Source organism: Streptomyces sp. NPDC087901, from assembly GCF_044742205.1.
Taxonomy (GTDB): domain Bacteria; phylum Actinomycetota; class Actinomycetes; order Streptomycetales; family Streptomycetaceae; genus Streptomyces.
The window spans coordinates 452474-505910 of record NZ_JBIUUC010000003.1 but is presented as its reverse complement, the minus strand read 5'-3'; the positions used below and the strand labels follow the sequence as shown (position 1 = coordinate 505910).

The following is a 53437-nucleotide window of genomic DNA, read 5'->3' as shown; positions in this document are numbered from 1 at the left end:
GTCACCGGGGTCAACACGATCAACCGTCAGGGTAAGCGCAAGCGCACCAAGACCGGTTTCGGTAAGCGCGCGGACACCAAGCGCGCCATCGTGACCCTCGCTGAGGGCGACCGAATCGACATCTTCGGCGGCCCGACCTCCTAGCGGAGGTCGAGTCGTCCGGAATCGGACGAGGACTGAGAAATGGGTATCCGCAAGTACAAGCCGACGACCCCGGGCCGTCGTGGCTCCAGCGTCGCCGACTTTGTCGAGATCACGCGGTCCACGCCGGAGAAGTCGCTGGTCCGTCCCCTGCACAGCAAGGGCGGCCGTAACAACACCGGTCGGATCACCGTTCGCCACCAGGGTGGCGGACACAAGCGCGCCTACCGAGTGATCGACTTCCGTCGTCACGACAAGGACGGCGTGCCGGCGAAGGTCGCGCACATCGAGTACGACCCGAACCGCACCGCGCGCATCGCGCTCCTGCACTACGCCGACGGCGAGAAGCGCTACATCATCGCGCCGCGCGGCCTGGGTCAGGGCGACCGTGTCGAGAACGGCCCTGCCGCCGACATCAAGCCCGGTAACAACCTGGCGCTGCGCAACATCCCGGTCGGTACGACCATCCACGCCATCGAGCTGCGGCCCGGCGGCGGCGCGAAGTTCGCCCGTTCCGCGGGTGCCTCCGTGCAGCTGCTGGCGAAGGAGGGCACCATGGCCCACCTTCGTATGCCGTCGGGTGAGATCCGCCTGGTCGACGCCCGCTGCCGCGCCACGATTGGCGAGGTCGGCAACGCCGAGCAGTCGAACATCAACTGGGGCAAGGCCGGTCGCATGCGCTGGAAGGGCGTTCGCCCGTCCGTCCGCGGTGTTGCGATGAACCCGGTCGACCACCCGCACGGTGGTGGTGAAGGCAAGACCTCCGGTGGACGTCACCCGGTCTCGCCGTGGGGTCAGAAGGAGGGTCGTACTCGCTCGCCGAAGAAGGCATCGAGCAAGTACATCGTCCGCCGCCGCAAGACGAACAAGAAGCGCTAGGAGCGGGTTTAGATGCCGCGCAGTCTCAAGAAGGGGCCCTTCGTCGACGGCCACCTCGTCAAGAAGGTGGACGTCCAGAACGAAGCTGGCACCAAGAACGTCATCAAGACCTGGTCCCGTCGCTCGATGATCATCCCGGCCATGCTGGGTCACACCATCGCGGTGCACAACGGCAAGATCCACGTCCCGGTGTTCGTCACCGAGTCGATGGTCGGCCACAAGCTCGGCGAGTTCTCGCCGACTCGCACCTTCCGCGGCCACGTCAAGGACGACCGGAAGTCGAAGCGCCGCTAGCGCGGGGTGGAAACGACTATGACTCACACCGAAGGGACAACCATGGAAGCCAGGGCCCAGGCGCGGTACATCCGCGTCACGCCCATGAAGGCCCGCCGAGTGGTGGACCTCATCCGTGGCATGGATGCCACGGAGGCTCAGGCGGTCCTGCGTTTCGCCCCGCAGGCCGCGAGCGTGCCGGTTGGCAAGGTGCTTGACAGCGCCATCGCCAACGCTGCACACAACTACGACCACCCTGACGCCTCTTCGCTGGTCATCAGCGAGGCGTACGTGGACGAGGGCCCGACCCTGAAGCGGTTCCGTCCGCGTGCTCAGGGCCGTGCCTACCGGATCCGTAAGCGGACCAGCCACATCACCGTGGTCGTCAGCAGCAAGGAAGGAACCCGGTAATGGGCCAGAAGGTAAACCCGCACGGGTTCCGGCTCGGCATTACCACGGACTTCAAGTCCCGTTGGTACGCCGACAAGCTGTACAAGGACTACGTCAAGGAAGACGTTGCCATTCGTCGCATGATGACGAAGGGCATGGAGCGAGCCGGCATCTCGAAGGTTGAGATCGAGCGCACCCGCGACCGCGTCCGCGTTGACATCCACACCGCCCGCCCGGGCATCGTCATCGGCCGCCGTGGCGCCGAGGCCGACCGCATCCGTGGCGAGCTGGAGAAGCTGACCGGCAAGCAGGTCCAGCTGAACATCCTCGAGGTCAAGAACCCCGAGGTGGACGCTCAGCTGGTGGCCCAGGCCGTCGCCGAGCAGCTCTCCTCCCGCGTCTCCTTCCGTCGTGCCATGCGTAAGAGCATGCAGAGCACGATGAAGGCCGGCGCCAAGGGCATCAAGATCCAGTGCGGCGGTCGCCTCGGCGGCGCCGAGATGTCCCGCTCGGAGTTCTACCGCGAGGGCCGCGTGCCCCTGCACACCCTCCGTGCGAACGTCGACTACGGCTTCTTCGAGGCCAAGACGACCTTCGGCCGCATCGGCGTGAAGGTCTGGATCTACAAGGGCGACGTCAAGAACATCGCCGAGGTCCGCGCCGAGAACGCTGCTGCCCGCGCGGGCAACCGCCCGGCCCGTGGCGGCGCTGACCGTCCGGCCGGCCGCGGTGGCCGCGGTGGCAGCGAGCGTGGCGGTCGCGGCCGCAAGCCGCAGCAGTCGGCTCCGGCCGCCGAGGCCCCCAAGGCCGAGGCGACCGCCGCTGCTCCGGCGGCTGAGAGCACCGGAACGGAGGCCTGACCGAAATGCTGATCCCCCGTAGGGTCAAGCACCGCAAGCAGCACCACCCGAAGCGCAGCGGTATGTCCAAGGGTGGCACGCAGGTTGCGTTCGGCGAGTACGGCATCCAGGCGCTGACCCCGGCGTACGTGACGAACCGTCAGATCGAGTCCGCTCGTATCGCGATGACCCGTCACATCAAGCGTGGCGGCAAGGTCTGGATCAACATCTACCCGGACCGTCCCCTGACGAAGAAGCCTGCCGAGACCCGCATGGGTTCCGGTAAGGGTTCTCCCGAGTGGTGGATCGCGAACGTCAAGCCCGGTCGGGTGATGTTCGAGCTGTCCTACCCGAACGAGAAGATTGCTCGTGAGGCGCTCACCCGCGCTGCTCACAAGCTTCCGATGAAGTGCCGGATTGTTCGGCGCGAGGCAGGTGAGTCGTGATGTCGGCCGGTACCAAGACGTCCGAGCTGCGCGAGCTGGGCAACGAGGAGCTCCTCAACAAGCTCCGCGAGGCCAAGGAAGAGCTGTTCAACCTCCGCTTCCAGGCGGCGACCGGACAGCTCGAGAACCACGGCCGGCTCAAGTCCGTCCGTAAGGACATCGCCCGGATCTACACCCTGATGCGTGAGCGCGAGCTCGGCATCGAGACGGTGGAGAGCGTCTGATGAGCGAGAAGACTGTGACTGAGACGAACACTGACCGCGGTTTCCGTAAGACCCGTGAGGGTCTGGTCGTCAGCGACAAGATGGACAAGACCGTCGTCGTCGCTGTCGAGGACCGCGTCAAGCACGCGCTGTACGGCAAGGTCATCCGCCGTACGAACAAGCTCAAGGCTCACGACGAGCAGAACGCCGCCGGCGTCGGCGACCGTGTCATCCTCATGGAGACCCGGCCGCTGTCCGCCACGAAGCGTTGGCGCGTCGTCGAGATCCTCGAGAAGGCCAAGTAATTCCTGAGGGGCATTCCCCTCAGGCAGGTTCCGCCAGGCTCGGTGGGGAGCCTTCGTAAGTCACTTACGGAGCTCCCCACCGGGAACCGGCAGACGATCAGGAGATAGACGTGATCCAGCAGGAGTCGCGACTGCGCGTCGCCGACAACACGGGTGCGAAGGAAATTCTCACCATCCGTGTTCTCGGTGGCTCGGGTCGCCGCTACGCGGGCATCGGTGACGTCATCGTCGCCACCGTCAAGGACGCGATCCCCGGTGGCAACGTGAAGAAGGGTGACGTCGTCAAGGCCGTCATCGTTCGCACCGTCAAGGAGCGTCGTCGTCAGGATGGCTCGTACATCCGCTTCGACGAGAACGCCGCTGTCATTCTCAAGAACGACGGCGACCCCCGCGGCACCCGTATCTTCGGCCCGGTGGGCCGTGAGCTGCGCGAGAAGAAGTTCATGAAGATCATCTCGCTCGCGCCGGAGGTGCTGTAAGCATGAAGATCAAGAAGGGCGACCTGGTTCAGGTCATCACCGGTAAGGACAAGGGCAAGCAGGGCAAGGTCATCGTTGCCTACCCTGCTCAGGACCGCGTCCTCGTCGAGGGTGTCAACCGGGTCAAGAAGCACACGAAGGCCGGTCAGACCGCTCGCGGTTCGCAGACCGGTGGCATTGTGACGACCGAGGCTCCCGTCCACGTCAGCAACGTGCAGCTGGTTGTTGAGAAGGACGGCAACAAGGTCGTTACTCGCGTCGGCTACCGCTTTGACGACGAGGGCAACAAGATCCGCGTTGCCAAGCGCACCGGTGAGGACATCTGATGACTACCACCACTGCGCCGCGTCTCAAGACGCGCTACCGCGAGGAAATCGCCGGCAAGCTGCGTGAGGAGTTCTCCTACGAGAACGTCATGCAGATTCCCGGTCTGGTCAAGATCGTGGTCAACATGGGTGTGGGCGACGCCGCCCGCGACTCCAAGCTGATCGATGGCGCCGTGCGCGACCTCACCACGATCACCGGTCAGAAGCCGGCCGTCACCAAGGCCCGCAAGTCGATCGCGCAGTTCAAGCTGCGCGAGGGGCAGCCGATCGGCTGCCACGTCACCCTCCGTGGTGACCGCATGTGGGAGTTCCTGGACCGTACGCTGTCGCTCGCGCTGCCGCGTATCCGTGACTTCCGTGGTCTGTCGCCGAAGCAGTTCGACGGCCGTGGCAACTACACCTTCGGTCTCACGGAGCAGGTCATGTTCCACGAGATCGACCAGGACAAGATCGACCGGGTCCGGGGCATGGACATCACCGTGGTCACCACGGCGACCAATGACGACGAGGGTCGTGCCCTCCTTCGTCACCTCGGCTTCCCGTTCAAGGAGAACTGACCGTGGCGAAGAAGTCCCTGATCGCTAAGGCCGCCCGCAAGCCGAAGTTCGGCGTCCGCGGGTACACCCGCTGCCAGCGCTGCGGCCGGCCCCACTCCGTCTACCGCAAGTTCGGCCTGTGCCGCGTGTGCCTTCGTGAGATGGCTCACCGTGGCGAGCTGCCGGGCGTGACCAAGAGCTCCTGGTAATTCTCCTTCGCCCTTTGGGCGTTGGGATTACCCGGAGACTCTCGGTAAGTATCTGGTCGGCAGGAGCCCGTCCTCACATGCCGTAGGCTTGTGTGGTTGGGCGCCTGCCGCCCTAGACCGACTTACTACGCCGTAGGTCCCCGCACCGCACCCGTCCCGCCACTGAGTGGGGAGAGGGATGGCGCATACAGGAAACCCCGGCGAGAGAGGCCGAAGGCCAACTCATGACCATGACTGATCCCATCGCAGACATGCTCACGCGTCTGCGTAACGCGAACTCGGCGTATCACGACGACGTCAAGATGCCGCACAGCAAGATCAAGTCGCACATCGCGGAGATCCTCCAGCAGGAGGGCTTCATCACCGGCTGGAAGGTCGAGGACGCCGAGGTCGGTAAGAGCCTCGTTCTCGACCTGAAGTTCGGGCCGAACCGCGAGCGTTCGATTGCCGGCATCAAGCGTATTTCGAAGCCGGGTCTGCGTGTATACGCAAAGTCCACCAATCTGCCGAAGGTTCTCGGCGGCCTGGGCGTGGCGATCATCTCCACGTCCCACGGTCTCCTGACCGGCCAGCAGGCCAGCAAGAAGGGCGTAGGTGGGGAAGTCCTCGCCTACGTCTGGTAGTCGGGAACGGAGGAAAAGCTCATGTCGCGAATCGGCAAGCTCCCCATCCAGGTTCCCGCCGGTGTGGACGTCACCATCGATGGCCGTACGGTCGCGGTGAAGGGCCCCAAGGGTTCCCTCTCGCACACCGTTGCCGCGCCGATCGAGGTCACCAAGGGTGAGGACGGCGTTCTGAACGTCGTCCGCCCGAACGACGAGCGTCAGAACAAGGCCCTTCACGGCCTGTCCCGCACGCTGGTGGCGAACATGATCACCGGTGTGACCCAGGGATACATCAAGGCGCTCGAGATCAGTGGTGTCGGTTACCGCGTCCAGGCGAAGGGCTCCAATCTGGAGTTCGCCCTGGGCTACAGCCACCCGATCCTGATCGAGGCCCCCGAAGGCATCACCTTCAAGGTCGAGACGCCCACGAAGTTCACGGTCGAGGGCATCGACAAGCAGAAGGTCGGCGAGGTCTCGGCGAAGATCCGCAAGCTGCGGAAGCCTGACCCGTACAAGGCCAAGGGCGTCAAGTACGCCGGCGAGGTTATCCGCCGCAAGGTCGGAAAGGCGGGTAAGTAAGCCATGGCATACGGTGTAAAGATTGCCAAGGGCGACGCCTACAAGCGTGCCGCCCTCAAGCGCCGCCACATCCGCGTCCGGAAGCACATTTCCGGTTCGCCCGAGCGTCCGCGCTTGGTTGTGACGCGTTCGAACCGTCACATGGTCGCTCAGGTCATCGACGACGTCGCGGGCCACACGCTCGCGTCGGCTTCGACCCTTGACGCTTCCATCCGCGGTGTCGAGGGTGACAAGAGTGCCCTCGCCAAGCAGGTCGGGGCCCTGGTCGCCGAGCGCGCCAAGGCCGCAGGCGTCGAGGCCGTCGTGTTTGACCGCGGTGGTAACCAGTACGCCGGGCGGATTGCCGCTCTGGCTGACGCCGCCCGTGAAGCCGGGCTGAAGTTCTAAGCCCCGGTTCCTACGCACAGCGGACGTAACAGAGAGAGGTAATTCCAATGGCTGGACCCCAGCGCCGCGGAAGCGGTGCCGGTGGCGGCGAGCGGCGGGACCGGAAGGGCCGTGACGGTGGCCCCAGCGCCGCCGAGAAGACCGCGTACGTCGAGCGTGTCGTCGCGATCAACCGCGTCGCCAAGGTCGTAAAGGGTGGTCGCCGCTTCAGCTTCACCGCGCTCGTCGTGGTGGGCGATGGTGACGGCAGCGTCGGTGTCGGATACGGCAAGGCCAAGGAAGTTCCCGCGGCCATCGCCAAGGGCGTTGAAGAGGCCAAGAAGAGCTTCTTCAAGGTTCCGCGTATCCAGGGCACGATTCCTCACCCGATCCAGGGCGAGAAGGCTGCGGGCGTTGTCCTGCTCAAGCCTGCTTCCCCCGGTACCGGTGTGATCGCGGGTGGCCCGGTGCGCGCCGTTCTGGAGTGCGCCGGCGTTCACGACATCCTGTCGAAGTCGCTCGGGTCTTCGAACCCGATCAACATCGTGCACGCGACCGTGGCGGCCCTCCAGGGCCTGCAGCGTCCCGAGGAGATCGCGGCCCGCCGCGGTCTGCCCCTCGAGGACGTCGCCCCCGCGGCTCTCCTTCGTGCTCGTGCGGCGGGTGTGTAATGGCTCGCCTCAAGATCACGCAGACGAAGTCGTACATCGGCAGCAAGCAGAACCACCGCGACACCCTTCGTTCGCTCGGGCTCAAGCGCCTGCACGACGTGGTTGTCAAGGAGGACCGCCCCGAGTTCCGCGGAATGGCTAACACCGTCCGCCACCTCGTGACGGTTGAGGAGGTCGACTGACATGGCGGAGAACAAGCCGCTGAAGGCGCATGACCTCCGGCCTGCCCCGGGTGCCAAGACCGCCAAGACCCGTGTGGGTCGTGGTGAGGCGTCCAAGGGTAAGACCGCTGGTCGTGGTACCAAGGGCACCAAGGCCCGTTACCAGGTTCCGGAGCGCTTCGAGGGTGGCCAGATGCCCCTCCACATGCGTCTCCCGAAGCTCAAGGGCTTCAAGAACCCGTTCCGCACCGAGTACCAGGTCGTGAACCTGGACAAGCTCGCGACGCTCTACCCCGAGGGTGGAGAGGTCACGGTGGCCGACCTGGTCGCCAAGGGCGCTGTGCGCAACAACCACCTCGTCAAGGTCCTCGGACAGGGCGAGATCTCCGTGGCACTGCAGGTTTCGGTTGACGCCGTCTCCGGCTCCGCCAAGGAGAAGATTGCCGCCGCAGGCGGGACCGTCACCGAGCTCGTCTGAGACTATTCGGACAGTTCGTTGCACTGAACATCCGACCGGGGATGCCTCTCATATGGGGCATCCCCGGTTGGTCGTTCCTAGGGGGGCATGTACGCCGGTAAGGTGGCGTCCGTTGCTGTGGTAACCCCTGGGCGCAATGCGTCCCGGGGACCCTTTGACTTCACGTATTCGTCGATCCTCAAGACCGTCACCTCTACGCATTGCGCGGGGGTCGCAGGAGGCACCGTGCTCACCGCGTTCGCCCGGGCGTTCAAGACGCCCGACCTGCGCAAGAAGCTGTTCTTCACGCTCGGCATCATCGTGCTCTACCGGCTCGGGGCGCACATCCCGGTACCGGGAGTGAGCTACGAGAACGTCCAGACCTGTGTTGATCAGGCAAGTAAGGGCAACAACAGCCTCTTCGGCCTGGTGAACATGTTCAGCGGTGGTGCACTGCTGCAGATCACGATCTTCGCGCTCGGCATCATGCCGTACATCACGGCCAGCATCATTCTTCAGCTGCTGACCGTGGTGATTCCCCGACTCGAGGCGCTCAAGAAGGAAGGGTCGTCCGGGCAGGCCAAGATCACGCAGTACACGCGTTATCTGACGGTCGCGCTCGCCATCCTGCAGGGCACAGGCCTGGTGGCCACCGCACGCAGCGGTGCGCTCTTCAGTGGCTGCCCTGTCGCCGACCAGATCGTCCCGAACCAGTCGATGTTCACCACGGTCGTCATGGTCATCACGATGACCGCCGGCACCGCCGCCGTCATGTGGCTCGGTGAGCTCATCACCGACCGCGGCATCGGCAACGGCATGTCGATCCTGATGTTCATCTCGATCGCCGCCAGCTTCCCCGGCGCCCTGTGGGCCATCAAGACGAGCGGCAAGCTCGCGGACGGCTGGATCGAGTTCGGCACCGTCATCCTGATCGGCTTCGTGATGGTGGCCCTCGTCGTCTTCGTCGAGCAGGCCCAGCGCCGTATCCCGGTGCAGTACGCGAAGCGCATGATCGGACGCCGGTCGTACGGTGGTACGTCCACCTACATCCCGCTGAAGGTGAACCAGGCGGGTGTGATCCCCGTCATCTTCGCTTCTTCGCTGCTCTACATCCCGGCCCTGATCGTCCAGTTCTCCAACTCCACCGCGGGCTGGGCGACCTGGATCCAGGACCACTTCGTCAAGGGCACGCACCCGTACTACTTGACGACGTACTTCCTGTTGATCGTCTTTTTCGCCTTCTTCTACGTGGCGATTTCGTTCAACCCCGAGGAAGTCGCCGACAACATGAAGAAGTATGGTGGCTTCGTCCCGGGTATCCGGGCCGGTCGACCTACTGCCGAGTACCTGAGCTACGTGCTCAACAGGATCACTTGGCCGGGATCGCTGTACCTGGGTCTGATCGCTCTTGTGCCGACGATGGCGTTGGCAGGCTTCGGTGGCGCGAACCAGAACTTCCCGTTCGGCGGGACGAGCATCCTGATCATCGTGGGTGTGGGTCTGGAGACCGTGAAGCAGATCGAGAGTCAGCTCCAGCAGCGCAATTACGAAGGGTTCCTCCGCTGATGCGAATCGTCCTCGTCGGCCCGCCGGGTGCCGGCAAGGGAACGCAGGCTGCGTACCTTGCCAAGAACCTGTCGATTCCGCACATCTCCACGGGCGACCTCTTCCGCGCCAACATCAGCCAGGGCACCGACCTTGGCAAGCAGGCCCGCGCCTACATGGACGAGGGTCAGTTGGTGCCGGACGAGGTCACGATCGGGATGGCCAAGGACCGCATGTCCCAGCCGGACGCGGTCAACGGCTTCCTGCTCGACGGCTTCCCGCGCAACGTGGGTCAGGCCGAGGCTCTCGATGTGATGCTCAAGGACGAGGGCGTAAAGCTGGACGCGGTACTCGACCTCGAGGTTCCCGAGGACGAGGTCGTGAAGCGGATCGCGGGCCGCCGGGTCTGCCGCAACGAGAGCGCGCACGTGTTCCACGTGACGTACAACCCGCCGAAGACCGAGGGTGTCTGCGACACCTGTGGCGGCGAGCTGTACCAGCGCGACGACGACAGCGAAGAGACGGTCCGCACCCGGCTCGAGGTCTACCACACGCAGACCGAGCCGATCATCGACTACTACAGGGCGCAGAACCTGGTGGTCACCATCTCCGCGCTCGGCAAGGTCACCGATGTGACCGAGCGGGCCATGGAGGCTCTGAAGTCCGACAAGGGCTGAGAGCAAACCCGTAGTACTTGCAGTGCAGTCGGCCGCGGCGTCCATGGGCGCCGCGGCCGACTGTTTGCGCCGTACAGTTGAATACGCCGCAGCCGTCACCGTCCATGCAGAAAGGCGCCGCGCAATGGTGCAGATCAAGACCCCCGAGCAGATCGCGAAGATGCGTGAGGCGGGGCTGGTGGTCGCTGCCATTCACGCGGCCACCCGTGAGGCGGCGGTGCCCGGCGCCACCACGCAGGACCTGGACCAGGTCGCCCGCAAGGTGATCGCCGACCACGGCGCGAAGTCGAACTTCCTCGGGTACGGCGGATTCCCCGCGACGATCTGCACCTCGGTCAACGAGGTCGTCGTCCACGGCATCCCGGACGACAAGACCGTCCTCAAGGACGGCGACATCATCTCCATCGACGCCGGCGCGATCATCGACGGCTGGCACGGCGACGCCGCGTACACGGCCTTCGTCGGCACCGGTCACGCTCCGGAGCTCGTCGAGCTCTCCCGGGTGACCGAGGAGTCGATGTGGGCGGGTATCGCGGCGATGAAGGTGAACGGCCGCCTGGCCGACATCTCGAAGGCGATCGAGTCCTACATCCGCCGCCAGCCCCGTCCGGCGACGGGCAAGTACGGCATCATCGAGGACTACGGCGGGCACGGCATCGGCACCGAGATGCACATGGACCCGCACGTGCTGAACTATGTCGCCCGCAAGCGCGGCAAGGGCATCAAGCTGGTCCCGGGCCTCTGCCTGGCCATCGAGCCGATGGTCTCCCTCGGCACGGCCCGTACCGAGGTGCTGGAGGACGAGTGGACCGTCATCACCACCGACGGCACCTGGTCCTCGCACTGGGAGCACAGCATCGCCCTCACGGAGCAGGGCCCGCTGGTCCTGACCGCTCCGGACTGCGGCCGCGAGAAGCTGGCGCAGTACGGCGTGGAGACGGCTCCCGACCCGCTGGCGTGATTGAAAGCCACCCGGAGGTCTAAGGATCAGCCGCGGTGGGCAAACTTGACGGATTCGTCTTTTGGAGTCCGCTGACGTAGACTGACTCGTCGGCTCTCGTGCATCCGTGTGTCCGCATACGAGTGACGAAAGTCGATCAAGGTAGCCGATTCGAAAGGCGAAGCGTGGCCAAGAAGCAAGGTGCCATCGAAATTGAGGGCACCGTGATCGAGTCTCTCCCGAACGCCATGTTCAGGGTGGAGCTCCAGAACGGTCACAAGGTCCTCGCGCACATCTCCGGCAAGATGCGGATGCACTACATCCGAATCCTTCCGGACGACCGGGTCGTGGTGGAGCTCTCCCCGTACGACCTGACGCGTGGCCGGATCGTCTACCGCTACAAGTAGATCTTGCCCACATCTCGCTTCGGCGGGGTGCTGGCACTGACCCGGAGAACCTGACATCCCATGAAGGTCAAGCCGAGCGTCAAGAAGATCTGCGACAAGTGCAAGGTGATCCGCCGTCACGGTCGGGTCATGGTCATCTGCGAAAACCTGCGCCACAAGCAGCGCCAGGGCTGACGCACGACCCCCTCGCATCTCGCAGTACTTCGCGCGACGCACGTAAACGTACATACGCAGTGCCCGTCCAAGCCACGGCTGACGACACCTCCGGCGGGGGCCGGAGACCCGGGCGTACCACCTCTCCCAGCGAGAGGTCGGCGGTCGGGAGTGGTACTGCGGAAGACCCCCGAAATGACAACTGGAGCCATTGAATGGCACGCGTTTCAGGTGTTGACATCCCGCGCGAAAAGCGCGTGGAGGTTGCCCTCACCTACGTCTTCGGTATCGGGCGCACCCGGTCCAAGGAGATCCTCGCCACCACCGGCGTGAACCCGAACACCCGCGTTCGTGACCTGGCCGAAGAGGACCTGGTCAAGATCCGCGAGTACGTGGACGCCAACCTCCGCACCGAGGGTGACCTTCGCCGCGAGATCCAGGGCGACATTCGCCGCAAGATCGAGATCGGCTGCTACCAGGGCATCCGCCACCGTCGCGGTCTCCCGGTCCACGGCCAGCGCACCAGCACGAACGCTCGTACCCGCAAGGGTCCGCGTCGCGCGATCGCCGGTAAGAAGAAGCCGGGCAAGAAGTAGTCCTCAGCGGACGCACTGCGAGCGTCCGGATCTCCGGACATCCGCAGCATCCAGCGGTCTTCGCTGTAGGACCGATCACCTCCCCTCTCCATCTGGAGTCAAGACATGCCCCCCAAGGGTCGTCAGGGCGCAGCCAAGAAGGTGCGTCGCAAGGAAAAGAAGAACGTCGCTCACGGCCACGCGCACATCAAGAGCACGTTCAACAACACCATCGTCTCGATCACGGACCCCTCGGGCAACGTGATCTCCTGGGCCTCCGCCGGCCACGTCGGCTTCAAGGGCTCGCGCAAGTCCACCCCCTTCGCCGCGCAGATGGCCGCCGAGTCGGCCGCCCGCCGCGCGCAGGAGCACGGCATGCGCAAGGTTGACGTCTTCGTCAAGGGTCCGGGCTCCGGCCGCGAGACCGCGATCCGCTCCCTCCAGGCCACGGGCCTGGAGGTCGGTTCGATCCAGGACGTCACCCCGACGCCGCACAACGGCTGCCGTCCGCCGAAGCGTCGCCGCGTCTGATCCGCTGCGGTCGGTGACGGCCGTGCGTCAGTAGCGTGGGTACGGGCGGTATGCCCCCTACGGGGGTGTGCCGCCCGTATCCTTGTTTCATCTGTCGGGTGTCAAATAGTGGGCGCCCACGACTGAAGGATTCACACATGCTTATCGCTCAGCGTCCGTCGCTGACCGAAGAGGTCGTTGACGAGTTCCGCTCGCGGTTCGTCATCGAGCCGCTGGAGCCGGGCTTCGGCTACACGCTCGGCAACTCCCTGCGTCGCACGCTCCTCTCCTCGATCCCGGGTGCCGCTGTCACCAGCATCCGTATCGACGGTGTCCTGCACGAGTTCACCACCGTGCCGGGCGTCAAGGAGGACGTGACCGACCTCATCCTCAACATCAAGCAGCTGGTCGTCTCCTCGGAGCACGACGAGCCGGTCGTGATGTACCTGCGCAAGCAGGGTCCCGGCCTGGTCACCGCTGCTGACATCGCCCCGCCGGCCGGTGTCGAGGTCCACAACCCGGACCTCGTCCTGGCCACGCTGAACGGCAAGGGCAAGCTGGAGATGGAGCTGACCGTCGAGCGCGGTCGCGGCTACGTCTCCGCCGTCCAGAACAAGCAGGTGGGCCAGGAGATCGGCCGGATTCCGGTCGACTCCATCTACTCGCCGGTGCTCAAGGTCACGTACAAGGTCGAGGCGACCCGTGTCGAGCAGCGCACCGACTTCGACAAGCTGATCGTCGACGTCGAGACCAAGCAGGCCATGCGTCCCCGTGACGCCATGGCGTCGGCCGGTAAGACCCTGGTCGAGCTGTTCGGTCTGGCGCGCGAGCTCAACATCGACGCCGAGGGCATCGACATGGGCCCGTCGCCGACGGACGCCGCGCTCGCTGCCGATCTGGCGCTGCCGATCGAGGAGCTCGAGCTCACGGTCCGCTCGTACAACTGCCTCAAGCGCGAGGGCATCCACTCGGTGGGCGAGCTCGTGGCCCGCTCCGAGGCGGACCTGCTCGACATCCGCAACTTCGGTGCGAAGTCGATCGACGAGGTCAAGGCGAAGCTGGCCGGTATGGGCCTGGCGCTGAAGGACTCGCCTCCCGGCTTCGACCCGACCGCCGCGGCCGACGCGTTCGGTGCGGACGACGACGCGGACGCCGGTTTCGTGGAGACCGAGCAGTACTGAGTCGCCTCCGGCCGGGGTGCCTGTCCTTGACGGGCGCCCCGGACCGGGCGAGGGCTTTGTCCTCATCGCCGGACGGGCTTGATCACGGCCGGCACCTGAATACTTCCGTGTGGCGACCGCCTCACGGGAACTGACACCGGTACCTGATACGGCCGGTGCAGCACACAAGGAGAAAACCATGCCTCAGCCCGCCAAGGGTGCCCGTCTGGGCGGCAGCGCTGCGCACGAGAAGCTTCTTCTCAACAACCTCGCGAAGTCGCTGTTCGAGCACGGCCGCATCACCACGACCGAGGCCAAGGCCCGCCGCCTGCGTCCGGTCGCCGAGCGTTTCATCACCAAGGCGAAGAAGGGCGACATCCACAATCGTCGCCTGGTGCTGCAGTCGATCACGGACAAGGGCATCGTGCACACGCTCTTCACCGAGATCGCCCCGCGGTACGAGAACCGCCCCGGTGGTTACACCCGTATCACCAAGATCGGCAACCGTCGTGGCGACAACGCCCCGATGGCCGTCATCGAGCTGGTCGAGGCCCTGACCGTGGCGCAGGCTGCCACCGGTGAGGCCGAGGCCGCCACGAAGCGTGCGGTCAAGGAAGACGCCCTCAAGAAGGACGAGACCCCGGTCGAGTCCGTCGAGGACGCCAAGCCGGCCGAGGCCGACGAGGAGTCCAAGGACGCCTGAGCGTTCTGAGACCTCTGGACGGGCCCGCATCACCCTTCGGGGCGGTGCGGGCCCGTTTCGCTGTGTACGGATCTTGAGAGGATCGCTGGTGTGAGTGACGTGGTGGAGCCCGGCTTCGTCCGGGTGCGGCTGGACCTGGCGTACGACGGCAAGGACTTCTCGGGCTGGGCGAAGCAGACCGGCCGGCGGACCGTCCAGGGCGAGATCGAGGATGCGCTGCGGACCGTGACCCGCTCCCCGCGCACCTACGACCTGACCGTGGCCGGGCGCACCGATGCCGGCGTGCACGCCCGGGGGCAGGTCGCGCACGTGGACCTGCCGGCCGAGGTGTGGGCCGAGCACGCTTCGATGCTGCTGCGGCGGATGGCCGGGCGGATGGCGCCCGACGTGCGGATCCGGCGGATCGAGGAGGCGCCGGCCGGGTTCAACGCCCGCTTCTCGGCCCTGTGGCGGCGGTACGCGTACCGGGTGTCGGACGTCCCCGGCGGGGTCGATCCGCTGGTGCGCGGTCATGTGCTGTGGCACGACCGGGAGTTGGACCTCGACGCGATGAACGCGGCGGCGGCGCGCATGACGGGGGAGCACGACTTCGCCGCGTACTGCAAGAAGCGCGAGGGTGCGACGACCATCCGGACGCTGCAGAAGCTGAGTTGGGTACGCGACGAGGCGTCCGGGATCATCACGGGGACCGTGCAGGCCGACGCCTTCTGCCACAACATGGTGCGTGCGCTGGTGGGGGCGATGCTGTTCGTGGGCGACGGTCGCCGCCCGTATCCCTGGCCGGCCGAGGTGCTGGCGGCCCGGGTGCGCGATCCCGGGGTGCACGTGGTGCGGCCGCACGGGCTGACGCTGGAGGAAGTCGCGTACCCGGTCGACGAGTTGCTCGCGGCCAGGGCGGTGGAGGCGCGCAACGTGCGGACGCTTCCGGGGGCCGGCTGCTGCTGACGTCCGGTCAGGCGGCCGTCAGGGGGCCGTGCGCCTCCGCCGGCGCAGCTCCGCCGTGAGGGTGCCCGCCAGGTACAGTGCCGCGCCGCTCAGCAGCGAGGAACGGAACCAGCCGATCCGCGGATTCCACCAGGCGAGGACCGCCGCCGCGCCGATGAACACCAGCGCGGCGGCACGGGTCAGCCACCAGCGGCCCGTCCGTGGGGTGTCGTGGCCGGGCGCGGGCGGATGGCTGCCGGCGCTCGTCGTCATCGTGTCGCGCATCCCCGCCAGGATGGAGCGGCGGGCCTGTACCCGGGCGCCGGGGATGTCACCGAGGACCTCGGTGTCGCCGCCGAAGCCCGGCGGTACGGGCGGCAGGCCGAGGGCGGACACCAGATCGGCCTGGTGGCGGACCGGGTCGCCGGTGGCACGCAGGATGTGCGCCAGGGGGCGCGGGTCCGCCACCCGGTACAGATGGGCCAGGTCGCCGGCGGCTCCCTGCACATCGGCGTGGTCGGGGGCGGGGGACTCGGTGTCCCAGGTGTGCGTGACGATCCGGCGGCCCTGGTGGAGGGCGGTGACCGCGCAGCGCTCGGGGGTGCGGTGCAGGATCAGTGCGGGCCAGCTCTCGCCGGTCGTGAAGGTCTCCGCCGCCGCGGTCAGCGGTTCCTCCGGGAGCAGTGCCGCGCGCCGGCCGCGGGAGGCTTCGGGGACCACCTCGACATAGCTGTATCCCTCGCCCGCCGGGGCCGTACGCAAGGAGAAGCCGCAGACCAGAGCCGCCTGGGCCACGGCGGCCGGGGGTGCGGGCACGATGGCGACCGCGCGTGGGGTGAGGGCCGCCCAGTCGGGGGCGACGGCGGGCGGCTCGGGCGGGCGTCCGAAGAGCGGGATCCGTGCGGCGAGGTCGAGCCGGACGTCGGACCGGGCTTCGAGGAACTCGGTACGGGGGTCGCCGAGCCGGTTCCACGGGTACTCGGTGGCGTGGACGCCGATGGCCCGGAAGACGTCGAGGGCCTCGGCCGGCCGGTCGGCCATGATCAGCATCAGGGCCAGGTCGTTGCGGAAGCCGGCCGCCTCGCGGTCGCCCGCTCCGTCGTAGGTGTCGGAGAGGGCCAGGGCGCGGGTTATGGCTGCCGCGACCTTGGGCCCGTACGGGTCGGGGCCCTCGGGTTCGTCCGCCTCGGACAGCCGGTACTCCAGCGCCGCCTGGAGCGGCAGCGCGTGCAGCTTCGAACCGGGCGGGGCGGACTCGGCCACCCGCTCCGCGTACCGGAACATCTCCTCGTGCGAGCCGTACCACTTGGCGCACAGGTACTGCAGCGCCTGCGCGTGGCAGCCGAAGTGGTGCGGGTCGCGGGCCTCGGCCTCGGCGAGATACGCGTCGAAGACCTCGCGCGGGGCCTGCGTGCCGCGGGCGTGGGTGAGTGCGATGCGCCAGGGGACCGGGTCGGCGGGGTTGAGCTCGGCCGCGGCGCCGATCACCGGCACGGCGTCCTCCAGGAGCGCGAAGAAGGCCTGGAACTGGTCCCGTTCGACATCCTTCGCGCGGGCGTCCGTCCGTATCTTCCACGCCTGGTGGAGGTGGAAGTCCGCGACGACCAGAAGGGCGTCGGGGTCGTCGGGGGACTCCGACAGCCAGGCGTCCAGCCAGCCGTCGTGGTGCAGCGCGGTCCTGGCCAGCCGGCCCACGTACGCGTCCCTGCGCTCCCACTGCGCGTGCAGCCGCGTCGAGGCGAGGAGCTCCCGCGCCGGGGCGTGGTCGCCGGCCGTCGCCGCGGTGAGTGCGGCCCGCAGCGGGGCGTCCGGCGGGTCCAGGACCACGGCCTCGTCGGGGGCAAGGTCGACGCCGACGGCATCACGGTGGCGCAGGATGCGCAGGAAGGAGACCAGGAAGACGAGACGCACAGCAGCGGTCCTCCGCATCCGGGAGAGTTGGCTGAACCGAAGGACGGGCAGGTCAGGTGGTGGGGGCGGTGGCTGCCGCCGAGGCCTGGACCTCGCCGCGGTGGCGGATCTGGCGGAACGTGAAGTTCGTCAGGTCGTCGCCGACGGCGAACACCTCCTTGTCGGCCTTGGTGACGTTCTTCCCGCTGGTGAAGCCGCTTATCGCGAAGTAGGCATACCGGCCGTAGGAGTTGGCCGTGCGGCGGCAGAAGGAACCGGCGCGGCAGAACGGCTGCACACCTGAGCCGCTGAGCGGTGCGATGCTGCCGCTGGCCTGCTGGGCCGCCTTCTTGGCCTGGGCTTCCGTCTCGAAGACCGCGAGGCCGAGGGTCACGGCGACACCGCTGCGGCTGTACGTGGCCCGGATGACCTGGTCGCAGCCGTTGTTCGTGAGGATCGAGCCCAGCGCGTCCTTGGTGGCCGTGGCGCACTTCGTGGTGCGGTGCGTCGCGCCCTTGGAGTAGACGCGGTCGCCCATCGTCAGCTTCTTGCCGGGGAAGAAGGCGTCGACCGTGACGGGCGCCCGGTCCTTCTTCACGTCGGATATGTAGTCCTTCGGATCCGGCGGGGGCGGCGGGGCCACCGACGAGAACGACGGCTCGGGCTCTGCCGTGTCGCTCGGCAGAGCCGTCGCCGACGGCAGCTCGCTCGCGTTCTTCCCGGACGTGCCGCCGGAGTCGTCCTTGTTGGCCGAGATGACCGCGGTCGCCACGATCGCGGCGACCGCCGCGGTGGCCAGCGCACCCCCGCCGATCATCAGCCACTTCTTGCGCCTGGCGCGTGCCGCGGATGTCTCGGCCAGCGCCGCCCAGTCCGGAGTCCCAGTGCCCCCGGGCCCCCAGGAGGGCCCCCCTTGCCCAAAGCTCATGCCGCGAATCCTAGACCGAAGGTAATCCGGTTGGGCCAGGGCTTCGCTGCCCGTGACAATGCTGTACATGGGACATCTTGAAGCAGGCCATCTCGAGTACTACCTACCGGACGGGCGGGTGCTGCTCGGCGATGCTTCGTTCCGCGTCGCGGACGGTGCCGTGGTCGCCCTCGTCGGGGCGAACGGCGCCGGGAAGACCACGCTGCTGCGGCTGCTCGCCGGTGAGCTCCAGCCGCACGGCGGCTCGGTGTCGGTGAGCGGCGGACTCGGCGTGATGCAGCAGTTCGTCGGCTCGGTGCGCGACGAGCGCACGGTGCGCGACCTGCTGGTCTCCGTCGCCCAGCCCCGGATCCGCGAGGCCGCGGGCGCCGTCGACCGGGCCGAGGAGCTGATCCTCACCACCGACGACGAGGCCGCGCAGATGACGTACGCGCAGGCGCTGAGCGACTGGGCGGAGGTGCGCGGATACGAGGCCGAGACGGTCTGGGACATGTGCACCATGGCGGCGCTCGGCGTTCCGTACGAGAAGGCGCAGTGGCGCGAGGTGCGCACGCTGTCCGGCGGTGAGCAGAAGCGGCTGGTGCTGGAGGCGCTGCTGCGCGGGCCCGACGAGGTGCTGCTGCTCGACGAGCCGGACAACTATCTGGACGTCCCCGGCAAGCGGTGGCTGGAGGAGAAGCTGAGGGAGACCCGTAAGACGGTCCTCTTCGTCTCCCACGACCGGGAGCTGCTGTCCCGGGCCGCCGAGAAGATCGTCAGCGTGGAGCCCAGCCCGGCCGGCAGTGACGTCTGGGTGCACGGCGGCGGATTCGGTACGTACCACCAGGCCCGCAAGGAGCGGTTCGCTCGCTTCGAGGAACTGCTGCGGCGCTGGGAGGAGGAGCACGCCCGGCTGAAGGCGCTCGTCCTGCGGATGCGGCAGCAGGCGGCGAACAGCCCGGACATGGCCAACCGCTACCACGCGATGCAGACCCGCTTCAAGAAGTTCGAGGACGCCGGCCCGCCCCCGGAGCCGCCGCGCGAGCAGGACATCAAGATGCGGCTGCGCGGCGGCCGGACCGGGGTGCGGGCGGTGACCTGCAAGAACCTGGAGCTGACCGGCCTGATGAAGCCGTTCGACCTGGAGATCTACTACGGGGAGCGGGTCGCCGTCCTCGGCTCCAACGGGTCGGGGAAGTCGCACTTCCTGCGGCTGCTCGCGGGCGAGACGGTGGCGCACACGGGGGAGTGGAAGCTCGGGGCGAGAGTGGTGCCCGGACACTTCGCGCAGACCCACGCCCATCCGGAGCTGCTGGGCAAGACCCTCGTCGAGATCCTGTGGACGGAGCAGGCCAAGGACCGGGGCGGCGCCATGTCCGTACTGCGGCGGTACGAGCTGGAGCGGCAGGGGGACCAGCCGTTCGAGAAGCTGTCCGGCGGCCAGCAGGCCCGCTTCCAGATCCTGCTCCTGGAGCTGGCCGGCACGACCGCGCTGCTGCTGGACGAGCCGACCGACAACCTGGACCTGGAGTCGGCCGAGGCGCTCCAGGACGGCCTCGAGGTGTACGACGGGACGGTGATGGCCGTCACGCACGACAGGTGGTTCGCGAAGTCCTTCGACCGGTACCTGGTGTTCGGTTCGGACGGCTTCGTACGCGAGACGACGGAGCCCGTGTGGGACGAGCGGCGGGTCGAAAGGGCCCGGTGACACCCTCCGCGTGGTGTGGGGTGCGCCGTGTCCGGTGGGTGGGGGTGGGTCCCCTCCGGGGCGTCTCCTCAGAAATAGCGTGTGCACCCGGCAACGCCGCGGACCCGGGTCGTACGCCATTTCCTGCGGGGACCCCCCTGCACGGCCCCACCCGGCATCACCCGCGTCTGCACACCGGCGATACAACGGCCGCAGACGCAGGGCGGCCGGGTCCGGGGCCGTGCAGGGGAGTCCCCGCAGGACGACGAACGGATACCCGGGCCGCTTTGCGTACCCGCGGAACGTTCGTCGTCCGAGGAGACACCCCGGAGGGGCCCCGGACCCCCACCCACCGGGGAACGGCGAACCCCCACGGGGACACCCGCACAACGAACAAGGGACCCCGCCCCGGACAGGGGCAACGCCCAGGCCCCCGAGCCCAGGGCCTCCACTGCCGCCCGCCCAAGGGCCCCGCGTTTTGACCCGTCCGGGGCGGGGCGGGTAGTGTCGGTGACTGTTATACGTATTGGCTTCGTCGTTCTCACGCGAAGGGCCCTTACGTAGGTTCCCTGGAGCAGTTACCAGTGGCTCGCATACGGGCAGCGTCCCCGGCATTGTGAGCCCCAGCTGCATCATCGCTTCAGGGGTGCCGTGTGTCTGGACCCCATCCACTGAAGAAGCGAAGGCTACGAAGTGCGTACGTACAGCCCCAAGCCCGGCGATGTCACTCGCCAGTGGCACATCATTGACGCCGAGGACATCGTTCTCGGGCGTCTGGCCACGACGGCTGCGAACCTCCTCCGAGGCAAGCACAAGGCGATTTACGCCCCCCACATGGACATGGGCGACTTCGTCATCATCATCAACGCCGACAAGGTTCACCTGTCCGGCAACAAGAAGACCCAGAAGATGGCGTACCGCCACTCCGGGTTCCCGGGTGGTCTCCGCTCCGTCCGTTACGACGAGCTCCTCGCGAAGAACCCCGAGAAGGCCGTCGAGAAGGCCATCAAGGGCATGATCCCCAAGAACACCCTGGGCCGTCAGATGATCTCGAAGCTGAAGGTCTACGCGGGCGACCAGCACCCGCACGCTGCGCAGCAGCCGGTCCCGTACGAGATCACCCAGGTCGCGCAGTAGTTCCGGCCTCCCCCCAAAGACGTAAAGAAAGATCTGAGGAGAATCGTGGCCGAGACCACTGCAGAGACGCCCGTCGAGGGCACCGAGGTCACCGAGGGCGAAGAGACCTTCGCCGAGGTGACCACCTTCGAGTCGGAGGTCCCCGTCGAGGGTGAGTACACCTCCGAGTCGCTCGCGGGCCGCTTCGGCGACCCGCAGCCGGCGGCCGGCCTGGGCCGTCGCAAGAACGCCATCGCCCGCGTCCGGATCGTTCCGGGCACCGGCAAGTGGAAGATCAACGGTCGCACCCTTGAGGACTACTTCCCCAACAAGGTGCACCAGCAGGAAGTCAACGAGCCCTTCAAGGTGCTCGAGCTCGACGGCCGCTACGACGTCATCGCCCGCATCTCGGGTGGCGGCGTCTCCGGTCAGGCCGGCGCCCTGCGCCTCGGCGTGGCCCGCTCGCTGAACGAGGCGGACGTGGACAACAACCGCGCCACGCTGAAGAAGGCCGGCTTCCTCTGCCGTGACGACCGTGCGGTCGAGCGCAAGAAGGCCGGTCTCAAGAAGGCCCGTAAGGCCCCGCAGTACAGCAAGCGCTAAACCGCCTGCTCAACCGCGTTATACGTTCGCCCCGGCGGCACACTCGTGCTGCCGGGGCGTTCGTTTATTGGCGGTCACGGGCATATAACGGCATAAGGCATTCATACGCTTGTTGCTTACTTAGTCTGAATTTTTGCGTTTCGGAGCACCTTCGGAGGACACCAGTGGGACGACTCTTCGGCACGGACGGCGTGCGCGGTGTCGCCAATGCGGACCTGACGGCCGAGCTAGCGCTCGGCCTCTCGGTCGCGGCGGCGCACGTACTGGCCGAGGCGGGCACCTTCGAGGGCCATCGGCCGACGGCCGTGGTGGGCCGCGACCCGCGAGCCTCCGGAGAGTTCCTGGAAGCCGCCGTGGTGGCCGGCCTCGCCAGCGCGGGCGTCGACGTCCTGCGCGTCGGCGTGCTGCCGACCCCCGCTGTGGCCTACCTCACGGGTGTCCTGGGTGCCGACATCGGAGTGATGCTCTCCGCCAGCCACAACGCCATGCCGGACAACGGTGTCAAGTTCTTCGCCCGCGGCGGCCACAAGCTCGCCGACGAGCTGGAGGACCGCATCGAGACGGTCTACGAGCAGCACCGCACCGGCGAGCCGTGGGCCCGTCCCACCGGCGCAGGCGTCGGCCGGATCAGCGACTACGCCGAGGGCTTCGACCGCTATGTGGCCCACCTCATCGGCGTCCTGCCCAACCGGCTCGACGGCCTGAAGGTCGTCCTCGACGAGGCGCACGGCGCTGCCGCCCACGTCTCGCCCGAGGCCTTCGCACGGGCCGGGGCCGAGGTCATCACGATCGGTGCCGATCCGGACGGTCTGAACATCAACGACGGCTGCGGCTCCACGCACCTGTCGCTGCTCCGGGCCGCCGTCGTCGAGCACGGCGCCGACCTCGGCATCGCCCACGACGGCGACGCCGACCGCTGCCTGGCAGTGGACGGGGCGGGCGAGGAGATCGACGGCGACCAGATCCTGGCCGTGCTGGCCCTCGCCATGCGCGAGGCCGGGCAGCTGCGCAAGGACACCGTGGTCGGCACCGTGATGTCGAACCTCGGCTTCAAGATCGCCATGGAGCGCGAGGGCATCCAGCTGGTCCAGACGGCCGTCGGCGACCGTTACGTCCTGGAGTCGATGAAGGCCGAGGGTTACGCCCTGGGCGGCGAGCAGTCCGGACACGTCATCGTCCTGGACCACGCCACGACCGGCGACGGCACGCTGACCGGCCTCATGCTGGCGGCCCGCGTCACTGCCACCGGCCGTTCGCTCGCCGATCTGGCCGGTGTGATGGAGCGCCTGCCGCAGGTCCTCGTCAACGTGCCGGACGTCGACAAGTCCCGGGTGGCCACCTCCCCGGAGCTGGCCGCGGCCGTCGCCGAGGCCGAGCGCGAACTGGGCGCCACCGGCCGTGTGCTGCTGCGCCAGTCGGGTACGGAGCCGCTGGTACGGGTCATGGTCGAGGCGGCCGACATCGAGCAGGCGCGCGCGGTGGCCGGACGCCTGGCCGACGTGGTGAAGTCCGCGCTGGGTTAACAGGGACCGGTGCGGGGGGCGGGTGCGTGGACAGCGCGCACCCGCCCCCTACGCGTCCGCGTGCGCAGGCGGCTTCGGGTGCGTCCGCTGGTGGCGGAGGGTCACCACCCACAGGCCCTTCTGGACCAGCAGCGTCAGCGTCCCCGCGAGCACGATCCCGCCGAGGTTCGCCAGCAACTGCTGGATGGACCCGGTCATCTGGCTGTAGTCGCTGTAGCTGAACGCCACCGCCGCATTCGCCGCGGCGGGCACGGTCGTCACCGAGATCGCGACACCGATCAGCGCCCCGGACTTCGCCGAGGTCAGGGAGAGCGTCCCGGCGATGCCCGCGAGGAACGCCACCACGAACGACATCCAGTCCGGCTGCCAGACGAACGCCGTGTTCGGCCGGTCCGCCTCGATCATCGCGGCGTCGAACAGCCCGAGGACGTCCATCAGCCAGGCGAAGCCGGCCGTCAGGACCATCGCCGCGGCGAAACCGCCGACCAGGGCCCACAACGACCGCCACACCAGACGCGGGGCGCGCTGCACCAGGGCCGTGGAGATCCCGGCCAGCGGCCCGAACTCCGGGCCCACCGCCATCGCGCCCACGATCAGGATCGCGTTGTCGAGCATCACACCGCAGGCGGCGAGCATCGTCGCGACCGCGAGGAACGACACGTAGGTGATGCTGAACGTCGAGTCCTCGTGGGTGACGTCCGTCAGCTCCTCCCACAGCACCGCGTCCGCGCCCTCGCCCGGCGCCTCCTCCTCGGCCCGGTCGGCGCTCGCGGAGAGTGTCAGGTCCAGGTTCTCCACGGTGATCGACCCGTGCTCGTCGATCCCGAGCCGCCGCAGCGCCCCGATCAGCTCGTCGCCCGCCTCCCGCGCCACGTCGCACATCACCACGTCGCCCGCCGGGTTGCGCGCCACCCCCGGCAGCACCACGAGATGGGTGGTGCCGACGGTCCGCTCCAGCAGGCCCGTCACCTCGTCCGTACGGTCGGCCGGGACGATCAGGCGTAGATGCAGCACGGTGCACCCTTTCCGGGGTCAGAGCTTGCGCAGGGACAGCCGCTGGACCTTGTGGTCGGGGCCCTTGCGCAGCACCAGCGTGGCACGGCCCCGCGTCGGCGCGACATTCTCCACGAGATTGGGCTTGTTGATGGTCCGCCACATCGTCGCCGCGTACTCCATCGCCTCCGACTCGGAGACCTGGGTGTACTTGCGGAAGTACGAGGACGGGTCCTGGAACGCCGTCGCGCGCAGCTTGCGGAAGCGGTTGAGGTACCAGGTCTCGATGTCCTCGGGCCGCGCGTCCACGTACACACTGAAGTCGAAGTAGTCCGCGAGCCCGACCCGGGTGCGGCCGTCCTTGCCGGGCAGGGCCGGCTGCAGCACGTTCAGTCCCTCGACGATGAGGATGTCCGGGCGCCGTACGGTGAGCCGCTCGTCCGGCACGATGTCGTAGATCAGGTGCGAGTAGACGGGGGCCGTCACCTCGTCCTTGCCCGCCTTGATGTCGGCGACGAAGCGGGTCAGGGCGCGCCGGTCGTACGACTCCGGGAAGCCTTTGCGTGACATCAGCCCGCGCGAGTGGAGCTCCTTCATCGGCAGCAGGAAGCCGTCCGTGGTCACCAGCTCCACCCGGGGGTGCTCCGGCCAGCGGGCCAGCAGCGCCTGGAGGATACGGGCACTGGTGGACTTGCCCACCGCGACACTGCCCGCGACCCCTATGACGAACGGGGTCCCGCGCTGCTCCCCGTGCCCGTTGCCCGCGTCCCCGAGGAAGGTGTTCAGGGCGCTGCGCAGCCCGGAGGTGGCCTGGACGTACAGATTGAGGAGGCGCGAGAGCGGCAGGTAGACGTCCCGCACCTCGTCGAGGTCGATGACGTCCCCGAGCCCGCGCAGCCGCTCCACCTCGTCGGCGGTCAGCGGCAGCGGCGTCTTGTCGCGCAGCGCGCTCCACTCCGCCCGGGAGAGGTCGACGTACGGCGTCGCGGCGTTCTCGGCGCGTCGGTTCGTGCTCCGTGTCGGCGAAGTGATCACGGGTTCATTGTTGCGGGAGTTTTAACGGAGTGGGGGGTGGGGTCGGTCACGTGGGGGACGGGCGGGGGCCGGGTTCCGGCGGATGGGGGGTGGGGAGGGAGGCCTGCGGCGTGCCGCGCCATGCTGCACAAGACCGTGCATATTGTCCCATTTATGCTACGACTTCATTCTGTGCAGGCCGCCCGCCAACGGCGCGTGGCGCTGTCGACCGGAGCCCTGGCTCTGACGGCAGCGATCATGGCGATCTCCCTGCTGCCCGGCGCCGTGCCGGCCACGGGCAGCAGTGCCGCAGCCGTTTCGCCCACCCTGGTGGAGGAGACCTTCACCGGAGCGACCGCGAACGGAGACTTCGAAGCGGTGGGGCCGGCCTGCTTGACGGGCGCCGCGCCCGAGCAGCCGCCCGCAGGCAACACGCCGCATCCGCTGGGCGGTTGCTCCGACACGGCGGTGGGGCCCGTACCGCCCCGCAACGGGGCACCGTACGGCTACCTCCAGCTGACGGACGCCGGCAACGACCGGGCCTCTGCGGTGATCCACAACAAGGCGCTGCCCGCGAACGAAGGGCTGGAAGTCTCCTTCGACCAATGGCAGTACGGAGGCACGCCGGTCGCGAACCCGGCGGACGGCATCTCGTTCTTCCTGGTGGACGGGGCATCCGACCTGTCGGGGCCAGGGGCGTTCGGCGGGAGCCTCGGCTACGCCCAGAAGCTGCCGAACGACGACGCGAACATGGACTTCGTGCCAGGTGTCGACCATGGATATCTGGGCGTCGGCCTGGACGTCCTCGGGAACTACTTCGGAGACTGGGAACATCGCGGCAACGGCTGCGCGCGGCGTTCCCCCGCCGGTACGGGATTCCGCGTTCCGGGCCCGGGGAGCAACATGGTCACGGTGCGGGGGCCCGGCGACGGCACCGAGGGCTACTGCTTCCTGGCCGCCACCACCAGCAACCTGACGACGACGGCGCCGTGGCCGTCCACCCTTCCCGGCAAGCTCCAGGGGCCGACCACCGCGGCCGACCTCCCTGCGGGGACGACGCCCGAAGCGGCGCAGCAGATCCTGGAGGCGTCCCGCCGCACCGTGACGGTGCGCGTGAGCCCGGCCCCCGACCCGACGCTGACGGTGCTGGTCGACTTCCATGACGGGAACGGGACTCAGCAGGTCCTTGAGACGGCCGCTCCCCAGCCGGTCCCCGCCACGTACAAGTTCGGCTTCGGTGCGTCGACGGGGGGCTTCACCGACGTCCACCTCATCCGTACGCTCTCCGCCCGCTCGCTGAAACCCCTGCCGGAGCTCAATCTCGTGAAGCAGGTCAGCATCGCGGAGCCGCTGCCCGAGGTGATCGTGCCGGGGACGCGGGTGCCGTACGAATTCGTGGTGACGAACTCGGGGGGTACCGACCTCACCGACGTCACCGTCGACGACCCCACCGTCGGACCGGTGACCTGCCCGGATACCACCTTGGCCGCCGGAGCGACGATGACCTGCACGGCGTCCTACACCGTCACCGGTCGCGACGCCGGGCGCGGCTACATCTCCAACACCGCTGAAGCATCCGGCAGGAGCGGTGACGAGGCGGTCGTCTCCCCGCCGTCGAGTGTGGATCTGCCCCTGGGCGGCGTGGTCGGTCTGACCCTCGACAAGCAGGTGGACGACTCGCAGCCGTACGAACTCGGGGACGAGGTGGAGTACAGCTACGTGGTCGGCAACGTCACCGACAGCCCGGTCGAGGATCTCCGTATCCACGACGACCTCCTCGAAGGCGTCACCTGTGAGTCCACCACGCTGGCCGGGCAGGGGACACCGGGCGACAGCACCACCTGCACGGGCACCTATGTGGTGGACGAGGACGACGTGGAGCGGGGGAGCGTGGTGAACCACGCGGTCGCGACGGGCAACGGCGGCGCGGTGAAGTCGCCGCCGGACCGGGCGACGATTCAGGTCAGCACGTCCACCCCGACGCCGACTCCCACCCCGACTCCTACTCCGACCCACACCCACAGGCCCACCCACAGGCCTACTCCGACCCACACCCACAGGCCGACTCACAGTCCCTCTCCTACTCCGACCCACACCCACAGGCCGACTCACAGTCCCTCTCCTACTCCGACCCACACCCACAGGCCGACCCACAGTCCCTCTCCCACTCTGACCCACACCCACAGGCCCACCCACAGTCCCTCTCCGGCTCCCACGCACACCCAAAGCCCCACCCCGGCCCCCACGCACTCCCAGCCGTGGCCCGGCCCTACGTCCACGAACCCCGGCGATCACGGCGGCCAGATGCCGGACACGGGGGCGCCGATGCTCCTCCCGCTGGGCATCGCCGCAGCGGTCGCGGCCGCGGGCGGTGCGCTGATCCTGGTGCAGCGCCGGTCGAAGGCGACCCCGCACGGGTCGCAGAAGCGACGCTCGCACTGAGCGTGACCGCTTGACGGAAACAGGCCGGCCCGGCGCCCGCGATGGCGCCGGGCCGGCCTGCGTCCGGGTGCCTTGGGGCAGCGAAAAGGCCGGCCCGGCGCACAGGGCGCCGAGCCGGCCTTTCTCTGCGAGTTGGCAGTACTGGGAGTACTAGTCCGTGCCGGACTCCATCGCGGCGCGGTCCAGCATCTCGTCGGCTTCGGAGACCTCGCCGCGGGAGGCGATGGCCTGGGCGCCGCCCTCCGGCAGTGAGCCGATCAGGCCGGTGGCGGCGGCCTGGGCCGCGCCGATGGCCGGGTTGGCGGTGCCGATCAGGCCGAGGCCCGCGTACTGCTCCAGCTTGGCGCGGGAGTCGGCGATGTCGAGGTTGCGCATCGTGAGCTGGCCGATCCGGTCGACCGGGCCGAACGCGGAGTCCTCGGTGCGCTCCATGGACAGCTTGTCCGGGTGGTAGCTGAACGCCGGGCCCGTGGTGTCGAGGATCGAGTAGTCCTCGCCGCGCCGCAGCCGCAGCGTCACCTCGCCGGTGACGGCGGTGCCGACCCAGCGCTGGATCGACTCGCGCACCATCAGCGCCTGCGGGTCCAGCCAGCGGCCTTCGTACATCAGACGGCCGAGGCGGCGGCCCTCGTTGTGGTACTGGGCGAGGGTGTCCTCGTTGTGGATCGCGTTGACCAGGCGCTCGTACGCGGCGTGCAGCAGGGCCATGCCGGGGGCCTCGTAGATGCCCCGGCTCTTGGCCTCGATGATCCGGTTCTCGATCTGGTCCGACATGCCCATGCCGTGACGGCCGCCGATGCCGTTCGCCTTCATCACCAGGTCGACGGCGGAGTCGAACTTCTCGCCGTTGATGGTGACCGGGCGGCCCTGGTCGAAGCCGATCGTGACGTCCTCGGTCTCGATCTCGACCGAGGGGTCCCAGAACTTCACGCCCATGATCGGGTCGACGGTCTCCACGCCGGTGTTCAGGTGCTCCAGGGTCTTCGCCTCGTGGGTGGCGCCCCAGATGTTGGCGTCGGTGGAGTACGCCTTCTCCGTGCTGTCGCGGTAGGGCAGGTCATGGGCGACCAGCCACTCCGACATCTCCTTGCGGCCGCCGAGCTCGGTCACGAAGTCCGCGTCCAGCCAGGGCTTGTAGATCCGCAGGTGCGGGTTGGCGAGGAGACCGTAGCGGTAGAACCGCTCGATGTCGTTGCCCTTGTACGTGGAGCCGTCGCCCCAGATCTGTACGTCGTCCTCGAGCATCGCCCGCACCAGGAGCGTGCCGGTGACGGCGCGGCCGAGCGGCGTGGTGTTGAAGTACGCCCGCCCGCCCGAGCGGATGTGGAACGCCCCGCAGGTGAGCGCGGCCAGCCCCTCCTCGACGAGCGCCGCACGGCAGTCGACCAGACGCGCGAGCTCGGCGCCGTAGGCCTTGGCGCGGCCGGGCACGGAGGCGATGTCGGGCTCGTCGTACTGACCGATGTCGGCGGTGTAGGTGCACGGGACGGCACCCTTGTCGCGCATCCACGCGACCGCGACCGAAGTGTCGAGGCCGCCCGAGAAGGCGATGCCGACGCGCTCGCCGGTGGGCAGGGAGGTGAGGACCTTAGACATAGGAAGATTATGCATCACCTCGCATGATCATGCAACACGAGGTGGATTCTGTGCTTCCGGACCCGTCTGCGGGGCCGCGCAGCCGGGTCCCGCGTGTCACTCCTCCCTGTGATTGTCGCCCCGTCGCAGCACCGGCGCGCGAAGTCGTTCGGCGGAGCGCGTGAAAGCGCAGCTCAGGGGGGTTTCGGACAGGGTGGCGACGCCCCGCCCGGACGCTGCGCCGCGGGCCGAAAGGATCCGGAGTGCCCGGGCTCCTCAGCACGGCTGTTCCGCCCGCCAGTTCGTTCGCCCTGGTCGACGGCGTGGCAGGCGCCGGAGCCGGCCTGGAACGCTGTACGGAACTGCTGCGGGGCATGGGACATCATGTGGCCGGTGCCTGGGTCATCGTCGACCGGCACGACGGCACCGCCGACCGGCTGGCCCGCCTGGACGTGCCCCTGCACACCCTGCTGACCATCCGGCAGATCGGATCAGCGGCCCCACCGCCCGGCCGGGCGGGCGCGGCATCCTCCGGGACGAAGGCAAGAACGGACGTGGCACCATGACCGACCTCTCCACCCTGCTCGCCGAGAACCGCTACCCCGGGCGAGGGGTGCTCTGCGCCCGCACGCTCTCGGGCGACGTGTGCGGCGGCTACTTCCTGACCGGCCGCAGTGCCGCCTCCCGGGACCGCACCCTGCTGCCCCAGGGTGACGAACTGGTGGTGGCCCCGGCCGCCGCGACCGCGCACGACGCGCTGCGCCACTACGTCGCGGCCCAGCAGACCGCCGACTGGCTGGTGTTCGGCAACGGCGAGCAGGTGTCCACCGTGGCGGACCGGCTGCATGCCGGTGCGTCGGCCGCCGATTCGCTCGGTGACCTCGCCTACGAACCCGACCCGCCGATCCTCACCTCCCGGATCACCGCGCTGCTCAGCAGGCGGGCGCCGAACGCCGCGGTGTTCGGCGCCGCCCGCCCCAGCAGCGGATCCCGGACCTCCGCCAACGTCATGACGCTGACGGTGAAGGACCTGGAGCCGGGTGAAGTCGTTCTGTTGACCACCTACCGCTCGGACGGCGTCGACGTGGCGACGGCGCAGCCTTTCGCCGAGTCCGTCACCCGGGCCCGGACTCCGGAGGAGCTGCTCGACGAGCTGTGGACCTCGCTGTCCGGGGAGTACCGGATCGCCGCCGCGGTCCTCGACCCGGGAGCGAGCCCCGGCGCAGCCCTCCTGCGATCCGCCTGACGCCTGTGCGGGCTCCAGGGGGCGACGTCCGTGCGGAGGCCGAGCCCCCTGGCGCCTATGCGGGCCTGCCCCCACTCACCCCACCGTCAGCACCGCGTTCCCCCGCACCCGCCGCCCCCGGATGTCCGCGATGACCTCGCCGGTCCGCGACCAGTCCCGGACCGAGCCGATCTCCGGGTGCAGCCGCCCGCCGGCCACCAGCCGGACCAGCGTGGTGAGGTCGTCGGCGTACGTCGTGTCCGCGCGGGTGTAGTCGAAGTGGGCGATACGGGCCTGGGCCGGGCCCTTGAAGAAGTCGAAGAAGTCCAGCGTCACCGGCGTACGGCTCGCCTGGCCGAACCAGACCAGCAGCCCGCCCGGGGCCAGCCGGGCCAGGGCGGCGGGCATGGAGTCGCCTCCCACCGACTCCAGGACGATGTCGTACGGACCCCGTACCTCGTCCGTTGACGTCACTACGGCGGAAGCGCCCAGGTCCAGCAGTCTCGCCCCGCGCTCCGGCGTCGCACTGACCGCCGTCACCGCCGCGCCCGAGGACGCCGCCAGCTCCGTGACGTAGTGGCCGACGCCCCCGCTCGCCCCGGTGATCAGCAGCCGCCGGCCCGCCACCGGGCCCGCCGCCCGGAGCAGCCGGAGCGCGGTGATGCCCGCCAGGGGGAGGGCCGCCGCGGTCACCGCGTCGATGCTGTCCGGGAGTTCGGCGATGCTGTGGACGGGTACCGCGACGCGCTCAGCCCAGCCGTACGCGGGCGGGTGGGCCACCACACGGGTGCCCGCCGCCGGGCCCGTGCCGTCGGCCGCGGCCCGTACGACCGTGCCGGCGACATCCTTGCCGGGCCGCCAGCCCGCCCACCGCCGGTCCAGGTGCCCGTCCAGCTGGAACGTCTCGCCCCGGTTGACCGAGTACGCCTCCACCGCGACCAGTACTTCCTCGGCAGCCGGATCGGGCTCCGGAGCCTCGCCCAGGAGGACCAGGCCATCGGTCGTGGGGATCACCGCTCTCATCGGATGCCCCTTCCTCACGCGAAGACGACGGTCTGGGCGTGCAGCGTGTCGAAGTGCTCGCGGACCGAGGCGATGCGGCCGCTCCGTACCGTGAACACGGCCAGGCAGTGCTGGTCGTACCTGGCCCCCTTCCGGGTCAGACCCCGCGTGTTCCATTCCGCCAGGACGCGCTCACCCTCCGCGATCACGCCCTCGAACTCGATCTCCAGCGACTCCGGCACCAGCCGGGCGGCCATCTGCGCCACGAACTCGTCGAAGATCTCGTCCGGCCCGGTCCACGTGCCCGACACCGGCAGGTCCCCGGCGAGCGTCCAGGTGACGTCGGCGTCGAAGAACGCCCGCAGCCGGTCCATGTCACCCGCGGCAAGCGTGTGCATGTAGTCGAGGACGACGTCCTTGGGGGTGGGGGTGGGGGTGGTTTCCATGATTGCGGTGGCCCTTCCTGCGGCTTCTGCGCTCTGATTCCTGAAGGCTAGGAAGGGGAGGTCCGGACAGGGAAAGACCTGTTCTCGATCGGTCCAGAACCGGTCGGCATCACCGCTGGTCAGCCGGGGCTCGTATGCTGCTGCGCATGTCAGAACTGCGGCGCCTGCGCTACTTCCTGGCCGTGGCCGGGGAACGCAACTTCACCCGCGCCGCCGAGCGCCTCCACATCGCCCAGCCCGCCCTGAGCAGGCAGATACGCGAACTGGAGAAGGAGTTGGGCGTCCAGCTCCTCGACCGCACCACCCACTCCGTCGAACCGACCGAAGCGGGAAGGGTGTTGATGGAGCGAGGCACCGCACTCTGCGAGGACGCCGACCGGCTCTGGCGCGACGTACGCGGCTTCGCCGAAGGCGAGCACGGCACGCTGGCCTTCGGGTACAGCATGAGTACGAGTTACGAGACGGCCCCCGCACTCCTCGCCGCCCTGGCCGGACGGCTGCCGGGCCTCACCGTCACCACGCGCCTGCTCCCCACCGCCGAGATCCTGGCCGCGGTCGCCGACGGCACCCTCGACGCCGGCCTCGTCCGCTGCCCGCCGCCCACTCCCGAGCTGGTGCGGACGCTCGTGCGGCTGGAGCCGCAGGGCGTCCTCATGGCCGCCGGACACCGCCTCGCAACCGAATCCGTCATCGACCCCGCCGCTCTCACCGCCGAGACCCTCCTCGTCCACCCCCGCGAGGCCAACCCCGGCCACTACGACGCGATCACCGGAATCCTGGACCGGGTCGGCGTCCACCCGGAACTGATGCTGCGCCCGCTGTCGTTCGACGCCGGTCACACCCCGGTGGTGCGCGGCGACGCGGTCTCCGTGGTCGGCGGTTCGGCCGCGTCGAGCCTTCCCGCAGGCCTGGTGTGGAGGCCGTTGTCCGGGGGAGCCGTCATCGAGCTGCACCTTCTGACGAGGGGGCGGGGTGCACGACCCGTCGTGGCCCAACTCCTTCGTACGGCCCGCGAGACGGCTCGTTCGGGCGGCTGGCTGCGGTCGCCGGACGCGGCGGCTAGGCCGTAGCGGCGAGCTCCCACCGGCACTCGGCGCAGTTCCCCGGTTCCGGGGCTCTGAAGGCGCGTTCGCAGCCGTCGCAGTTCTGCAGCGGGTCGTAGAGCGGGGACCGGCCGGTGGGCGGGAGCGGCGGCGGGAGCTGTTTGGTCAGCCTGTGCCCGAGGAACTTGACCGGGTACTTCAGGGGCACGGGCAGGTCCGTCGTGAGCACTTGCCTGATGGCGGCGGGGGTGGCCTTGCGTTCGAGCCAGGCGGCGATGGCGGGGGTGAGCGTTTGGACGTCGTCCTCGGAGAGGTCGAACGCGGTCGCCCGGTGGTTCAGGGCGACCAGGAGCGCCGAGGCCGTCCGGTCCAGCTCGGGACTCGGCGTCTCCGGCAGGGGGAGGGGCGGGGTCGGCCTCGGCGGCGCCGACGGGGGCTCGGGCGTCAACGAGGGCGGCGTCGAGTCGAGAGCGATGTGGGCGGTTCTCGGGGCCTTTTCAGGTGCTGTAGGCGCCCGCTTCGCTCCTGACTTCACCGCCGGGCGGGCCGTTTGCGTTGCCGTGCAGGGCTGGTTGAACGAGGTCGTGCGGGTGACGACGCGGCCGGACGGGAGACGTTCGCGGGTGCGCTTGAGGTAGCCGTGCGATTCGAGTTCGCGCAGCGCTCCGGCGATACGGGCCTCGCTCTCCGGGAAGCGCTCGACCAGGCACTTGATGCCGACCTTCGCCCCGGCGGGCAGCGACTGGATGTGCGTGGCGAGGCCGATCGCGATGAGCGAGAGCTCGTGGTGCTGGGCGAGGTGGTTGCCGATGACCGTGAAGTGGCTGCTGTGGCGCACCTTCACGTGGACGACGCCGCCGGACGGGGCACGGGAGGGCGCGCGGGAGGGGGAGATATCCTGCTGGGTATCCATCGGGAAGCTTTCCTCTTCCTCGGTGGTCAGGCCCTCGCTCGGGATGCCAATCCCGGCGGGGGCCGTCACAGTCTGAAGTTCGGTTTCGTGAGCATATGCCAGGCAACCGGGGCGGAATCCAGCCCTGTTGGCCAACCTCACCCGTGCGAGTGACGGGCGCTCGCGACGCGCTCGCGGGTGAGCGGGGGGCCTGCTGAGGTCCACCCGGGTGGGGTTGGGCTTGGTTGGTTTCTTCTTCTCAAAGGACTTAAAAGCCTTTTACGTCGTGAGCCGCCGCGTCGCGGTCGACCGCGTCGTACTTCATCGCGTCGCGGCTCACCGGGTCGTGGTTTCCCGACCCGGTGAGCGCGATCTCCGCCCAGACGGTCTTGCGCGGGAACGGCCCGTTTTCGATGCCCCAGCGTGTGGCCAGTGCCTCGACGAGCAGCAACCCGCGCCCGCACTCGGACGGTTCGGCCCGGCCTCCTGGACGCGGGGCAGTTGGTCCCCGCGCGCATCCGCCACCTCGATACGCAGCGTGTCCCCGTCGACCGTCAGCAGGACGCGGAAGTCCCGCCCGGGTACGTATCCGTGCAGCGCCGCATTGGCCGCCAGTTCGGCGACGACATGGCTCGCGTCGTCCAGCGGCAGGCCCCAGGAACGGAGCTGCTCGGTGGCCAGCAGCCGGGCGAGCCGGGCGCCCCGACGGGTCGCGGAGAGCTGTACGGCGAACTGGCCGCTGCGGGCACGCGGTTGGGTGATTTCTCGGTTCACGTCACTCAGCGTGGCCGCCCGCGCCTACCCTGAACAGCATCGACACGTGTACGGACGGTGACTGTCCAGCGGCTGTACGGACCTGTCCCACGCGTACAGCGGTCGGGTGCCGGTCACGGGTGGAGGCGGGTGGCGTATGGGTGTCAACGACGGTACGGACGGCTCAGGGTGGGACGTCGCACCCGAAGATGATTCGGGTGCGGTGATCGCGGCGGTGGGCCGGCAGATCCGGCTCTGGCGAGAGGCGGCGGGGTTACGCGCTGCGGAGCTCGGTGAGGTGATCGGATACGGGGAGAACCTCGTCTACAAGGTGGAGGCCGGGACGCGGATTCCGAAGCCGGAGTTCCTGGACCGTACGGACGAGGCGGTGGGCGCGGGCGCCTGGGCCGACTTCGTCTCGTACGCATCGGCCAACTGACCGGTACACAGTCCGCGCACGCCCCCAGGACCTGCCGCGCACCTTCGCGCCGCAGGTCCTGGATGCAGCCGACTCGTGACCCGTAACCCCACCGCGCGGGGCGGTTCTTCGTGTCGGCCCACGGGGACAGGGGAAGGGCGGTGCGTTCGCGGCTCCTCAGTCGATGCAGAACTCGTTGCCCTCGATGTCCTGCATCGGGATGCAGGAATCAGTACCGTCATACAGCGTTTGCAGGTGTACCGCGCCGAGCGGGACCAGACGTGCGCACTCGGCCTCAAGTACGGCGAGCCGTTCCTCGCCCACGAGTCCGGTGCCGACCCGCACGTCGAGATGCAGACGGTTCTTGGCGGCCTTCCCTTCGGGGACGCGCTGGAAGTACAGGCGCGGGCCCACCCCTGACGGATCGATACAGGCGAACCACGCGTCCCGCTGCTCAGGTGGCAGCGAGAGCTTGAATTCGTCCCACGTGGCAAACCCGTCCGGTGGGGGCGGTACGACGTATCCCAACACCTCGCACCAGAAGCGAGCGAGGCGCTCGGGCTCCGCGCAGTCGAAGGTGACTTGGAACTGCCTGATCGATGCCATCGGCCCTCCACGTGCTGGTCAACGAGACCCCGGATGTCCACGACGCGTGGAGATGCGGACGCGCCACCAGGGATGCATCGATGGCCCCCTGTCGTCGTGCAACGTGGTGATCTCGGTCAAGGCGGGCGAGCCTGCCACGCGATCATCCGAACCTCAACCAAATTTTCCACCTGCTGACGGGGTCCGGCCCGGCTCAGTGGTCGACCATCACCTGGCGGACCTCGACGGGCTGCTGGGTCGGTACGCCACCGGGGCCGGGGACCGCGGAGATGCGGGCGGCGATCTCCAGGGCTCGTGCCTCGGACTCGACGTCGAAGATGTTGAACCCGGCCAGGAACTCCTTGAACTCGGCGTACGGACCGTCGGTCACCATCGGGGCCGCCGCGCCGTCCGCCCGGACGATCCTGGCCTGGCTCGGGTCCGCGAGGGCGGTGAAGGAGACCATCTCGCCGCTCTCGGTCAGCTCCTTCGAGAGGGCCTCGTAGTAGTTGAAGTGCGCCGCGATGTCGCCGGGCGCCCATGTGTCCATCGGCTCGTCGAACACTCCGCCGTCGTGGTTGACCAACAGCATGAACTTCGGCATGAGAACTCCTCGGTGGTGTGCGCAGCGCCCTTGCGACGCTCCCACCCCACGAACGGGGCCGACGGGCGATTCTCTACATCGTTAGTGAAGATCCTCGAAGATTCTTTTCCCGGTCCGGAGGCGCTTGTCGGTCATCGCCACGCGGCGATGACGTCCTCCGGTCCCCAGTGCGCGGTCAGTCCCTCGGCAGCCGCGCCCGTCGGAGGTCGACGGCTGACGGCGACCAGCGCGGCAGCCTCCGCCCCCGGTACCTGCTGTGCGGAGGCGACGAGTTCGGCGAGATCGCGTGTCCCGAACGGTGTCTCGTCGCGCCACTTCACCGACCCCACGAAGGACACGCGGCGCGCCACGGGCCGGCTGTCCGCGCCGATGAGGTCGACTTCGGGGTTGTTCTGCCTGTTCCACCAGCCACCGACCTCGACGGCCTCGGGGAAGAGGCCGTCGGGGATCCGGCGGGCGAGTGACTCCCTGATCACCGGCTCCACCGCGCGTCCCCGCCACGACGGCCAGGAACGCTGAATACGTGCGGCTGAGACCTCGCCCCTGCCTCTCTCCGCCTGCGCGACGGCGTCCTCCAGATGTGCGAGCCAGAAGCGCAGATAGGTGTCCGCGATGCGGTAGCGCTTGAGCTTGGGGGCCGCACGTGTGGACAGGGGGAGATCGGCGGCCACGATCCGCTTCGCCTCGGTGAGTTCGGTCAGTATCGGGGCGAGCGTGCCGTGTGCCAGGGCGCGCCCGTCGGCGCCCCCCGTGCTTGCCGCGATACCGGAGAACGTCCGCTCGCCGGAGCCGATCGCCCGGAGCACCCGGCCTGCCTGGAGGCGAGCGGGAAACTCCGCCGCGAGGGATCGCTCACCCGTCGTGAGCAGGACCGATGAGGGGTCCTCCACCTGGCGGTCCAGATATCCGGCGACTGATTCCCCGGTCCGCCAGCCGGTCACGACTTCGGGGAAGCCCCCGGTGACGAGATAGGCGTCGAGTGCTGCCGCGGCATCCAGCCCCGTGGAGTCCTGTACGTCGGCAGGACTGAGCGGCCCCACCGTGTACTGGCCGGCCCGACCGTAGAACGGATGGTCGTACGACGTCAGCCGGTCCATCATCGCCATATCGGATCCGAGCAGCAGCAGGAGCACCGGTTTCGTGGACAGGTGCATGTCCCACGCCGTCTTGAGTGCCGCGTCGAACCCCGGGTCCGACTCCGACAGCCAGGGGACTTCGTCCAGTACGAGAATCACCGGCTCGTCCGCGGGCAGGGCGGCCGCGACGGCGGCCAGCGTCCGGACCCAGTCCTCGGGGGCGGCGGCGTGTTCCAGCGCCGATCCGTGGTCCCGCATCCCCTGGCCACCGGCGACGGCGTCGAACAGCGCACGCCGTGCGAGGGGAGCAGGCTGACTTCGGGTCGCCTGGAAGAAGACGTACGGCTGCCCGGACCGTGCGCAGAACTCCTGTACGAGCCGCGTCTTGCCGATCCGCCGTCGGCCCTTGATCACCAGTGCCTGCCCGGCGCTGCCGCCGGTCGCCGAGACGACGCGCTCCAGCCATGCTCCGAGGATGCGCAGCTCACGGGTGCGTCCGGTGAAGGCCACGGGCTCTCCTGAAGTAGGAATGGCTCAAAGTATGAGCCGTTCCTACTTTACCGCTCGTCGCCTCGGGCTACCCCCGGAACGGCCGGTACGTCAGCTGCTTGACGCGCCGCAGGAACGGCATCGATTCCACGTGCTCGACGCCCTCCAGCGCGCCCAGGTGTTCGCTCAGGTAGCGGTACAGGTGGCCCGTGTCGCGGGTGATCACCACCGCCACCAGGTTGGACGGGCCCGTGGTCGCCGCCGCGTAGGCGACCTCCGGGTGGGTGGCGAGCGCCTCGCCCACCGTGTGGAGGGCGCGCGGTGCGGCGGTGATGCACAGCATGGTCGGGTGGCGGAAGCCGAAGGGGGCGGCGTCGAACTCGACGTCCACGTAGAGCGCGCCCGAGGCCACGAGCCGGTCCATGCGGCGTCTCACCGCGGATTCGGAGCGGCCCGTCGCCTTCTGGAGTTCGGGGTACGTGGCCCGGCCGTCCGCCTCCAGGGCGGCGACCAGCGGTTCGTCCTCGGCGGTGATGACGGCCGGGCCGGGGTGGTCCGGGAGGGGTGTGGTGGCGGTGAGGGCGGCTGCCTGGCCGGGGGAGAGCGCGCCGCTCTTGTGGAGCCAGCCGGACGGGCCGCCGTAGAAGCGGTGCAGCAGCTGGTGGGCGCGGATGTCGACGATGTGCGGGGTACGCGGCAGCTTGCCGAGGAGCAGGTCGTCCGCGTCGTCCCGGGAGCGGACGTTCGCCGTGCAGGTCACCTCCGTGCCGCCCGAAGTGAGGCCGATCCACGCCGTGTCCGGGCGCTTGGCCAGGGCTTCGGCGATGGCTGTCGCGCCCTCGGGCGCGCAGCGCACGCGCAGCAGCCAGTGGTCGAGCGAGTCCTCGGCGGCCGCGCAGCGGACCCCGACGACCCGGAGGTCCGCCTCGGAGCGCAGCCGGCGGAAGCGGCGGGCCACGGTCTGGTCGGAGACGCCGAGCACGGTCGCGATCCGGCTGAACGGGGCGCGGGCGTCCAGCTCCAGCGCGTGCAGGATCTGGAGGTCGAGGGCGTCGCCCACGGTGTCGGATTCCATGGGTGCTTGCCTCGTTCATGTCGAATTCCGGCGCTTGATGGCCTCCGGCCGGTGGTTTCGGCCGCACCTCTCCGATCGTACGGGAGTGGTCGCCGGCCACACCGAAGCCGTACAGGCGTACAGGGAGAAACACATGCGCAAGTGGGGGCCGCTCACCGCGGTCTGTCTGGGAACGTTCATGCTGCTGCTCGACGTCACGATCGTCATCGTGGCGCTGCCCGACATGGCACGGGCGCTGGAAGCGTCGCTCTCCGATCTGCAGTGGGTCATCGACGGCTACGCGCTCGCGCTCGCCGCGCTGCTCCTGGGCATCGGGGCCGCCGCCGATCTGCTCGGGCGGCGCCGGGTCCATGTCGCGGGCGTCGTGCTCTTCGCCGTCGCTTCGCTGGCCTGCGGGCTCGCCTCGTCGCCCGCGCTGCTGGTGGCCGCGCGCGGGGTCCAAGGGGTGGGCGCGGCCGCGATGTTCGCGACCACGCTGCCGTTGCTCGCCTCCGTCTACCAGGGCAGGGAGCGGTCCGTCGCGCTCGGGCTGTGGGGCGCGGTGAGCGGGGGCGCCGCAGCGATCGGGCCGGTGGTCGGCGGACTGCTGACCGAGGGGCCCGGGTGGCGCTGGATCTTCTTCGTGAACCTTCCGGTCAGTGTCGCCGCGGTCTGGCTGACGGCCCGGACGGTGCCCGAGTCGCGCGGTGCACGGGGCCGGCGGATCGACTGGGCGGGGACCGCGAGCTTCGCGGTGTTCGCGGCGGCGGCGACGTACGCCGTCGTACGGGCGGGGAGCCTGGGATGGACGTCGGGGCGCACGCTCGCTACGTTCGGGATCGCCGTGCTCGCCCTGCTCTGCTTCGTGTTCGTCGAACGGCGCGTCGAACACCCGTTGCTGGAGCTGTCGTTGTTCCGGAAGTCCGCGTTCACCGGCGTGATGGCCGGGGCGCTCGCGTACAACATGGCGGCCTTCGCCGTACTGCCGTACACCTCGATCTGGCTGCAGACCGTGCTCGGGCTCAGCCCCGTCCAGGGCGGCCTGGCGCTCCTGCCGCTGGCCGCGACGGCGTTCGTGGTGGCGGCCGTCGGCGGGCGGCTGCTGCACGGGGTGCAGCCGAGGCTGACCATCGGCGTCGGGCTCGCCCTGATCGGTGTCGGCACACTCGGCCAGGCGGTCCTCGGCGCGGGCTCCTCGTGGCCGGCGCTGCTGCCGGGGCTCGTGGTCGCGGGCATCGGCACCGGGCTGGTGTCCCCGGCCCTCGCGGGCGCCGCGCTCGCGGCGGTGGAGCCGGAGCGGGCGGGCATGGCGGGCGGCGCGGTCAACACCTTCCGGCAGCTCGGGTACGCCTTCGGGGTGGCGGTGTTCGGGACGGTGCTGACCTCCCGGATGGGGGAGACGCTGAGCGAGGGGCGGTCCCACGCCCTCGCGGGCGGCGGTGCGCCGGGGCTGCGGGCGGCGGGGGTGCCGGAGCAGGCGCTGCGGGCGGCGTTCGCGTCGGGGCTGAACACCGCGGCCGTGGTGGCCGGAGTGGTGGGGATGGTCGCCGGGGTGGCGGTGCTGGTGCTGGTGAAGGGAGCCCCGAAGGGTGCCGGGCGCCCGGTGCCGGAGGCGTCGCGGGTGCCCGCGCGGTAGATGGGGGCCGGGCCCGACGGGCTCGAAGTGCCCGACCGGCCTGGTTGGTGGGCTTGAAATAGTGGTTGCTTCTGCGACTATGCGAAGAACAGGGGCTGGTGACCAGGAAAGGACCACTATGTGCGGAATCGTGGGTTACGTCGGTGGGCAGTCGGCGCAGGACGTCGTCGTCGCCGGTCTCAAACGGCTGGAGTACCGGGGGTACGACTCCGCCGGGATCGCGATCCTCGCCGACGGGGGGCTGGCCGCCGCCAAGAAGGCCGGGAAGCTCGTCAACCTGGAGAAGGTGCTGGTCGAGCGGCCGCTGCCGGCCGGGAGCGCCGGGATCGGGCACACCCGGTGGGCCACCCACGGCGGCCCCACCGATGTCAACGCCCACCCGCACCTCGACAACGCCGGACGCGTCGCCGTCGTCCACAACGGGATCATCGAGAACTTCGCCGCCCTGCGCGCCGAGCTCGGCCGGCGCGGCCACGACCTGCTCTCCGAGACCGACACCGAGGTCGTCGCCCACCTCCTCGCCGAGGCGTTCTCGCAGAGCGCGGACCCGGCGGAAGCGATGCGGCAGGTCTGCCGGCGCCTCGAAGGTGCGTTCACGCTCGTCGCCGTGTTCGCGGACGCGCCCGACGTGGTGGTCGGGGCCCGGCGGAACTCGCCGCTCGTCGTCGGGGTGGGCGACGGCGAGGCCTTCCTCGCCTCCGACGTCGCCGCGTTCATCGCCCACACCCGCTCCGCGATCGAGCTCGGCCAGGACCAGGTGGTCGAGCTGCGGCGGGAGGGGGTCGTCGTCACCGGGTTCGACGGGGAGCCCGCCGAGGTGCGTGCGTACCACGTGGACTGGGACGCCTCCGCCGCCGAGAAGGGCGGCTACGCCTCCTTCATGCTCAAGGAGATCGCCGAACAGCCCAAGGCCGTCACCGACACCCTCCTCGGCCGGATCGACCCGGAGGGCACACTCCACCTCGACGAGGTGCGGATCACGCGGGGTGAGCTCCGCGAGGTCGACAAGGTGGTGATCGTCGCCTGCGGGACCGCGTTCCACGCCGGGATGATCGCCAAGTACGCCATCGAGCACTGGACCCGGATCCCGTGCGAGACCGAGCTCGCCAGCGAGTTCCGCTACCGCGACCCGATCCTTGACCCGCACACCCTCGTCATCGCCATCTCGCAGTCCGGCGAGACGATGGACACCCTGATGGCGCTGCGGCACGCCCGCGAACAGGGCGCGAAGGTCCTCGCCATCTGCAACACGAACGGCTCGACCATCCCCCGCGAGTCCGACGCCGTGCTCTACACGCACGCCGGTCCCGAGGTCGCCGTCGCCTCCACCAAGGCGTTCCTGACCCAGCTCGTCGCCTGCTATCTCGTCGCCCTCTATCTCGGCCAGGTGCGCGGGACCAAGTGGGGCGACGAGGTCCGTACCGTCATCCGTCAGCTCTCCGAGATCTCCGGGTCCGTCGACCGGGTCCTGGCGACGATGGAGCCGGTGCGTGAGCTGGCCCGGTCGCTCGCCTCGCACGACACCGTGCTCTTCCTCGGCCGGCACGTCGGCTATCCGGTCGCCCTGGAAGGCGCGTTGAAACTCAAGGAGCTCGCGTACATGCACGCCGAGGGCTTTGCCGCCGGCGAGCTCAAGCACGGGCCGATCGCGCTCATCGAGGACGGGCTGCCGGTCGTCGTCGTGGTGCCGTCCCCGGCGGGGCGCTCGGTGCTGCACGGCAAGATCGTGTCGAACATCCAGGAGATCCGGGCCCGCGGCGCCCTCACCGTCGTCATCGCCGAGGAGGGCGACGAGGAGGTCGTTCCGTACGCCGACCACCTCATCCGGATCCCCGCAACGCCTACTCTGCTTCAGCCGCTGGTCGCCACCGTGCCGTTGCAGGTCTTCGCCTGCGAGCTGGCGACGGCCCGCGGCAACGAGGTGGACCAGCCGCGCAACCTGGCGAAGTCCGTCACCGTGGAGTGAGTCGTGAGCGAGCAGTGAGGGTGCGTACGTGATCATCGGGGTCGGGATCGATGTGGCGGAGATCGAGCGGTTCGACGCGGCGCTGGAGCGTACGCCGCAGATGGCTCAACGCCTTTTCGTGGAGAGCGAGTTGCTGCTGCCCGGCGGTGAGCGGCGCGGGATCGCCTCGCTGGCCGCCCGGTTCGCCGCGAAGGAGGCCCTCGCCAAGGCGCTCGGCGCGCCCGGCGGGCTGCTGTGGACGGATGCCGAGGTGTACGTCGAGGAGACCGGGCAGCCCCGGCTGCGGGTCCGCGGCACGGTCGCCGCGCGCGCCGCGGAACTGGGCGTACGGCAGTGGCACGTGTCGCTGAGCCATGACGCGGGCATCGCCTCGGCGGTGGTGATCGCGGAGGGCTGAGCCGACGCGTGCGCGCGGATTCCTGCGTACGTTGGAGCCATGCGTACCGCTTACAGCGTCTCGACCGTACGGGCCGCCGAACAGGCCCTGATGGCACGGCTCCCGGAGGGTGCGCTGATGCAGCGCGCCGCCGCCGGACTCGCCGCCGCCTGCGCCGATCTGCTGCGGCGCGGCGGCCGCGTCTACGGCTCCCGGGTCGTCCTCCTCGTCGGCAGCGGCGACAACGGGGGCGACGCGCTGTACGCGGGGGCCCGGCTGGCCCGGCGCGGCGCGGGCGTCGTGGCCGTACGCGTCTCGCCCGGCCGGGCCCACGAGGGCGGGACCGCGGCGTTGCTGGCGGCCGGCGGGCGGGTGATGGACGGCGGCGATGTCGCCCCGCACCGCGACTGGGGCGGGCACATCGACCTCGTCGTGGACGGCATCACCGGCATCGGCGGGCGCGGCGGACTGCGGCCCGACGCCGCCGCCGTGGTGGAGCACTACGCGGCCCACGGGGTGCCCGTCGTCGCCGTCGATCTGCCGAGCGGCGTCGAGGCCGACACCGGCGAGGTGCTGGGGGCCGCCGTGCACGCGGACGCCACCGTCACCTTCGGCGCGTACAAGCCGGGGCTGCTCGTCGACCCGGCCGCCGAACGGGCCGGAGCCCTGCACCTCGTCGACATCGGGCTCGGCGCCGAACTGCCGGACGTACCCGATCTGGAGGCGCTCCAGTACGCGGACGTCGCCGCGCTGCTGCCCGTGCCCGCCGCGGAGAGCGACAAGTACCGGCGCGGCGTCGTCGGGATCGTCGCCGGATCGGCCCGATACCCGGGGGCGGCGGTGCTGGCCGTCTCCGGGGCGCTGCGCGGCGGGGCGGGGGCCGTGCGCTACGTCGGGCCGGGGGCCGACGCCGTGATCGCGCGGCATCCGGAGACCCTGGTCCACGCGGGCCCGCCGTCGAAGGCCGGGCGCGTGCAGGCGTGGGTGGTCGGGCCGGGGCTCGGCGACGGCACGGACGCCGTCGGGGCGGTCTCCGACGTGCTGGCCACGGACGTGCCCGTGCTCGTCGACGCGGACGGGCTGCGGCTGCTGGACGCCGCCGTCGTGCGGGCGCGCACCGCGCCCACCGTCCTCACCCCGCACGCCGGGGAGGCAGCGGCGCTGCTCGGCGTACCGCGCGAGGAGGTCGAGGCGGGGCGACTCGCCGCCGTACGCGAACTCGCCGCCCGGTTCCGTGCCACGGTCCTGCTCAAGGGGTCGACGACCCTGATCGCCACCGACGCCCCGCACACGCCCGTAAGGGTCAACCCGACCGGCACCTCCTGGCTGGCCACCGCGGGCAGCGGCGACGTGCTCTCAGGGCTGACCGGCTCGCTGCTCGCCGCGGGCCTCGCTCCGCGCGACGCCGCGTCCGTCGGCGCCCACCTCCACGGCCTGGCCGCCCGGCACGCCTCCGACGGCTCCCCGGTCGCCGCGCAGGACGTCGCGGAGGCGATCGCGGTGGCATGGCGGGACGTACGGGCCTGAGCGATCCTGAGGCGGGGTCACAGGGGGTGCGGCGGCGAAGGGAGTGGTTCGGTCGTGAGCAGCAGCGGTGACGTGCGCGTACGGCGGGTGTACGACCCCCAGGAGGACGGCGACGGCACCCGGGTCCTCGTCGACCGGCTCTGGCCGCGCGGCGTGTCCAAGGGAAGGGCCGCGATCGACCGGTGGCTCAAGGACCTCACTCCGTCGGACGAACTGCGCTCCTGGTACCACGAGGACCGCTCCGGGACCCGGTACGACACCTTCGTGGACCGCTACCGCGCCGAGCTCGCCGGCCCCGTGCAGGCGGCGGCCGTGGACGAGCTGACGGCGCTGCTGCGCGAGGGCGGTCCGGTGACGCTGGTCACGGCGGTCAAGGACGTCCCGCAAAGCCACGTCCCGGTCCTCGTCGACCATGTGGAACACGAGTTGCACCGCCGCTGACGTGCGCGTCCACCCACACGCCGCGCCCTGCCGCGGCCGTCGCCCGAGGGCACTGCCGTGCGCCTCTGAGACACTGGGCGCGATGAACGAGACAGCGTCCTTGAGAGCCCGTGCCGAGATCGACCTCGCCGCACTCCGCGCCAACGTGCGCGTTCTGCGGGCCAGGGCGTCCGGGGCGCAACTCATGGCCGTGGTCAAATCCGACGCGTACGGGCACGGGGCGGAGCGCTGCGCGCGCGCCGCGCTCGAAGCCGGCGCCACCTGGCTTGGCACCGCCACCCCGCACGAGGCGCTCGCCCTGCGCGCGGCAGGTCTCGGCGGCCGGGTGATGTGCTGGCTGTGGACGCCGGGCGGGCCCTGGCGCGAGGCGATCGAGGCCGGCATCGACGTGTCGGTGAGCGGCATGTGGGCGCTGCGCGAGGTCACCGCCGCGGCAGCGGAGGCGGGCCGGCCCGCCCGTATCCAGCTCAAGGCCGACACCGGCCTCGGACGCAACGGCTGCCAGCCCGCCGACTGGCCCGAACTGGTCGCCGCCGCCCGCACGGCCGAGCAGGCGGGCACGGTCCGCATCACCGGCCTCTGGTCCCACTTCGCCTGCGCCGACGAGCCCGGGCACCCGTCGATCACCGCTCAGCTGGACACGTTCCGCGACATGGTGGCGTACGCGGAGAAGGCCGGTGTCGAGCCCGAGGTGCGGCACATCGCGAACTCCCCGGCGACGCTTACGGTCCCCGAGTCGCACTTCGACCTCGTACGGACCGGGATCGCCATGTACGGCATCTCGCCCAGCCCCGAGCTCGGCACCCCAGCCGACTTCGGACTGCGTCCCGTGATGACGCTCGCCGCGTCCGTCGCCCTGGTCAAGCGGGTGCCGGCCGGTCACGGCATCAGCTACGGGCACCACTACACGACGTCCGCCGAGACCACGCTCGGCCTGGTGCCGCTCGGGTACGCGGACGGCATCCCCCGCCATGCCTCGGGCCGCGGCCCGGTCCTCGTCGACGGTGTCCGGCGGACGGTCGCGGGCCGGGTCGCCATGGACCAGTTCGTCGTCGACCTCCATGGGGACGAGCCGGCGGTGGGCAGCGACGCCGTGCTGTTCGGCCCGGGGGACCGGGGCGAGCCGAGCGCCGAGGACTGGGCGCAGGCGGCCGGCACGATCGCGTACGAGATCGTCACCCGCATCAGCGGCAGAGTGCCGCGGGTCTACCGGGACGACGAAACGCCGAAGGGCCCCACGGCCGGGTCCTGACCGAACGAGCGCCCCTGACCAGGCACGATCGGAGCACGTCCTGGGACGGCCGGACAAGATCGCAGGAGACCGGGCCGGCCCTTCGACCCTGACCCGACGGACACGACACGACCGACGAGGAGCGCGGCACGGTGAGTGAGATCAGCACGGTGGACGCGGTGGCGACGGCCGCTTCGGCGGCCGGCTGGCGCCGGGCGGGGATCGCCGGGGCCGCCATAGGTGTGATCGCCGCAGGCGCGGCGGCCGGGGTCGCGGTCGAGCGGCTGACGGTCGGCCGCGGCATGCGCAAGCGGGCCAGGCTGGCCCTGGACGCCACCGGACCGTACGGCTCGCTGCGCGGTATGCCGGGCCGGGCGGCGGCCGACGACGGCACCGAGCTGTACTACGAGATCGACGAGGTCGACCCGGGCAGCGGTACGGGAACGGGCGGCACGCCCCCCGGCTCCGCCGCCGGTCCGCGCCGGCGCCGTCTCTTCGGGCGCAAGGCACCCGCCCCGGTGACGGTCGTCTTCAGCCACGGCTACTGCCTCAGCCAGGACTCCTGGCACTTCCAGCGGGCGGCCCTGCGCGGCATCGTGCGAACCGTCCACTGGGACCAGCGCAGCCACGGCCGCTCCGAGCGCGGCCGGGCGCAGGCGCAGGGCGTGCACGTCGGCATCGACCAGCTGGGCCGCGACCTCAAGGCCGTCATCGACGCGGCCGTCCCCGAGGGGCCCGTGGTGCTGGTCGGGCACTCCATGGGCGGCATGACGATCATGGCGCTGGCCGACCAGTACCCGGCCCTGATGCGCGACCGGGTCGCCGCCGTCGCCTTCGTCGGCACGTCGAGCGGGAAGCTCGGCGAGGTCAGCTTCGGGCTTCCGGTGGCGGGTGTGAACGCGGTACGGCGGGTGCTGCCCGGTGTGCTGAAGGCGCTCGGTTCGCAGGCGGAGCTGGTGGAACGGGGGAGGCGGGCGACCGCGGATCTGTTCGCCGGGCTGATCAAGCGGTACTCGTTCGGCTCACGGGACGTGGACCCGGCGGTCGAGCGGTTCGCCGAGCGGCTCATCGAGTCCACGCCGATCGATGTCGTCGCGGAGTTCTACCCGGCCTTCGCCGAGCACGACAAGAGCAATGCGCTGCCGCTGTTCAGGGACGTCCCGGTGCTGATCCTGGCGGGCGACAAGGACCTGGTGACGCCCAGCTCGCACAGCGAGGCGATCGCGGACCAGTTGCCCGACGCGGAGCTGGTCATCGTCCCGGATGCCGGGCACCTGGTGATGCTGGAGCACCCGGAGACGGTGACGGACCGGCTGGCGGACCTGCTGGTGCGGGCCGGAGCCGTACCGGAGTCCTCCGAGGCCCGCGGGTGAGGGCCGGGGGCCGTCCCGAATCCTCTAACGTTGGCGGGCATGGAAGCACCGCACAACAGCCCGGCGGCTGAGCCCGCCGGAGACACCGCGCACGGGACGGCGTCCGGCATCGCGCAGAGCAGCGCGCACGACACCGCGCACGACACCACCCACGTCACCGCGCACGACGCCGTCGCCGTGACGCTGGCCGTCGAATCACCCGAACAGATGCAGGCCCTGGGCCGCCGGATCTCCGGTGTGCTGCGCCCCGGCGACCTGGTGATGCTCAGCGGTGAGCTCGGCGCCGGGAAGACGACTCTGACCCGCGGTCTCGGCGAGGGACTGGGCGTGCGCGGCGCCGTCACGTCCCCCACCTTCGTGATCGCCCGCGTCCACCCCCCGCTCGGCGACGGCCCGGCGCTCGTCCACGTCGACGCGTACCGCCTGGGCGGCGGGCTCGACGAGATGGAGGACCTGGACCTCGATGTGTCGCTGCCGGATTCGGTGGTGGTCGTCGAGTGGGGCGACGGCAAGGTCGAGGAGCTCTCCGACGACCGGCTCCAGGTGCTGATCGACCGCGCGGTCGGCGACACGGACGACGAACGGCGCGAGGTGACGCTCGTGGGCGTCGGCGCACGGTGGGCGGGGCTGCGCGCGGAGTCCTGGGCCCCGTGGCACGTGGCGGGGGCCTGAGAGGCTGTCGCCGCCGCGCCTGTTTCCCGACATGGTGTCGGCACATTGTTGCGCGGGGCGGTGCGGGCGTGGTGACATGGAGGGCGAGAGCAGGTTAGGTCTGCCTAACTGTGCCTTCCACCCGGAGCCCTAGGAGGCGTCCATGCCGACATCCGAGCGTGACGTGCAGCCGCCGCGGGCGGTATCGATGAGAGACCTGCTCGCAGCCGGGGCGGCGGCCGACGCGGTCTCCACCCCACCCGTCGCACCCCGCCCGCGCGGCGTGGCTCCCACACCGCGCGAGGGCACGGGACCCAACACGAAGCGGGCCTGAACCCGCCCGTCCGCTCCCGCTCCGTTGCCGGCCCTCAGCGGACGACGACGACCTTCACGCCCACCGTGGCGAACGTCCACACCGCGTTGCCGTCCTCGCGGGACATCCGTACGCCGCCCGCCTTCAGCGTCGGGTCCGGGCTCTCCATCGTGCCGTCCTGCGCGGCGCTGAACCCGATGGCCACGTCGTTGTTGGTCGCGAACCGGACCACGTGCTCGATCGGCACTCCGTCGGAGCCCGTGACACTGCCGGAGCGCGAGCTCACCCGGTAGGTGCCCGGCAGCGCGCTCACGGCGCTCGGCATCACCTTGAAGGTCCGGGTCGACTTGTTCTTCGCGTTCACCAGCCACACCCGGCGGTCACCCAGCGCGTACACCACGCGCACTCCCGTGCCGGACGCGGCGGGCACGGCGAGCGGGTCCTTCGTCGCCTTCGGCTTGGCATGGCCGCCCGTGGCCGACGCGCTGCTGGACGCCTTCGGCGTGACGCCGAGGTTGTCGGGGACGTTCGCCGACGCCTGGTAGGCAAGGAATCCGACCACGGCCACGGCCGCCGCAGTGAGCGCGGCCACGATTCCCGAGCTGCCCCTAGCCACCGTTCGCGCCTCTTTCGCCGTTGCAGTCCGCTGTAAGTCGTACAAGCGTTTACACGTACTCCGCGTATACCCCGGTGACGGTAGCACCGGAGCACCCCCGCACCTGGACGCCGTACGGGGCGCCGTACCGCCCGCGGCGGAGCCGTAGGCTGTTTGCGTGCTCTTGCTCGCTATGGATACCGCCACCCCCGCCGTCACCGTCGCCCTCCACGACGGGACCCGCGTCGTCGCCGAGTCCGGTCAGGTCGACGCCCGAAGGCACGGGGAGCTGCTGCTGCCCGCCGTCGACCGGGTCCTCGCCGAGGCCGGTGTGACACTCGACGCCGTGACGGACGTGGTCGTGGGGGTCGGCCCCGGCCCGTACACCGGGCTGCGGGTCGGCCTGGTGACAGCCGCGACCTTCGGCTCGGCGCTGTCCGTGCCCGTGCACGGGCTGTGCACCCTGGACGCTCTCGCGTACGCCGCGGGGCAGTCCGGGGTGGAGGGCCCGTTCGCCGTCGCCACGGACGCCCGCCGCAAGGAGGTGTACTGGGCCCGGTACGAGGACCCCCGCACCCGGACCGGTGAACCCGCCGTCGACCGGCCCGCCGACATCGCCGGGCAGCTCGCGGGCCTTCCCGTCGTCGGGGCGGGAGCGGTGCTCTACCCGGACGCGTTCCCGGACGCGCGCGGCCCCGAGCACGTCGCCGCCGGCGCGATGGCGGCCCTCGCCGCCGAACACCTCGCCGCGGGGACGGAGCTGCTGCCGCCCCAGCCGCTCTACCTGCGCAGGCCCGACGCGCAGGTTCCGAAGAACTACAAGGTGGTCACGCCGAAGTGACCGCCACGACCGCAGTGCTGCGCGAGATGCGCTGGTGGGACATCGACCCGGTGCTCGCTCTGGAGCACGAGCTGTTCCCGGACGACGCCTGGTCGGCCGGCATGTTCTGGTCCGAACTGGCACATGCCCGCGGCCCGCAGGCCACCCGCCGCTACGTGGTCGCCGAGGACCCGGTCTCCGGCCGGATCGTCGGATACGCGGGCCTCGCCGCGGCCGGTGACCTCGCCGACGTACAGACGATCGGCGTCACCCGAGGCCACTGGGGCGGCGGGCTCGGCTCCGAGCTCCTGACCGATCTGCTGAAGCACGCCACGGCCTTCGAGTGCGCCGAGGTGCTGCTGGAGGTCCGGGTCGACAACACCCGGGCGCAGAAGCTGTACGAGCGCTTCGGCTTCGAACCGATCGGCTTCCGGCGCGGCTACTACCAGCCGGGCAACATCGACGCACTCGTCATGCGCCTCCACGTACAAGAAAACGAGACTGACTGATGGCTGACGAACCGCTCGTACTCGGCATCGAGACCTCCTGCGACGAGACCGGCGTCGGCATCGTCCGCGGGACGACGCTGCTCGCCGACGCCGTCGCGTCCAGCGTCGACACGCACGCCCGTTTCGGCGGCGTCGTCCCGGAGATCGCCTCCCGCGCGCACCTGGAGGCGATGGTCCCCACGATCGAGCGCGCCCTGAAGGAGGCCGGCGTCACCGGCCGCGACCTCGACGGCATCTCCGTCACCGCGGGCCCCGGACTCGCCGGCGCCCTGCTCGTCGGCGTCTCGGCGGCGAAGGCGTACGCGTACGCGCTGAACAAGCCGCTGTACGGCGTGAACCACCTCGCCTCGCACATCTGCGTCGACCAGCTGGAGCACGGCCCGCTGCCCGAGCCGACGATGGCACTGCTGGTCAGCGGCGGGCATTCCTCGCTGCTGCTCGCCCCCGACATCACCAACGACGTGCGGCCGCTCGGCGCGACCATCGACGACGCTGCCGGCGAGGCCTTCGACAAGATCGCCCGGGTGCTGCACCTCGGCTTCCCCGGCGGTCCGGTCATCGACCGTCTCGCGAAGGAGGGCGACCCGAAGGCCATCGCGTTCCCGCGCGGCCTGAGCGGTTCGCGCGACCCCGCGTACGACTTCTCCTTCTCCGGCCTGAAGACCTCCGTGGCCCGCTGGATCGAGGCGAAGCGCGCCGCGGGCGAGGAGGTGCCGGTACGGGACGTGGCGGCGTCCTTCCAGGAGGCCGTGGTGGACGTGCTCACGCGAAAGGCCGTCCGCGCCTGCAAGGACGAGGGCGTCGACCACCTGATGATCGGCGGCGGTGTCGCGGCCAACTCGCGGCTGCGGGCGCTCGCGCAGGAGAGGTGCGAGCGGGCCGGTATCCGGCTGCGCGTGCCGCGCCCCGGGCTGTGCACCGACAACGGGGCCATGGTCGCCGCGCTGGGTGCGGAGATGGTGGCCCGCAACCGGCCCGCATCCGACCTGGAGCTCTCGGCGGACTCGTCGCTGCCGGTCACCGAGACCCACGTGCCGGGCGCCGGTCACGACCACGCCCACACGCACGACCATGTGCACGAGATCAGCAAGGACAACCTGTACTCATGAGCGGGAACGGTACGACCGTCGCCCTGATGTGGGAGGCCCGGGCCACCGAGGGCCGGGGCGCGGAACTGCTGGAGTGGGCGCGCGCCCGCGCGGGTGAGCTGGAGCGGCCGCCCCTGCGCAGCGAGCTGCTGCGCGCCCCGCAGGACCGGGTCCTGGTCATCACCTGGTGGGACGGCGCCTACGGCGACGGGCTGCCGGAGCTGCCCGAGCCGGAGGCGGGGATCGTCACCCGGCCGGTGCACCGCTGGCGCTTCGAGTCCCTCGGTCCAGCAGACCGGTGATGATCGCGTCTAGTTCGTCGGCCACCTCGTAGTCGGTGGCGTACGCCCGCCAGTCGTCCTTGATCGCGGTGAGCCGGGGCAGCTCCGCCGCGTCCTCGGCGGTGACCATCTCGGGGAAGTACCGGGTGGACGGCGGCCGCCCTCGCGGCCCGTCCGCTCGCCGGTCCGGAGGATTCTCCGAAGAATTCCGGGGGAACTGTCGATCCGGCCGTGTCCCGTTCGACGCAGAGGTGAGAGGCAGGGAAAGCCCCCGCCCTCCCGACCGAGGAGTCACCATGCCGCGCTTCATGTCCCTCATCCGCATCGACGAGCAGGCCGCCGCCGGTTTCGAGCCCGACCCCGACTTCGAGAAGCGCATGGGCGCCTTGTTCGAGGAGATCACCAAGGCGGGAGTGATGCTGGAGACCGCCGGCCTCACCCCGACCGCCCAGGGCACCCGCGTCCATTGGGCCGGAGGCAAGCTCAGCTACACCGACGGGCCCTTCACCGAGACCAAGGAAGTCGTCGGCGGGTACGCCATCCTCCAGTGCAAGGACAAGGACGAGGCACTGGAATGGACCAAGCGGTTCCTGCAGTGCCACCCGGAGAGCTGGAGCGTCACCTCCGAGATCCGGGCCATCGACGAAGCGACCGGCTGACCGCCGGCTGACCGGCCGGTCGCGCTTGCCCGGGTGCCGCACGGCTGCTCTGATGGGTGGCCGTGACGGCAGCGAGCGCGGTTGAAGCGGTATTCAGGATCGAGTCCGCGCGGATCATCGCCGGTGTCGCCCGGATCGTCCGGGACGTGGGCATCGCCGAGGAACTCGCGCAGGACGCGCTGGTCGCCGCGCTGGAACAGTGGCCGGAGTCGGGCGTCCCGGACAACCCGGGAGCCTGGCTCATGGCCACGGCCAAGCACCGCGCCATCGATCTCGTACGCCGCCGCGAGACGTACGCCCGCAAGCTGGCCGAGATGGGCCGCGACCTGGACACCGTCTCCGCCGAACCGGACCCGGGCGCCGCGGACCCGGACGGCATCGACGACGACCTGCTGCGGCTGATCTTCACCTCCTGCCATCCGGTGCTCTCCACCGACGCCCGGATCGCCCTCACCCTGCGCCTCCTCGGCGGCCTCACCACCGAGGAGATCGCCCGCGCCTTCCTGACCACCGAGCCCACCGTCGCCCAGCGCATCGTCCGCGCCAAACGGGCACTCGGCCGGGCCGGAGTCCCCTTCGAGGTGCCGTACGGCCCCGAGCGCGCGGCCCGGCTCGGATCGGTGCTCGAAGTCATCTACCTGGTCTTCAACGAGGGCTACGCCGCGACCGCCGGCGACGACTGGCTGCGCCCGGCGCTCTGCGAGGACGCGCTGCGCCTGGCCCGGGTGCTGGCCGGGCTGATGCCGCAGGAGCCCGAGGCGCACGGGCTGGCCGCCCTGCTGGAGCTCCAGGCATCCCGCACCGCCGCCAGGACCGGGCCGGACGGTGCCCCGGTGCTGCTCGCCGACCAGAACCGGGTCCGCTGGGACCGGCTGCTGATCCGCCGCGGCTTCGCGGCCCTGCTCCGGGCGAGCGAGACGGCCGCGGAGGCGGGGCAGGCCCTGGGGCCGTACGCCCTCCAGTCCGCCATCGCTGCCTGCCATGCGCGGGCGGTCCGGTACGAGGACACCGACTGGGCCGCCATCGCCGCCCTTTACGATCGCCTAGCCACCCTGACCCCGTCCCCGGTCGTCGAGCTCAACCGCGCCGTCGCCGTCTCCATGGCCGAGGGCCCGGCCGCCGGACTGGCCCTGGTCGACGCGCTGGCCGCCGACCCCGCGCTCAAGGCGTACCAC

65 protein-coding genes and 3 pseudogenes (2 of these 68 cut by a window edge) are annotated in these 53437 nt (G+C 70.0%); 53 read left to right on the top strand and 15 right to left on the bottom strand.

Annotation, left to right across the window (positions count from 1 at the left end; all coding sequences use genetic code 11):
* From rplW to truA, 28 genes are all read left to right on the top strand, one after another.
* A protein-coding gene (gene rplW, locus ACIOEW_RS11905; protein ID WP_362549872.1) for a 50S ribosomal protein L23 crosses the window boundary here: on the top strand, nucleotides 1–144 show its 3' portion. It extends 195 nt beyond the left edge of the window; only the last 144 of its 339 coding nucleotides appear in the window; the start codon falls outside the window, past its left edge; its stop codon occupies nucleotides 142–144.
* A 39-nt stretch (nucleotides 145–183) separates the two neighbouring features.
* Nucleotides 184–1020, top strand: a complete 837-nt coding sequence (gene rplB, locus ACIOEW_RS11900; protein ID WP_362549869.1) for a 50S ribosomal protein L2 — start codon at nucleotides 184–186, stop codon at nucleotides 1018–1020.
* Between the two features lie 12 nt (nucleotides 1021–1032).
* Nucleotides 1033–1314: a 30S ribosomal protein S19 gene (gene rpsS / locus ACIOEW_RS11895; RefSeq protein WP_015610726.1), complete on the top strand. Its 282-nt coding sequence runs from the start codon at nucleotides 1033–1035 to the stop codon at nucleotides 1312–1314.
* Nucleotides 1315–1356: 42 nt separating this feature from the next.
* The gene (rplV, locus tag ACIOEW_RS11890; protein ID WP_026290933.1) at nucleotides 1357–1704 is read left to right on the top strand and encodes a 50S ribosomal protein L22; all 348 of its coding nucleotides are present in this window, start codon (nucleotides 1357–1359) and stop codon (nucleotides 1702–1704) included.
* Complete coding sequence (rpsC, locus tag ACIOEW_RS11885) at nucleotides 1704–2543, top strand: 30S ribosomal protein S3 (protein WP_351003256.1); 840 nt, start codon at nucleotides 1704–1706, stop codon at nucleotides 2541–2543. The genes rplV and rpsC overlap by 1 nt, the downstream gene beginning before the upstream one ends.
* 5 nt (nucleotides 2544–2548) lie before the next feature.
* Complete coding sequence (gene rplP / locus ACIOEW_RS11880) at nucleotides 2549–2968, top strand: 50S ribosomal protein L16 (protein WP_003966953.1); 420 nt, start codon at nucleotides 2549–2551, stop codon at nucleotides 2966–2968.
* Complete coding sequence (gene rpmC, locus ACIOEW_RS11875; protein WP_024494976.1) at nucleotides 2968–3192, top strand: 50S ribosomal protein L29; 225 nt, start codon at nucleotides 2968–2970, stop codon at nucleotides 3190–3192. The genes rplP and rpmC overlap by 1 nt, the downstream gene beginning before the upstream one ends.
* Nucleotides 3192–3476 carry a 30S ribosomal protein S17 gene (gene rpsQ / locus ACIOEW_RS11870; RefSeq protein ID WP_024494977.1) on the top strand — a complete coding sequence of 95 codons (285 nt, stop codon included), beginning with the start codon at nucleotides 3192–3194 and terminating at the stop codon, nucleotides 3474–3476. The genes rpmC and rpsQ overlap by 1 nt, the downstream gene beginning before the upstream one ends.
* A gap of 110 nt (nucleotides 3477–3586) precedes the next feature.
* On the top strand, nucleotides 3587–3955 hold the full coding sequence (rplN, locus tag ACIOEW_RS11865; protein WP_003966950.1) for a 50S ribosomal protein L14: 369 nt from the start codon (nucleotides 3587–3589) through the stop codon (nucleotides 3953–3955).
* 2 nt (nucleotides 3956–3957) lie between these two features.
* A complete protein-coding gene (gene rplX, locus ACIOEW_RS11860; RefSeq protein ID WP_018550616.1) occupies nucleotides 3958–4281 on the top strand; it encodes a 50S ribosomal protein L24 in 324 nt (107 codons plus the stop codon).
* Nucleotides 4281–4838, top strand: coding sequence for a 50S ribosomal protein L5 (gene rplE, locus ACIOEW_RS11855; RefSeq protein ID WP_018550615.1), 558 nt, complete (start codon nucleotides 4281–4283; stop codon nucleotides 4836–4838). The genes rplX and rplE overlap by 1 nt, the downstream gene beginning before the upstream one ends.
* 2 nt (nucleotides 4839–4840) lie before the next feature.
* Nucleotides 4841–5026 carry a type Z 30S ribosomal protein S14 gene (locus tag ACIOEW_RS11850; RefSeq protein WP_024491590.1) on the top strand — a complete coding sequence of 62 codons (186 nt, stop codon included), beginning with the start codon at nucleotides 4841–4843 and terminating at the stop codon, nucleotides 5024–5026.
* A 224-nt stretch (nucleotides 5027–5250) separates the two neighbouring features.
* A complete protein-coding gene (gene rpsH, locus ACIOEW_RS11845; protein ID WP_024491591.1) occupies nucleotides 5251–5649 on the top strand; it encodes a 30S ribosomal protein S8 in 399 nt (132 codons plus the stop codon).
* Nucleotides 5650–5670: 21 nt separating this feature from the next.
* A complete protein-coding gene (gene rplF, locus ACIOEW_RS11840; RefSeq protein WP_362549861.1) occupies nucleotides 5671–6210 on the top strand; it encodes a 50S ribosomal protein L6 in 540 nt (179 codons plus the stop codon).
* A gap of 3 nt (nucleotides 6211–6213) precedes the next feature.
* Entirely contained in the window at nucleotides 6214–6597 is a 384-nt protein-coding gene (gene rplR / locus ACIOEW_RS11835) for a 50S ribosomal protein L18 (protein ID WP_362549858.1), read from the top strand.
* Nucleotides 6598–6644: 47 nt separating this feature from the next.
* Entirely contained in the window at nucleotides 6645–7247 is a 603-nt protein-coding gene (gene rpsE / locus ACIOEW_RS11830) for a 30S ribosomal protein S5 (protein WP_219569006.1), read from the top strand.
* Complete coding sequence (gene rpmD / locus ACIOEW_RS11825; protein WP_024491595.1) at nucleotides 7247–7429, top strand: 50S ribosomal protein L30; 183 nt, start codon at nucleotides 7247–7249, stop codon at nucleotides 7427–7429. Before rpsE ends, rpmD begins: the two co-directional genes overlap by 1 nt.
* Before the next feature lies 1 nt (nucleotide 7430).
* Nucleotides 7431–7886, top strand: coding sequence for a 50S ribosomal protein L15 (rplO, locus tag ACIOEW_RS11820; RefSeq protein ID WP_018550610.1), 456 nt, complete (start codon nucleotides 7431–7433; stop codon nucleotides 7884–7886).
* Nucleotides 7887–8111: 225 nt separating this feature from the next.
* Nucleotides 8112–9431, top strand: coding sequence for a preprotein translocase subunit SecY (secY, locus tag ACIOEW_RS11815; RefSeq protein ID WP_362549854.1), 1320 nt, complete (start codon nucleotides 8112–8114; stop codon nucleotides 9429–9431).
* A complete protein-coding gene (locus tag ACIOEW_RS11810; RefSeq protein ID WP_351003252.1) occupies nucleotides 9431–10087 on the top strand; it encodes an adenylate kinase in 657 nt (218 codons plus the stop codon). Before secY ends, ACIOEW_RS11810 begins: the two co-directional genes overlap by 1 nt.
* Before the next feature lie 124 nt (nucleotides 10088–10211).
* A complete protein-coding gene (gene map, locus ACIOEW_RS11805; RefSeq protein ID WP_401963448.1) occupies nucleotides 10212–11048 on the top strand; it encodes a type I methionyl aminopeptidase in 837 nt (278 codons plus the stop codon).
* Between the two features lie 164 nt (nucleotides 11049–11212).
* Nucleotides 11213–11434, top strand: a complete 222-nt coding sequence (gene infA / locus ACIOEW_RS11800; protein WP_014047798.1) for a translation initiation factor IF-1 — start codon at nucleotides 11213–11215, stop codon at nucleotides 11432–11434.
* Between the two features lie 60 nt (nucleotides 11435–11494).
* Nucleotides 11495–11608 (top strand): 50S ribosomal protein L36, encoded by a 114-nt coding sequence (rpmJ, locus tag ACIOEW_RS11795; RefSeq protein WP_009740505.1) that lies wholly within the window; start codon nucleotides 11495–11497, stop codon nucleotides 11606–11608.
* Nucleotides 11609–11802: 194 nt separating this feature from the next.
* On the top strand, nucleotides 11803–12183 hold the full coding sequence (gene rpsM / locus ACIOEW_RS11790) for a 30S ribosomal protein S13 (protein WP_014047799.1): 381 nt from the start codon (nucleotides 11803–11805) through the stop codon (nucleotides 12181–12183).
* Nucleotides 12184–12288: 105 nt separating this feature from the next.
* Complete coding sequence (rpsK, locus tag ACIOEW_RS11785; protein WP_003956432.1) at nucleotides 12289–12693, top strand: 30S ribosomal protein S11; 405 nt, start codon at nucleotides 12289–12291, stop codon at nucleotides 12691–12693.
* Between the two features lie 137 nt (nucleotides 12694–12830).
* Entirely contained in the window at nucleotides 12831–13853 is a 1023-nt protein-coding gene (locus ACIOEW_RS11780) for a DNA-directed RNA polymerase subunit alpha (RefSeq protein ID WP_003966937.1), read from the top strand.
* A 178-nt stretch (nucleotides 13854–14031) separates the two neighbouring features.
* Nucleotides 14032–14535, top strand: coding sequence for a 50S ribosomal protein L17 (gene rplQ, locus ACIOEW_RS11775; protein ID WP_136328425.1), 504 nt, complete (start codon nucleotides 14032–14034; stop codon nucleotides 14533–14535).
* Nucleotides 14536–14625: 90 nt separating this feature from the next.
* Entirely contained in the window at nucleotides 14626–15480 is an 855-nt protein-coding gene (truA, locus tag ACIOEW_RS11770; RefSeq protein WP_401963447.1) for a tRNA pseudouridine(38-40) synthase TruA, read from the top strand.
* Between the two features lie 18 nt (nucleotides 15481–15498).
* Here the strand turns inward: truA and ACIOEW_RS11765 are convergent, their stop codons facing one another.
* Entirely contained in the window at nucleotides 15499–17370 is a 1872-nt protein-coding gene (locus tag ACIOEW_RS11765) for a hypothetical protein (protein ID WP_401963445.1), read from the bottom strand.
* A gap of 52 nt (nucleotides 17371–17422) precedes the next feature.
* On the bottom strand, nucleotides 17423–18277 hold the full coding sequence (locus ACIOEW_RS11760) for a hypothetical protein (protein WP_362555215.1): 855 nt from the start codon (nucleotides 18275–18277) through the stop codon (nucleotides 17423–17425).
* Between the two features lie 175 nt (nucleotides 18278–18452).
* Between ACIOEW_RS11760 and ACIOEW_RS11755 the strand changes: the two are divergent.
* The 5 genes and pseudogenes from ACIOEW_RS11755 to glmM form a co-directional block, all read left to right on the top strand.
* A pseudogene (locus ACIOEW_RS11755) lies at nucleotides 18453–18854 on the top strand (ATP-binding cassette domain-containing protein); the annotation flags it as partial.
* Between the two features lie 336 nt (nucleotides 18855–19190).
* Complete coding sequence (locus ACIOEW_RS11750) at nucleotides 19191–19964, top strand: ATP-binding cassette domain-containing protein (RefSeq protein ID WP_401963858.1); 774 nt, start codon at nucleotides 19191–19193, stop codon at nucleotides 19962–19964.
* Nucleotides 19965–20636: 672 nt separating this feature from the next.
* Nucleotides 20637–21080, top strand: a complete 444-nt coding sequence (gene rplM / locus ACIOEW_RS11745; RefSeq protein ID WP_266781688.1) for a 50S ribosomal protein L13 — start codon at nucleotides 20637–20639, stop codon at nucleotides 21078–21080.
* 45 nt (nucleotides 21081–21125) lie between these two features.
* The gene (rpsI, locus tag ACIOEW_RS11740) at nucleotides 21126–21662 is read left to right on the top strand and encodes a 30S ribosomal protein S9 (protein WP_351003178.1); all 537 of its coding nucleotides are present in this window, start codon (nucleotides 21126–21128) and stop codon (nucleotides 21660–21662) included.
* 164 nt (nucleotides 21663–21826) lie between these two features.
* Nucleotides 21827–23185 carry a phosphoglucosamine mutase gene (glmM, locus tag ACIOEW_RS11735; RefSeq protein WP_401963443.1) on the top strand — a complete coding sequence of 453 codons (1359 nt, stop codon included), beginning with the start codon at nucleotides 21827–21829 and terminating at the stop codon, nucleotides 23183–23185.
* A gap of 48 nt (nucleotides 23186–23233) precedes the next feature.
* On the opposite strand, the gene ACIOEW_RS11730 is transcribed toward glmM, so the two are convergent.
* Both ACIOEW_RS11730 and coaA read right to left on the bottom strand, forming a co-directional pair.
* Nucleotides 23234–24199 carry a DUF389 domain-containing protein gene (locus ACIOEW_RS11730; protein WP_401963441.1) on the bottom strand — a complete coding sequence of 322 codons (966 nt, stop codon included), beginning with the start codon at nucleotides 24197–24199 and terminating at the stop codon, nucleotides 23234–23236.
* 18 nt (nucleotides 24200–24217) lie between these two features.
* Nucleotides 24218–25213, bottom strand: coding sequence for a type I pantothenate kinase (coaA, locus tag ACIOEW_RS11725; protein ID WP_401963439.1), 996 nt, complete (start codon nucleotides 25211–25213; stop codon nucleotides 24218–24220).
* Nucleotides 25214–25366: 153 nt separating this feature from the next.
* Here coaA and ACIOEW_RS11720 point away from each other — a divergent pair, with 153 nt between their 5' ends.
* Nucleotides 25367–27634, top strand: a complete 2268-nt coding sequence (locus ACIOEW_RS11720) for a hypothetical protein (RefSeq protein WP_401963437.1) — start codon at nucleotides 25367–25369, stop codon at nucleotides 27632–27634.
* A 150-nt stretch (nucleotides 27635–27784) separates the two neighbouring features.
* Here ACIOEW_RS11720 and argG read toward each other — a convergent pair whose 3' ends face one another.
* Nucleotides 27785–29230: an argininosuccinate synthase gene (gene argG / locus ACIOEW_RS11715; RefSeq protein ID WP_326738122.1), complete on the bottom strand. Its 1446-nt coding sequence runs from the start codon at nucleotides 29228–29230 to the stop codon at nucleotides 27785–27787.
* Nucleotides 29231–29472: 242 nt separating this feature from the next.
* Between argG and ACIOEW_RS11710 the strand changes: the two genes are divergently transcribed.
* The gene (locus tag ACIOEW_RS11710; protein ID WP_401963436.1) at nucleotides 29473–29775 is read left to right on the top strand and encodes a hypothetical protein; all 303 of its coding nucleotides are present in this window, start codon (nucleotides 29473–29475) and stop codon (nucleotides 29773–29775) included.
* Nucleotides 29772–30455, top strand: coding sequence for an IMP cyclohydrolase (locus tag ACIOEW_RS11705; RefSeq protein WP_401963435.1), 684 nt, complete (start codon nucleotides 29772–29774; stop codon nucleotides 30453–30455). Before ACIOEW_RS11710 ends, ACIOEW_RS11705 begins: the two co-directional genes overlap by 4 nt.
* Nucleotides 30456–30530: 75 nt before the next feature.
* On the opposite strand, the gene ACIOEW_RS11700 is transcribed toward ACIOEW_RS11705, so the two are convergent.
* Nucleotides 30531–31457: a zinc-binding dehydrogenase gene (locus tag ACIOEW_RS11700; protein ID WP_401963433.1), complete on the bottom strand. Its 927-nt coding sequence runs from the start codon at nucleotides 31455–31457 to the stop codon at nucleotides 30531–30533.
* Nucleotides 31458–31471: 14 nt separating this feature from the next.
* Nucleotides 31472–31882, bottom strand: a complete 411-nt coding sequence (locus ACIOEW_RS11695; RefSeq protein ID WP_401963432.1) for a nuclear transport factor 2 family protein — start codon at nucleotides 31880–31882, stop codon at nucleotides 31472–31474.
* 146 nt (nucleotides 31883–32028) lie between these two features.
* On the opposite strand from ACIOEW_RS11695, the gene ACIOEW_RS11690 reads away from it, so the two are divergent.
* Nucleotides 32029–32952, top strand: a complete 924-nt coding sequence (locus ACIOEW_RS11690; protein WP_401963430.1) for a LysR substrate-binding domain-containing protein — start codon at nucleotides 32029–32031, stop codon at nucleotides 32950–32952.
* Here ACIOEW_RS11690 and ACIOEW_RS11685 read toward each other — a convergent pair.
* Nucleotides 32942–33838, bottom strand: a complete 897-nt coding sequence (locus tag ACIOEW_RS11685; protein ID WP_401963428.1) for a helix-turn-helix domain-containing protein — start codon at nucleotides 33836–33838, stop codon at nucleotides 32942–32944. The two genes, ACIOEW_RS11690 and ACIOEW_RS11685, sit on opposite strands and share 11 nt — an antisense overlap.
* A 247-nt stretch (nucleotides 33839–34085) precedes the next feature.
* Nucleotides 34086–34591: pseudogene (locus ACIOEW_RS11680) on the bottom strand (ATP-binding protein).
* Between the two features lie 136 nt (nucleotides 34592–34727).
* Here ACIOEW_RS11680 and ACIOEW_RS11675 point away from each other — a divergent pair.
* Nucleotides 34728–34970: pseudogene (locus ACIOEW_RS11675) on the top strand (helix-turn-helix domain-containing protein); the annotation flags it as partial.
* Nucleotides 34971–35165: 195 nt separating this feature from the next.
* Here the strand turns inward: ACIOEW_RS11675 and ACIOEW_RS11670 are convergent.
* From ACIOEW_RS11670 to ACIOEW_RS11655, 4 genes are all read right to left on the bottom strand, one after another.
* On the bottom strand, nucleotides 35166–35594 hold the full coding sequence (locus ACIOEW_RS11670) for a VOC family protein (RefSeq protein WP_401963426.1): 429 nt from the start codon (nucleotides 35592–35594) through the stop codon (nucleotides 35166–35168).
* A 193-nt stretch (nucleotides 35595–35787) separates the two neighbouring features.
* Nucleotides 35788–36177, bottom strand: coding sequence for a YciI family protein (locus tag ACIOEW_RS11665; RefSeq protein ID WP_401963425.1), 390 nt, complete (start codon nucleotides 36175–36177; stop codon nucleotides 35788–35790).
* A 131-nt stretch (nucleotides 36178–36308) separates the two neighbouring features.
* Nucleotides 36309–37763 carry an ATP-binding protein gene (locus ACIOEW_RS11660; protein ID WP_401963423.1) on the bottom strand — a complete coding sequence of 485 codons (1455 nt, stop codon included), beginning with the start codon at nucleotides 37761–37763 and terminating at the stop codon, nucleotides 36309–36311.
* 67 nt (nucleotides 37764–37830) lie between these two features.
* A complete protein-coding gene (locus tag ACIOEW_RS11655) occupies nucleotides 37831–38817 on the bottom strand; it encodes an Lrp/AsnC family transcriptional regulator (protein ID WP_401963422.1) in 987 nt (328 codons plus the stop codon).
* Nucleotides 38818–38950: 133 nt separating this feature from the next.
* Between ACIOEW_RS11655 and ACIOEW_RS11650 the strand changes: the two genes are divergently transcribed.
* From ACIOEW_RS11650 to ACIOEW_RS11610, 9 genes are all read left to right on the top strand, one after another.
* Nucleotides 38951–40432 carry an MFS transporter gene (locus ACIOEW_RS11650; RefSeq protein WP_401963420.1) on the top strand — a complete coding sequence of 494 codons (1482 nt, stop codon included), beginning with the start codon at nucleotides 38951–38953 and terminating at the stop codon, nucleotides 40430–40432.
* A 118-nt stretch (nucleotides 40433–40550) separates the two neighbouring features.
* Nucleotides 40551–42398, top strand: a complete 1848-nt coding sequence (gene glmS / locus ACIOEW_RS11645) for a glutamine--fructose-6-phosphate transaminase (isomerizing) (protein WP_362555255.1) — start codon at nucleotides 40551–40553, stop codon at nucleotides 42396–42398.
* 28 nt (nucleotides 42399–42426) lie between these two features.
* Nucleotides 42427–42795, top strand: a complete 369-nt coding sequence (locus ACIOEW_RS11640; protein WP_362555257.1) for a holo-ACP synthase — start codon at nucleotides 42427–42429, stop codon at nucleotides 42793–42795.
* 39 nt (nucleotides 42796–42834) lie between these two features.
* A complete protein-coding gene (locus ACIOEW_RS11635; protein WP_401963418.1) occupies nucleotides 42835–44301 on the top strand; it encodes an NAD(P)H-hydrate dehydratase in 1467 nt (488 codons plus the stop codon).
* Between the two features lie 54 nt (nucleotides 44302–44355).
* Nucleotides 44356–44742: a DUF488 domain-containing protein gene (locus tag ACIOEW_RS11630; protein ID WP_401963416.1), complete on the top strand. Its 387-nt coding sequence runs from the start codon at nucleotides 44356–44358 to the stop codon at nucleotides 44740–44742.
* Between the two features lie 82 nt (nucleotides 44743–44824).
* The gene (alr, locus tag ACIOEW_RS11625) at nucleotides 44825–45994 is read left to right on the top strand and encodes an alanine racemase (RefSeq protein WP_401963414.1); all 1170 of its coding nucleotides are present in this window, start codon (nucleotides 44825–44827) and stop codon (nucleotides 45992–45994) included.
* 131 nt (nucleotides 45995–46125) lie between these two features.
* A complete protein-coding gene (locus ACIOEW_RS11620; protein ID WP_362555264.1) occupies nucleotides 46126–47346 on the top strand; it encodes an alpha/beta hydrolase in 1221 nt (406 codons plus the stop codon).
* A gap of 39 nt (nucleotides 47347–47385) precedes the next feature.
* On the top strand, nucleotides 47386–48018 hold the full coding sequence (gene tsaE / locus ACIOEW_RS11615) for a tRNA (adenosine(37)-N6)-threonylcarbamoyltransferase complex ATPase subunit type 1 TsaE (protein ID WP_401963413.1): 633 nt from the start codon (nucleotides 47386–47388) through the stop codon (nucleotides 48016–48018).
* A 142-nt stretch (nucleotides 48019–48160) separates the two neighbouring features.
* Nucleotides 48161–48331 carry a hypothetical protein gene (locus ACIOEW_RS11610; protein WP_362555268.1) on the top strand — a complete coding sequence of 57 codons (171 nt, stop codon included), beginning with the start codon at nucleotides 48161–48163 and terminating at the stop codon, nucleotides 48329–48331.
* A gap of 34 nt (nucleotides 48332–48365) precedes the next feature.
* Here ACIOEW_RS11610 and ACIOEW_RS11605 read toward each other — a convergent pair whose 3' ends face one another.
* Entirely contained in the window at nucleotides 48366–48926 is a 561-nt protein-coding gene (locus ACIOEW_RS11605) for a hypothetical protein (protein ID WP_362555270.1), read from the bottom strand.
* A 172-nt stretch (nucleotides 48927–49098) separates the two neighbouring features.
* Here ACIOEW_RS11605 and tsaB point away from each other — a divergent pair, with 172 nt between their 5' ends.
* Genes tsaB through ACIOEW_RS11585 form a run of 4 tightly spaced genes read left to right on the top strand, consistent with a single transcriptional unit; the run spans nucleotide 49099 to nucleotide 51624 of the window.
* Nucleotides 49099–49746: a tRNA (adenosine(37)-N6)-threonylcarbamoyltransferase complex dimerization subunit type 1 TsaB gene (tsaB, locus tag ACIOEW_RS11600; RefSeq protein ID WP_362555322.1), complete on the top strand. Its 648-nt coding sequence runs from the start codon at nucleotides 49099–49101 to the stop codon at nucleotides 49744–49746.
* Nucleotides 49743–50234, top strand: coding sequence for a ribosomal protein S18-alanine N-acetyltransferase (gene rimI, locus ACIOEW_RS11595; RefSeq protein WP_362555272.1), 492 nt, complete (start codon nucleotides 49743–49745; stop codon nucleotides 50232–50234). The genes tsaB and rimI overlap by 4 nt, the downstream gene beginning before the upstream one ends.
* Nucleotides 50234–51343 carry a tRNA (adenosine(37)-N6)-threonylcarbamoyltransferase complex transferase subunit TsaD gene (gene tsaD / locus ACIOEW_RS11590; RefSeq protein WP_362555274.1) on the top strand — a complete coding sequence of 370 codons (1110 nt, stop codon included), beginning with the start codon at nucleotides 50234–50236 and terminating at the stop codon, nucleotides 51341–51343. The genes rimI and tsaD overlap by 1 nt, the downstream gene beginning before the upstream one ends.
* A complete protein-coding gene (locus ACIOEW_RS11585; RefSeq protein ID WP_362555276.1) occupies nucleotides 51340–51624 on the top strand; it encodes a hypothetical protein in 285 nt (94 codons plus the stop codon). Before tsaD ends, ACIOEW_RS11585 begins: the two co-directional genes overlap by 4 nt.
* On the opposite strand, the gene ACIOEW_RS11580 is transcribed toward ACIOEW_RS11585, so the two are convergent.
* Nucleotides 51569–51733 (bottom strand): hypothetical protein, encoded by a 165-nt coding sequence (locus ACIOEW_RS11580; RefSeq protein WP_401963411.1) that lies wholly within the window; start codon nucleotides 51731–51733, stop codon nucleotides 51569–51571. The genes ACIOEW_RS11585 and ACIOEW_RS11580 overlap by 56 nt on opposite strands.
* Nucleotides 51734–51899: 166 nt before the next feature.
* On the opposite strand from ACIOEW_RS11580, the gene ACIOEW_RS11575 reads away from it, so the two are divergent.
* Together ACIOEW_RS11575 and ACIOEW_RS11570 are read left to right on the top strand one after the other, a co-directional pair.
* Nucleotides 51900–52262, top strand: a complete 363-nt coding sequence (locus tag ACIOEW_RS11575) for a YciI family protein (protein ID WP_401963410.1) — start codon at nucleotides 51900–51902, stop codon at nucleotides 52260–52262.
* 62 nt (nucleotides 52263–52324) lie between these two features.
* Nucleotides 52325–53437, top strand: the 5' portion of a protein-coding gene (locus ACIOEW_RS11570) for an RNA polymerase sigma factor (protein WP_401963409.1). 138 nt of this gene lie beyond the right edge of the window; 1113 of the gene's 1251 nt are visible here — the first part of the coding sequence; it begins with the start codon at nucleotides 52325–52327; its stop codon lies off the right edge, out of view.

Coding starts and splice junctions, on each gene's coding strand:
- rplB (WP_362549869.1), top strand. CDS start 184: ATGGGTATCCGCAAGTACAAGCCGACGACCCCGGGCCGTCGTGGCTCC.
- rpsS (WP_015610726.1), top strand. CDS start 1,033: ATGCCGCGCAGTCTCAAGAAGGGGCCCTTCGTCGACGGCCACCTCGTC.
- rplV (WP_026290933.1), top strand. CDS start 1,357: ATGGAAGCCAGGGCCCAGGCGCGGTACATCCGCGTCACGCCCATGAAG.
- rpsC (WP_351003256.1), top strand. CDS start 1,704: ATGGGCCAGAAGGTAAACCCGCACGGGTTCCGGCTCGGCATTACCACG.
- rplP (WP_003966953.1), top strand. CDS start 2,549: ATGCTGATCCCCCGTAGGGTCAAGCACCGCAAGCAGCACCACCCGAAG.
- rpmC (WP_024494976.1), top strand. CDS start 2,968: ATGTCGGCCGGTACCAAGACGTCCGAGCTGCGCGAGCTGGGCAACGAG.
- rpsQ (WP_024494977.1), top strand. CDS start 3,192: ATGAGCGAGAAGACTGTGACTGAGACGAACACTGACCGCGGTTTCCGT.
- rplX (WP_018550616.1), top strand. CDS start 3,958: ATGAAGATCAAGAAGGGCGACCTGGTTCAGGTCATCACCGGTAAGGAC.
- rplE (WP_018550615.1), top strand. CDS start 4,281: ATGACTACCACCACTGCGCCGCGTCTCAAGACGCGCTACCGCGAGGAA.
- rpsH (WP_024491591.1), top strand. CDS start 5,251: ATGACCATGACTGATCCCATCGCAGACATGCTCACGCGTCTGCGTAAC.
- rplF (WP_362549861.1), top strand. CDS start 5,671: ATGTCGCGAATCGGCAAGCTCCCCATCCAGGTTCCCGCCGGTGTGGAC.
- rplR (WP_362549858.1), top strand. CDS start 6,214: ATGGCATACGGTGTAAAGATTGCCAAGGGCGACGCCTACAAGCGTGCC.
- rpsE (WP_219569006.1), top strand. CDS start 6,645: ATGGCTGGACCCCAGCGCCGCGGAAGCGGTGCCGGTGGCGGCGAGCGG.
- rpmD (WP_024491595.1), top strand. CDS start 7,247: ATGGCTCGCCTCAAGATCACGCAGACGAAGTCGTACATCGGCAGCAAG.
- rplO (WP_018550610.1), top strand. CDS start 7,431: ATGGCGGAGAACAAGCCGCTGAAGGCGCATGACCTCCGGCCTGCCCCG.
- ACIOEW_RS11810 (WP_351003252.1), top strand. CDS start 9,431: ATGCGAATCGTCCTCGTCGGCCCGCCGGGTGCCGGCAAGGGAACGCAG.
- map (WP_401963448.1), top strand. CDS start 10,212: ATGGTGCAGATCAAGACCCCCGAGCAGATCGCGAAGATGCGTGAGGCG.
- rpmJ (WP_009740505.1), top strand. CDS start 11,495: ATGAAGGTCAAGCCGAGCGTCAAGAAGATCTGCGACAAGTGCAAGGTG.
- rpsM (WP_014047799.1), top strand. CDS start 11,803: ATGGCACGCGTTTCAGGTGTTGACATCCCGCGCGAAAAGCGCGTGGAG.
- rpsK (WP_003956432.1), top strand. CDS start 12,289: ATGCCCCCCAAGGGTCGTCAGGGCGCAGCCAAGAAGGTGCGTCGCAAG.
- ACIOEW_RS11780 (WP_003966937.1), top strand. CDS start 12,831: ATGCTTATCGCTCAGCGTCCGTCGCTGACCGAAGAGGTCGTTGACGAG.
- rplQ (WP_136328425.1), top strand. CDS start 14,032: ATGCCTCAGCCCGCCAAGGGTGCCCGTCTGGGCGGCAGCGCTGCGCAC.
- ACIOEW_RS11760 (WP_362555215.1), bottom strand. CDS start 18,277: ATGAGCTTTGGGCAAGGGGGGCCCTCCTGGGGGCCCGGGGGCACTGGG.
- ACIOEW_RS11750 (WP_401963858.1), top strand. CDS start 19,191: ATGCGGCAGCAGGCGGCGAACAGCCCGGACATGGCCAACCGCTACCAC.
- ACIOEW_RS11720 (WP_401963437.1), top strand. CDS start 25,367: ATGCTACGACTTCATTCTGTGCAGGCCGCCCGCCAACGGCGCGTGGCG.
- argG (WP_326738122.1), bottom strand. CDS start 29,230: ATGTCTAAGGTCCTCACCTCCCTGCCCACCGGCGAGCGCGTCGGCATC.
- ACIOEW_RS11705 (WP_401963435.1), top strand. CDS start 29,772: ATGACCGACCTCTCCACCCTGCTCGCCGAGAACCGCTACCCCGGGCGA.
- ACIOEW_RS11700 (WP_401963433.1), bottom strand. CDS start 31,457: ATGAGAGCGGTGATCCCCACGACCGATGGCCTGGTCCTCCTGGGCGAG.
- ACIOEW_RS11695 (WP_401963432.1), bottom strand. CDS start 31,882: ATGGAAACCACCCCCACCCCCACCCCCAAGGACGTCGTCCTCGACTAC.
- ACIOEW_RS11690 (WP_401963430.1), top strand. CDS start 32,029: ATGTCAGAACTGCGGCGCCTGCGCTACTTCCTGGCCGTGGCCGGGGAA.
- ACIOEW_RS11685 (WP_401963428.1), bottom strand. CDS start 33,838: ATGGATACCCAGCAGGATATCTCCCCCTCCCGCGCGCCCTCCCGTGCC.
- ACIOEW_RS11670 (WP_401963426.1), bottom strand. CDS start 35,594: ATGGCATCGATCAGGCAGTTCCAAGTCACCTTCGACTGCGCGGAGCCC.
- ACIOEW_RS11665 (WP_401963425.1), bottom strand. CDS start 36,177: ATGCCGAAGTTCATGCTGTTGGTCAACCACGACGGCGGAGTGTTCGAC.
- ACIOEW_RS11655 (WP_401963422.1), bottom strand. CDS start 38,817: ATGGAATCCGACACCGTGGGCGACGCCCTCGACCTCCAGATCCTGCAC.
- ACIOEW_RS11650 (WP_401963420.1), top strand. CDS start 38,951: ATGCGCAAGTGGGGGCCGCTCACCGCGGTCTGTCTGGGAACGTTCATG.
- glmS (WP_362555255.1), top strand. CDS start 40,551: ATGTGCGGAATCGTGGGTTACGTCGGTGGGCAGTCGGCGCAGGACGTC.
- ACIOEW_RS11635 (WP_401963418.1), top strand. CDS start 42,835: ATGCGTACCGCTTACAGCGTCTCGACCGTACGGGCCGCCGAACAGGCC.
- alr (WP_401963414.1), top strand. CDS start 44,825: ATGAACGAGACAGCGTCCTTGAGAGCCCGTGCCGAGATCGACCTCGCC.
- tsaE (WP_401963413.1), top strand. CDS start 47,386: ATGGAAGCACCGCACAACAGCCCGGCGGCTGAGCCCGCCGGAGACACC.
- ACIOEW_RS11610 (WP_362555268.1), top strand. CDS start 48,161: ATGCCGACATCCGAGCGTGACGTGCAGCCGCCGCGGGCGGTATCGATG.
- tsaB (WP_362555322.1), top strand. CDS start 49,099: ATGGATACCGCCACCCCCGCCGTCACCGTCGCCCTCCACGACGGGACC.
- tsaD (WP_362555274.1), top strand. CDS start 50,234: ATGGCTGACGAACCGCTCGTACTCGGCATCGAGACCTCCTGCGACGAG.
- ACIOEW_RS11585 (WP_362555276.1), top strand. CDS start 51,340: ATGAGCGGGAACGGTACGACCGTCGCCCTGATGTGGGAGGCCCGGGCC.
- ACIOEW_RS11580 (WP_401963411.1), bottom strand. CDS start 51,733: ATGGTCACCGCCGAGGACGCGGCGGAGCTGCCCCGGCTCACCGCGATC.
- ACIOEW_RS11575 (WP_401963410.1), top strand. CDS start 51,900: ATGCCGCGCTTCATGTCCCTCATCCGCATCGACGAGCAGGCCGCCGCC.